The organism is Kitasatospora purpeofusca (genome assembly GCF_034043715.1).
In the GTDB taxonomy this organism is placed as follows: Bacteria; Actinomycetota; Actinomycetes; order Streptomycetales; family Streptomycetaceae; genus Kitasatospora; species Kitasatospora purpeofusca_A.
In genome coordinates, this window is sequence record NZ_JAXCLC010000007.1 from 54,741 (window position 1) to 110,589 (window position 55,849).

General features: G+C 74.8%; 53 protein-coding genes (2 of these 53 only partly in view). 21 read left to right on the top strand and 32 right to left on the bottom strand.

Annotated elements, in window-relative coordinates; translation table 11 throughout:
* Positions 1–1,015 carry the 3' end of an aconitate hydratase gene (locus SM793_RS05600; protein WP_320436885.1) on the top strand. The gene continues 1,043 nt to the left of window position 1, outside the view, so only the last 1,015 of its 2,058 coding nucleotides appear in the window; the start codon falls outside the window, past its left edge; it ends in the stop codon at positions 1,013–1,015.
* Between the two features lie 257 nt (positions 1,016–1,272).
* A complete protein-coding gene (locus tag SM793_RS05605) occupies positions 1,273–1,689 on the top strand; it encodes an STAS domain-containing protein (RefSeq protein ID WP_320436886.1) in 417 nt (138 codons plus the stop codon).
* A gap of 86 nt (positions 1,690–1,775) precedes the next feature.
* Here SM793_RS05605 and SM793_RS05610 read toward each other — a convergent pair whose 3' ends face one another.
* The gene (locus SM793_RS05610) at positions 1,776–2,516 is read right to left on the bottom strand and encodes a hypothetical protein (protein ID WP_320436887.1); all 741 of its coding nucleotides are present in this window, start codon (positions 2,514–2,516) and stop codon (positions 1,776–1,778) included.
* Positions 2,517–2,625: 109 nt separating this feature from the next.
* On the opposite strand from SM793_RS05610, the gene SM793_RS05615 reads away from it, so the two are divergent.
* Positions 2,626–3,060 carry an Hsp20/alpha crystallin family protein gene (locus tag SM793_RS05615; RefSeq protein ID WP_320436888.1) on the top strand — a complete coding sequence of 145 codons (435 nt, stop codon included), beginning with the start codon at positions 2,626–2,628 and terminating at the stop codon, positions 3,058–3,060.
* 129 nt (positions 3,061–3,189) lie between these two features.
* Positions 3,190–3,648, top strand: coding sequence for a DUF2267 domain-containing protein (locus SM793_RS05620; protein WP_320436889.1), 459 nt, complete (start codon positions 3,190–3,192; stop codon positions 3,646–3,648).
* 120 nt (positions 3,649–3,768) lie between these two features.
* On the opposite strand, the gene SM793_RS05625 is transcribed toward SM793_RS05620, so the two are convergent.
* Together SM793_RS05625 and SM793_RS05630 are read right to left on the bottom strand one after the other, a co-directional pair.
* Positions 3,769–4,617: a hypothetical protein gene (locus SM793_RS05625; protein WP_320436890.1), complete on the bottom strand. Its 849-nt coding sequence runs from the start codon at positions 4,615–4,617 to the stop codon at positions 3,769–3,771.
* Entirely contained in the window at positions 4,614–5,522 is a 909-nt protein-coding gene (locus tag SM793_RS05630; protein WP_320436891.1) for an ATP-binding cassette domain-containing protein, read from the bottom strand. The genes SM793_RS05625 and SM793_RS05630 overlap by 4 nt, the downstream gene beginning before the upstream one ends.
* Before the next feature lie 138 nt (positions 5,523–5,660).
* Here SM793_RS05630 and SM793_RS05635 point away from each other — a divergent pair, with 138 nt between their 5' ends.
* Positions 5,661–6,926 carry a sensor histidine kinase gene (locus tag SM793_RS05635; RefSeq protein WP_320436892.1) on the top strand — a complete coding sequence of 422 codons (1,266 nt, stop codon included), beginning with the start codon at positions 5,661–5,663 and terminating at the stop codon, positions 6,924–6,926.
* Positions 6,923–7,588 (top strand): response regulator transcription factor, encoded by a 666-nt coding sequence (locus tag SM793_RS05640; protein ID WP_320436893.1) that lies wholly within the window; start codon positions 6,923–6,925, stop codon positions 7,586–7,588. Before SM793_RS05635 ends, SM793_RS05640 begins: the two co-directional genes overlap by 4 nt.
* Positions 7,589–7,673: 85 nt before the next feature.
* Here SM793_RS05640 and SM793_RS05645 read toward each other — a convergent pair whose 3' ends face one another.
* The 3 genes from SM793_RS05645 to modA form a co-directional block, all read right to left on the bottom strand.
* Complete coding sequence (locus SM793_RS05645; protein WP_320436894.1) at positions 7,674–8,747, bottom strand: ABC transporter ATP-binding protein; 1,074 nt, start codon at positions 8,745–8,747, stop codon at positions 7,674–7,676.
* A 73-nt stretch (positions 8,748–8,820) separates the two neighbouring features.
* A complete protein-coding gene (locus SM793_RS05650) occupies positions 8,821–9,639 on the bottom strand; it encodes an ABC transporter permease (protein WP_320436976.1) in 819 nt (272 codons plus the stop codon).
* A 77-nt stretch (positions 9,640–9,716) separates the two neighbouring features.
* Positions 9,717–10,610 (bottom strand): molybdate ABC transporter substrate-binding protein, encoded by an 894-nt coding sequence (gene modA / locus SM793_RS05655; protein ID WP_320436895.1) that lies wholly within the window; start codon positions 10,608–10,610, stop codon positions 9,717–9,719.
* Positions 10,611–11,062: 452 nt separating this feature from the next.
* On the opposite strand from modA, the gene SM793_RS05660 reads away from it, so the two are divergent.
* The 3 genes from SM793_RS05660 (at position 11,063) to SM793_RS05670 (ending at position 14,681) form a co-directional block, all read left to right on the top strand.
* Positions 11,063–12,478 (top strand): cytochrome P450, encoded by a 1,416-nt coding sequence (locus tag SM793_RS05660; RefSeq protein ID WP_320436896.1) that lies wholly within the window; start codon positions 11,063–11,065, stop codon positions 12,476–12,478.
* Between the two features lie 439 nt (positions 12,479–12,917).
* Positions 12,918–13,595 carry an RNA polymerase sigma factor gene (locus SM793_RS05665; RefSeq protein ID WP_320436897.1) on the top strand — a complete coding sequence of 226 codons (678 nt, stop codon included), beginning with the start codon at positions 12,918–12,920 and terminating at the stop codon, positions 13,593–13,595.
* A gap of 45 nt (positions 13,596–13,640) precedes the next feature.
* On the top strand, positions 13,641–14,681 hold the full coding sequence (locus tag SM793_RS05670; protein WP_320436898.1) for a hypothetical protein: 1,041 nt from the start codon (positions 13,641–13,643) through the stop codon (positions 14,679–14,681).
* A gap of 172 nt (positions 14,682–14,853) precedes the next feature.
* On the opposite strand, the gene SM793_RS05675 is transcribed toward SM793_RS05670, so the two are convergent.
* Entirely contained in the window at positions 14,854–16,305 is a 1,452-nt protein-coding gene (locus SM793_RS05675) for a cation:dicarboxylate symporter family transporter (RefSeq protein WP_320436899.1), read from the bottom strand.
* 249 nt (positions 16,306–16,554) lie between these two features.
* Between SM793_RS05675 and SM793_RS05680 the strand changes: the two genes are divergently transcribed.
* From SM793_RS05680 to SM793_RS05695, 4 genes are all read left to right on the top strand, one after another.
* Positions 16,555–18,324 carry a sensor histidine kinase gene (locus SM793_RS05680; RefSeq protein WP_320436900.1) on the top strand — a complete coding sequence of 590 codons (1,770 nt, stop codon included), beginning with the start codon at positions 16,555–16,557 and terminating at the stop codon, positions 18,322–18,324.
* Complete coding sequence (locus SM793_RS05685; protein WP_320436901.1) at positions 18,321–19,103, top strand: response regulator; 783 nt, start codon at positions 18,321–18,323, stop codon at positions 19,101–19,103. The genes SM793_RS05680 and SM793_RS05685 overlap by 4 nt, the downstream gene beginning before the upstream one ends.
* Before the next feature lie 144 nt (positions 19,104–19,247).
* Positions 19,248–20,672 (top strand): diaminobutyrate--2-oxoglutarate transaminase family protein, encoded by a 1,425-nt coding sequence (locus SM793_RS05690; protein WP_413815880.1) that lies wholly within the window; start codon positions 19,248–19,250, stop codon positions 20,670–20,672.
* Entirely contained in the window at positions 20,669–22,276 is a 1,608-nt protein-coding gene (locus SM793_RS05695; protein ID WP_320436902.1) for a pyridoxal phosphate-dependent decarboxylase family protein, read from the top strand. The genes SM793_RS05690 and SM793_RS05695 overlap by 4 nt, the downstream gene beginning before the upstream one ends.
* A gap of 37 nt (positions 22,277–22,313) precedes the next feature.
* Here SM793_RS05695 and SM793_RS05700 read toward each other — a convergent pair whose 3' ends face one another.
* From SM793_RS05700 to SM793_RS05750, 11 genes are all read right to left on the bottom strand, one after another.
* Positions 22,314–22,994 (bottom strand): signal protein, encoded by a 681-nt coding sequence (locus tag SM793_RS05700; protein WP_320436903.1) that lies wholly within the window; start codon positions 22,992–22,994, stop codon positions 22,314–22,316.
* 92 nt (positions 22,995–23,086) lie between these two features.
* Positions 23,087–23,884 (bottom strand): inositol monophosphatase family protein, encoded by a 798-nt coding sequence (locus SM793_RS05705; RefSeq protein WP_320436978.1) that lies wholly within the window; start codon positions 23,882–23,884, stop codon positions 23,087–23,089.
* A gap of 91 nt (positions 23,885–23,975) precedes the next feature.
* The gene (locus SM793_RS05710) at positions 23,976–25,199 is read right to left on the bottom strand and encodes a type III PLP-dependent enzyme (RefSeq protein ID WP_320436904.1); all 1,224 of its coding nucleotides are present in this window, start codon (positions 25,197–25,199) and stop codon (positions 23,976–23,978) included.
* Positions 25,196–26,977: an IucA/IucC family protein gene (locus SM793_RS05715; RefSeq protein WP_320436905.1), complete on the bottom strand. Its 1,782-nt coding sequence runs from the start codon at positions 26,975–26,977 to the stop codon at positions 25,196–25,198. The genes SM793_RS05710 and SM793_RS05715 overlap by 4 nt, the downstream gene beginning before the upstream one ends.
* Positions 26,974–28,281: an MFS transporter gene (locus SM793_RS05720; protein WP_320436906.1), complete on the bottom strand. Its 1,308-nt coding sequence runs from the start codon at positions 28,279–28,281 to the stop codon at positions 26,974–26,976. Before SM793_RS05720 ends, SM793_RS05715 begins: the two co-directional genes overlap by 4 nt.
* Positions 28,278–30,104, bottom strand: a complete 1,827-nt coding sequence (locus SM793_RS05725) for an IucA/IucC family protein (protein ID WP_320436907.1) — start codon at positions 30,102–30,104, stop codon at positions 28,278–28,280. The genes SM793_RS05720 and SM793_RS05725 overlap by 4 nt, the downstream gene beginning before the upstream one ends.
* Positions 30,101–31,342 (bottom strand): ATP-grasp domain-containing protein, encoded by a 1,242-nt coding sequence (locus tag SM793_RS05730; RefSeq protein WP_320436908.1) that lies wholly within the window; start codon positions 31,340–31,342, stop codon positions 30,101–30,103. Before SM793_RS05730 ends, SM793_RS05725 begins: the two co-directional genes overlap by 4 nt.
* Before the next feature lie 160 nt (positions 31,343–31,502).
* The gene (locus tag SM793_RS05735; protein ID WP_320436909.1) at positions 31,503–32,519 is read right to left on the bottom strand and encodes an iron-siderophore ABC transporter substrate-binding protein; all 1,017 of its coding nucleotides are present in this window, start codon (positions 32,517–32,519) and stop codon (positions 31,503–31,505) included.
* Positions 32,520–32,624: 105 nt separating this feature from the next.
* On the bottom strand, positions 32,625–33,530 hold the full coding sequence (locus SM793_RS05740) for an ABC transporter ATP-binding protein (protein ID WP_320436910.1): 906 nt from the start codon (positions 33,528–33,530) through the stop codon (positions 32,625–32,627).
* The gene (locus tag SM793_RS05745; protein ID WP_320436911.1) at positions 33,530–34,603 is read right to left on the bottom strand and encodes an iron ABC transporter permease; all 1,074 of its coding nucleotides are present in this window, start codon (positions 34,601–34,603) and stop codon (positions 33,530–33,532) included. Before SM793_RS05745 ends, SM793_RS05740 begins: the two co-directional genes overlap by 1 nt.
* On the bottom strand, positions 34,600–35,634 hold the full coding sequence (locus SM793_RS05750; RefSeq protein WP_413815881.1) for a FecCD family ABC transporter permease: 1,035 nt from the start codon (positions 35,632–35,634) through the stop codon (positions 34,600–34,602). Before SM793_RS05750 ends, SM793_RS05745 begins: the two co-directional genes overlap by 4 nt.
* Before the next feature lie 171 nt (positions 35,635–35,805).
* On the opposite strand from SM793_RS05750, the gene SM793_RS05755 reads away from it, so the two are divergent.
* Positions 35,806–36,660 (top strand): (2Fe-2S)-binding protein, encoded by an 855-nt coding sequence (locus SM793_RS05755; protein WP_320436912.1) that lies wholly within the window; start codon positions 35,806–35,808, stop codon positions 36,658–36,660.
* Between the two features lie 47 nt (positions 36,661–36,707).
* Complete coding sequence (locus tag SM793_RS05760; RefSeq protein WP_320436913.1) at positions 36,708–37,109, top strand: VOC family protein; 402 nt, start codon at positions 36,708–36,710, stop codon at positions 37,107–37,109.
* A 182-nt stretch (positions 37,110–37,291) separates the two neighbouring features.
* On the opposite strand, the gene SM793_RS05765 is transcribed toward SM793_RS05760, so the two are convergent.
* The 9 genes from SM793_RS05765 to SM793_RS05805 all read right to left on the bottom strand — a co-directional run bounded on the left by SM793_RS05765 (position 37,292) and on the right by SM793_RS05805 (position 44,597).
* Positions 37,292–38,005, bottom strand: coding sequence for a VOC family protein (locus SM793_RS05765; protein ID WP_320436914.1), 714 nt, complete (start codon positions 38,003–38,005; stop codon positions 37,292–37,294).
* Between the two features lie 120 nt (positions 38,006–38,125).
* Positions 38,126–38,347: a hypothetical protein gene (locus SM793_RS05770; protein WP_320436915.1), complete on the bottom strand. Its 222-nt coding sequence runs from the start codon at positions 38,345–38,347 to the stop codon at positions 38,126–38,128.
* Positions 38,348–38,793: 446 nt separating this feature from the next.
* Entirely contained in the window at positions 38,794–39,393 is a 600-nt protein-coding gene (locus SM793_RS05775; RefSeq protein WP_320436916.1) for a GNAT family protein, read from the bottom strand.
* A gap of 105 nt (positions 39,394–39,498) precedes the next feature.
* Positions 39,499–40,029, bottom strand: coding sequence for a hypothetical protein (locus SM793_RS05780; protein WP_320436917.1), 531 nt, complete (start codon positions 40,027–40,029; stop codon positions 39,499–39,501).
* On the bottom strand, positions 40,026–40,415 hold the full coding sequence (locus SM793_RS05785; protein WP_320436918.1) for a hypothetical protein: 390 nt from the start codon (positions 40,413–40,415) through the stop codon (positions 40,026–40,028). The genes SM793_RS05780 and SM793_RS05785 overlap by 4 nt, the downstream gene beginning before the upstream one ends.
* On the bottom strand, positions 40,412–41,971 hold the full coding sequence (locus SM793_RS05790) for a hypothetical protein (protein WP_320436919.1): 1,560 nt from the start codon (positions 41,969–41,971) through the stop codon (positions 40,412–40,414). Before SM793_RS05790 ends, SM793_RS05785 begins: the two co-directional genes overlap by 4 nt.
* Positions 41,968–42,348 (bottom strand): type VII secretion target, encoded by a 381-nt coding sequence (locus tag SM793_RS05795; protein ID WP_320436920.1) that lies wholly within the window; start codon positions 42,346–42,348, stop codon positions 41,968–41,970. The genes SM793_RS05790 and SM793_RS05795 overlap by 4 nt, the downstream gene beginning before the upstream one ends.
* 315 nt (positions 42,349–42,663) lie before the next feature.
* On the bottom strand, positions 42,664–43,740 hold the full coding sequence (locus SM793_RS05800) for an iron-siderophore ABC transporter substrate-binding protein (RefSeq protein ID WP_320436921.1): 1,077 nt from the start codon (positions 43,738–43,740) through the stop codon (positions 42,664–42,666).
* An 80-nt stretch (positions 43,741–43,820) separates the two neighbouring features.
* A complete protein-coding gene (locus SM793_RS05805; RefSeq protein WP_320436922.1) occupies positions 43,821–44,597 on the bottom strand; it encodes a MerR family transcriptional regulator in 777 nt (258 codons plus the stop codon).
* Between the two features lie 180 nt (positions 44,598–44,777).
* Between SM793_RS05805 and SM793_RS05810 the strand changes: the two genes are divergently transcribed.
* Genes SM793_RS05810 through SM793_RS05820 form a run of 3 tightly spaced genes read left to right on the top strand, consistent with a single transcriptional unit; the run spans position 44,778 to position 48,501 of the window.
* Positions 44,778–46,577 (top strand): NAD(P)/FAD-dependent oxidoreductase, encoded by a 1,800-nt coding sequence (locus SM793_RS05810; protein WP_320436923.1) that lies wholly within the window; start codon positions 44,778–44,780, stop codon positions 46,575–46,577.
* The gene (locus SM793_RS05815) at positions 46,574–47,611 is read left to right on the top strand and encodes an alpha/beta hydrolase (RefSeq protein ID WP_320436924.1); all 1,038 of its coding nucleotides are present in this window, start codon (positions 46,574–46,576) and stop codon (positions 47,609–47,611) included. Before SM793_RS05810 ends, SM793_RS05815 begins: the two co-directional genes overlap by 4 nt.
* Positions 47,608–48,501 carry an SDR family oxidoreductase gene (locus SM793_RS05820; RefSeq protein WP_320436925.1) on the top strand — a complete coding sequence of 298 codons (894 nt, stop codon included), beginning with the start codon at positions 47,608–47,610 and terminating at the stop codon, positions 48,499–48,501. The genes SM793_RS05815 and SM793_RS05820 overlap by 4 nt, the downstream gene beginning before the upstream one ends.
* Before the next feature lie 67 nt (positions 48,502–48,568).
* Here SM793_RS05820 and SM793_RS05825 read toward each other — a convergent pair whose 3' ends face one another.
* From SM793_RS05825 to SM793_RS05840, 4 genes are all read right to left on the bottom strand, one after another.
* Positions 48,569–49,687, bottom strand: coding sequence for a serine hydrolase domain-containing protein (locus tag SM793_RS05825; RefSeq protein WP_320436926.1), 1,119 nt, complete (start codon positions 49,685–49,687; stop codon positions 48,569–48,571).
* A gap of 7 nt (positions 49,688–49,694) precedes the next feature.
* Positions 49,695–50,633, bottom strand: coding sequence for a DUF6895 family protein (locus tag SM793_RS05830; protein WP_045938018.1), 939 nt, complete (start codon positions 50,631–50,633; stop codon positions 49,695–49,697).
* Positions 50,630–51,442, bottom strand: a complete 813-nt coding sequence (locus SM793_RS05835) for a hypothetical protein (RefSeq protein WP_320436927.1) — start codon at positions 51,440–51,442, stop codon at positions 50,630–50,632. The genes SM793_RS05830 and SM793_RS05835 overlap by 4 nt, the downstream gene beginning before the upstream one ends.
* A 186-nt stretch (positions 51,443–51,628) precedes the next feature.
* On the bottom strand, positions 51,629–51,826 hold the full coding sequence (locus tag SM793_RS05840; protein ID WP_030391982.1) for a hypothetical protein: 198 nt from the start codon (positions 51,824–51,826) through the stop codon (positions 51,629–51,631).
* Between the two features lie 176 nt (positions 51,827–52,002).
* Between SM793_RS05840 and SM793_RS05845 the strand changes: the two genes are divergently transcribed.
* Together SM793_RS05845 and SM793_RS05850 are read left to right on the top strand one after the other, a co-directional pair.
* A complete protein-coding gene (locus tag SM793_RS05845; RefSeq protein ID WP_320436928.1) occupies positions 52,003–52,776 on the top strand; it encodes an SDR family oxidoreductase in 774 nt (257 codons plus the stop codon).
* Positions 52,777–52,956: 180 nt separating this feature from the next.
* Positions 52,957–54,771, top strand: a complete 1,815-nt coding sequence (locus SM793_RS05850) for an ABC transporter ATP-binding protein (protein WP_320436929.1) — start codon at positions 52,957–52,959, stop codon at positions 54,769–54,771.
* Between the two features lie 6 nt (positions 54,772–54,777).
* Here the strand turns inward: SM793_RS05850 and SM793_RS05855 are convergent, their stop codons facing one another.
* Complete coding sequence (locus SM793_RS05855) at positions 54,778–55,446, bottom strand: lysophospholipid acyltransferase family protein (protein ID WP_320436930.1); 669 nt, start codon at positions 55,444–55,446, stop codon at positions 54,778–54,780.
* 215 nt (positions 55,447–55,661) lie between these two features.
* Here SM793_RS05855 and SM793_RS05860 point away from each other — a divergent pair, with 215 nt between their 5' ends.
* Positions 55,662–55,849, top strand: partial view of an EF-hand domain-containing protein gene (locus tag SM793_RS05860; RefSeq protein WP_320436931.1) — the 5' portion only. It continues 25 nt past the right edge of the window; the window shows 188 of its 213 coding nt (coding positions 1–188); it begins with the start codon at positions 55,662–55,664; its stop codon lies off the right edge, out of view.

The window sequence follows — 55,849 nt, forward strand, 5'->3', positions numbered from 1 at the left end:
CGCCGCGGGCGCCCGCATCCACCAGTCCGGCTGCATGGGCTGCATCGGCATGGGCCAGGCCCCGGCCGCCGGACGGAACTCGCTGCGCACCTTCCCGCGCAACTTCCCCGGCCGCTCCGGCACCCCGGACGACTCGGTGTGGCTCTGCTCGCCGGAGACCGCCGCGGCCTCCGCGCTCACCGGGGTGGTCACCGACCCCAGGGCCTGGGCGCTGCGGGAGGGGGTCGGGCCGGTCGTCCTGGAGCTGCCGGAGCGCGCGTCGGTCAACCGGGCCATGCTGGAGGCTCCGTTGCCACCCGAGCGGGCCGCCCGGGTCGTACTGGAGCGCGGCCCCAACATCTCCGCCCTGCCCGACCTCGACCCGCTGCCCGACACCCTGGAGGGCCCGGTGCTGCTCAGGGTGGGCGACGACGTCTCCACGGACGAGATCTCCCCGGCCGGGGCCAAGGCCCTGCCGTACCGGTCCAACCTGCCCAGACTCGCCGAGTTCACCCTGACCCGGATCGATCCCGAGTACCCGCGCCGGGCCCGGAAGGCCGGCCCGCACATGATCGTCGCGGGCGAGAACTACGGCCAGGGCTCCTCGCGCGAACACGCCGCGATCACCCCGCGGCTGCTCGGGCTCCGCGTGGTGATCGCCAAGTCGTTCGCCCGGATCCACTGGCAGAACCTGGCCAACTTCGGTGTGCTGGCGGTGGAGTTCGCCGACCCGGCGGACTACGACCGGATCGAACAGGGCGACGTACTGAGGATGGACGGGCTCTTCGAGGGACTGGGCCGGAGTCCCGAACCGGCGCTGACCCGCGAGGACGAGCTGGTGGTGGACGTGGCGGACGAGCTGGTGGTGGCCCCGGAGCCGGAGCGCCCGGAGCCGTCGGTTCCGCGGGAGCCGGTCCTGTGGGTGCACAACGCCACCCGGCACGAGGACTACCGGGTCACCCACCGGTTGTCCGCACGTCAACGGGACGCCGTGCTGGCCGGCGGGGTGATTCCGGCCCTGGCCGCCGCGCGATGAGGACACCGGTGACCGGTGCGGTACCGGGGGGACGCGGGACTGCTCCTCGCCCGTGCCGGCGCCGACCTTGTCAACGCCGCCTTTCCTGAGGTATATGAAAAATCTGGACAAATAGGCCGGTCGCCTGTTGGCCCACCGCCCTGCCCGGTCGGATCTCCGCGGTCGGATTTCCGCGGTCGGGTCTCCCCGGCCGGGGCCGCGGCCACGGGCGCCGACTGTCCGCACGCGTTCGGCAAGGAACTCGGCAGGGGTGTGCCATGGACCTGAGACTGTCGTCGCGCCGGGAGAGCGGCTGGTTCATCGTGCAGGTGGAGGGCGAGCTGGACATCGCCACCAGAGACCAGCTGCGCAGGCGCCTGAAACGCGCCCTCGTCCGGCGAGGCCGCCACGCTCGTCTCGTGGTCGACCTGTCCCGTCTCGGCTTCTGCGACGCCAGCGGCCTCGCGGCGCTTCTCGACGCGCACGCCACCGCCCTGGAACACCAGGGACAGCTGCGCCTGGCCATCCCGGAGGGAAGGGTGCTGCGGGTCTTCCGGCTGACGGACCTGGACCGGGTGCTGCCGGTGTATCCGACGGTGCGCGACGCCGTCGAGGGCCGCGACGCGGTGCGCGATGCGACGCGCGACGTGGTGCGCGACGCCCTTCGTGACGGCCAGGTCGAACAATCCGCCTGATCACGACAGCGGGCCGCACGCCGACCGCGACGGCGTGCGGCACGTCCCTCGTCCGGACGGGACCGCCGTTCTCAGGTGCGTCGTTCTCAGGTGCGCCGGCGGGCGCTGTCGTGGCGGAGCTGGTCGGTGTGGCGGTTGAGGGCGTCGACGCGGGTGGCGAGGTCGGGGTGGCCGGCGCCGAGGTGGGGCCGCATGTCGGCCAGGGGGGTGACGAGGTCGGCGGCGTCATCGGTGGCGAGGGCGGTACGCAGGGCGGCCTGGGCGCGGAGGGCCTCGGGTGCCAGGTCGGTGAGGGCGCTGATCTGGGCGGCGAGGATCCGCAGGCCGGCGGCGTCGGCGCGGGCCCATGCGGTGACCGTGCGTTCGGCGGCCCGGCGGTCGCGGACGGCCTTGACGCGTTCGGCGCCGGTCGTGCCGGTCGTGCCGGTGGTGCCGCTCGCGGGGGTGCCGGGGGTGCCGGTGGTGCCCGTCGCGGGCACGGGGCCGGCGGGGCGCAGACGCAGGTAGCGGTTCTCGGCGGCCTGGCGGCTGGCGACCCCCATCGGCCGGGCGAGGTCGGCCCAGGTGGCCCCGGCGGCGCGGGCGGTCTCGACGAGGCCCGCCTCCCAGCCGGCGAGCTGGTTGCGCAACTCGCGCAGCAGCAGGAGGGCGGCCAGGGCCTGGTCGGGGTCGACCGGCGTCCCGGAGGCCGCCCGGTCGGCCCGGTCCGGGGCGTGGGCGGCGCGGACGGCGTCGGCTATGGCGGCCAGCGCGGTTGCCGCGGCAGGGAAGGCGGGCTCCCTGGGCGGAGCGTCGTCGATCGGCTGCGGAGCGGCCTTCTCGCGCATGTGCGTCACTCCTTGGGCGACTTTGAATGTTGTCATCCGATGGATGACATGTTAGAACGGATTCAGAAGCAGCGCACTGGCACTCCTGATCCGACTGGAGGTGTTCGCGATGCTGATGCGCACCGACCCGTTCCGCGAGCTGGACCGTCTGACCCAGCAGTTCCTGGGCGACAGCGGCACGTGGTCACGTCCGGCCCAGATGCCGCTCGACGCCTGCCGTGTCGGCGACGAGTACGTGATCTCCTTCGATCTGCCGGGCGTGCGCCCGGACGCGATCGACATCGACGTCGAGCGGAACATGCTGACCGTCCGGGCGGAACGCCGGCCCCGCCACGAGGGCGATGACGTGAAGTGGGAGCTGTCCGAGCGCCCGCTGGGCGTCTTCTCGCGCCAGGTGATGCTCTCCGACACCCTCGACCCCGAGGGGATCAGCGCCGCCTACGACGCCGGCGTACTGACCCTGCGCATCCCGATCGCCGAGAAGGCCAAGCCGCGCAGGATCGCCATCAGTCACAACGGCGACCGCAAGGAGATCAACGCCTGACCGCCCGGACCGCCGTCCCGCACCGCCACCCCGTGCCGCGCCGTGCGGGACGGCCTGCGGGTGGTCGGCCACCACGGTACGCACCAACAACGGGGGCGATCCGCTCGCCCGGGAGGAGGGAGAGCCGCGGTGACTCTTCGATGGGATGCGTTTTTGGCCGAGATCCAGGAACGCGGTGAATACGACACACCCGAGGAAGCCGAACGGGCAGCGCGTGTCGTCCTGGCGCTGCTCGGCGCCCACCTGGTCGGTGAGGTGCGGGCCGAACTGGCCGCCCGCCTGCCGGAGACCCTGGCCTTGATCCTGCTCAATCCCCTGCGGGCCGCCGAGCCGCTCAGCGCCGAGCGGTTCGTGCGCGCCACCGCCGCCTGGATCGACGGCGCCACCGAGGCCACCGCCCTGTGGGACATCGGCGCCGTGCTGAGCACCACCGCCGACGCCGCAGGCGAGGACCTGCTGCACAAGGTCCTGATCCAACTGCCCCCCGGTTACGACCTGCTCTTCGGCCGTCCCCAGCCCGGCCACGCGCCCGTGGACGCCCGCACCGCGCCCCTCCCGTCCTCGCGCCGGCCGCCTGTCGCCGGGTAGGCGCTCCGCGTCCGGTGGCAGACCGAGGAAGACAGGGCCGGGGCGGCCGGGGGACGGCTGTCGGCCCTGGCCGACCCCGCTCGGTCAGGGCCGACACCTGTCCCACCCGGTGGCGCGGTGTCAGAACCCGTGGCGGCGCAGGCTGCGCAGTCCGCCGTAGCCGGCGGCGGCGGCCCACAGGGCCATGACCAGCAGACCCGTCCAGTGCCCGTACGCCATCTGCGGGTCGTCGGCGTAGCGCAGCGCGTACTGGCCGGCCCGGTCGGGCAGGAACTGCGCGGCTCGGCGCACGACCGGGACACCGGACAGCAGCGGGGAGAGCAGGAAGACGGCCGGCAGCAGCAGGCCCATGGCCGCGGTGAGATTGCGCAGGACGGCGGTCAGCCCCAGGCAGAACACCACCAGCAGGACCGGGTAGAGCACCCCCGCCGTGGCACTGCGCACGAGGGCGGGGCCCTTCCAGAGCTCCGGAACGAACGCGGCGTAACCGGCGAACGCCCCGGCCGTACCGACCAGTCCGACGGCGAGGGCGACGGCCGCGCCGAGGGCGAGCTTGGCGCCGTAGAAGCGGCCGCGGTGCGGGACGGCCGTCAGCGAGAGCCCGACCATGCGGGTGCTGAACTCCTGGCCGAACAGCAGGACCGCGAAGCAGACCAGCGCCGCCTGGCCGAAGTTGAGACCGTAGTGGATGCCGACACCCGGGTCCGAGGTGATGCTCTCGTCCTGGTCGCCGAGCACGGCGGCGACGATGGTGGTGAAGCCGACGGTGAGCAGCAGTCCGACCACCGGAGTGATCCAGAGCGAGCGCAGGGTGGCGAACTTGATGCCTTCGGCGCGCAGGGCGGCACCGGCCGCCGAGCGGGTCGCGGCCGCCGTGTCCGCCGCCGTGTCCGCCGCCGTGTCCGCCGCCGAGGTCGAAGTCGTGGTCCTTGTCGTGGTCGTGGTCGTGGTGGTCTTCGCGGCGGTCATGCGGCCACCGCCCGGTACTCGACGCTGTCGGCGGTCATCCGCATGAATGCTTCCTCCAAGGAGTCCTGTTGGACGGCGATCTCGTACAGCACCACGCCCTCGGCGGCGGCGAGGGCGGCGATGGACTCGGCCGCCGTGCCGGTGACCTCCCAGGCGCCGTCCGTCGACGGCCGGGCGTCCAGGCCCGAACGGGCCATCAGTGCGGCCAGCCGGGGCGGGTCGACGGCCCGCACCCGGACCCTGGTCCGGCCGTGGCGGTCGATGAAGTCCGAGGTCGCGGAATCCGCCAGCAGTCTGCCCCGGCCGATCACCACGAGGTGGTCGGCGGTCAGCGCCATCTCCGTCATCAGGTGCGAGGAGACCAGCACCGCCCGGCCCTCGGCGGCCAGTCCGCGCAGCAGGGTGCGGATCCAGCGGATGCCCTCCGGGTCGAGGCCGTTGACCGGCTCGTCGAGCATCAGCACCGGTGGGTCGCCGAGTAGTGCCGCGGCCACCCCGAGGCGCTGGCGCATGCCGAGCGAGAAGCCCCGGATCCGCCGCCCGGCCGCCCCGGTGAGGCCGACCTGCTCGAGCACCTCGTCGACCCGGCGGCCCGGCAGGGCGTTGCTCGCGGCCAGCCAGTGCAGGTGGCCCCGAGCCGTCCGGCCGCCGTGCAGGGCCTGCGCGTCGAGCAGGGCCCCCACCCGCCGGAGCGGGCGGTCGAGTGCGGCGTACGGGAGACCGTCGACCAGGGCCCGGCCGGAGGTCGGGCGGTCGAGGCCGAGGATCAGCCGCATGGTGGTGCTCTTCCCGGCGCCGTTGGGTCCGAGGAAGCCGGTCACCACCCCGGGAACCACCTCGAAATCGAGCCCGTCCACCACCCGTGCGCCGCCGTACTCCTTGGTGAGGCCCTCCACCTTGATCACGACCGTCCTCCGTTCCTCCGTGCTTCGGTGACTCCATGGGACCGCGTCCGGGGGGTCCGGCGGATCCCGCCCCGGAGGGGATCTGCCTCCCTCCCGAGAGTGAGTTTGCGCGGGGCCCTGACCTGGCAGGATGGCGCGATGCCCCGAATACTCGCGCCCCTGTTCGACTCCGCTACCTACGCGCGTTGGCTGCACCTGGTGATCGGCCTGGTCTTCGTCGGAGTCGTGCTGATGGTCTATCCGGGCATCGAGGGGTGGAGCCGGGCCGAGCTGCTGGCGCGGGCGGTGCCGGTGGACGCCGCGCTGCTGGGGCTGGCGGCGCTGGTGCCCGCGATGCGCCGGGCGGAGGGTGTGCAGGCGCGGCTGCTGCTGGTGCCCGATCGGGAGCAGGACATCGCCGTCGAGCCCGCCCGTAGCTGGGCGGACCGGCGCCGGACGGCGGCGTGGCTGGTCGGCCGGGTGGCCCTCGGCGGGCTCGTCGGCGGAGCCTCGGTCCTCGTGCCCGCCGCCGTCCTCGACCTGGTGGCGCGGCCGGAGCACGGGGTGTTCGGGCTGCGGTCGGGCGGGCCCGGCTGGGCGCCGTTGCTGGCACCGGTGCTGCTGTTCGCGCTCGGCTGGCTGGTGGTCTGGGCCGGGCGGCTCCAGCTCGCCATGGCGGTACGGCTGTTGGCGCCGTCCGCGGCGGAGCGGCTGGCCGCTGCCGAGCTCCGGGCCGAGCGCCTGCTGGAACGCAATCTGCTGGCGCGCGAGCTGCACGACTCGATCGGACACGCGTTGACGGTGACGGTGCTCCAGGCCGGGGCGGCGCGCGAGGTCGGCGACCCGGCGTTCGCCGCCAAGGCGCTGGAGGTCATCGAGGAGACCGGCCGACGGGCGATGGACGATCTGGAGCGCACGCTCGCCCTGCTGCGCGACCCGGGCGACCACGGCAGTACGGGCGGCACCGGCAGCGGCGCCGACGCCCGGGAACGCCCCGGGATCGACCGGCTCCCCGCCCTGTTCGAGACCGCCAGGGCGGCCGGCAGTCCCGTCGAGGCCCTGATCGACACCCCCTCCGGCGGCCTCCCCGGGGTGCTCTCCCGCGAGGGCTACCGGATCGTGCAGGAGGGTGTCACCAACGCCCTCAAGTACGCGCCCGGAGAGCCGATCAGTATCCGTATCGCCGTCCGGGACGGCAGCCTGGAACTGCGCTGCGCCAACGCCCTCCGCCCGCACGCCCTCCGCCCACCCGGCGCGCGCCCGCACGGTGCGCCGGCCCGGTCGGGCGGCCCACCGCGCCGGGGCGGCAAGGGACTCCGGGGCATCCACGAACGCGCCGTGCTGCTGGGCGGCGAGGCCACGGCGGGCGCCGAGTCCGGCGAGTGGGTGCTGGCCGTTCGGATACCCCTACGCTTGGGCGGGTGACGATCGACATTCTGCTGGCCGACGACGAGGAACTCGTCCGGGCCGGCCTGCGGGTGGTGCTGGAGGCGCAGGGCGACCTGCGGGTGGTGGGAGAGGCGACGGACGGCGCGGAGGCGATCGCGCTCGCCCGCCGACTGCGCCCGCAGGTGGTGCTGATGGACGTTCGGATGCCCGGCCTGGACGGCCTCGCCGCGACCCGGGAACTGGTCCGCGACGCCGCCGCGCCCGGCGGGTACGCGCCGAAGATCCTGGTCGTCACCACGTTCGAGATCGACGACTACGTCTACCAGGCGCTGCGGGCGGGCGCCGACGGCTTCCTCCTCAAGCGCACCCGGCCGAGCGAGATCGCCCAGGCCGTACGGCTGGTGGCGGCCGGGGAGTCGCTGCTCTTCCCCGCCCAGATCCGCCGGCTCGCCGCCGCCCGGGGCAACGCGGCGGCGCGCGGCACGATGGCCCGCGCCGCCCTGACCGAACGCGAGACCGAGGTGCTGCGCCTGGTGGCGCGCGGACTGACCAACGGCGAGATCGCCGAACAGCTCTTCCTCGGGGTGCAGACGGTGAAGACCCACGTCAGCAGCGTGCTGGCGAAGCTCGGTGCGCGGGACCGGACCCAGGCGGTCATCCTCGCCTACGAGTCGGGCTTCGTGACGCCTACCGAGTGACCACCCGAGCCGCCGGGGGCCGGGAGGGAACGGAGCCGGGGGCGGAGGCAATGGAAGGAATGGAGGGAGCGCGGCCCGGCGGCGTTCAGGCCGGGTAGGCGTGCGTCTGGGCGGCCTTGACCGCGGCCCAGACCGTCGAGCCCCGCGCCAGGCCCAGTTCGGCGGCCGCCGCCGGGGTGAGGTCGGCGGCCATCGGGACGGCGCCCGCCAGGTCGGCCCGCACCTGGTCGCCGTGGAGGTCGAGCCCGTTGACCGTCAGTTCCCAGACATTGCGCGCGCTCCCCTCCGGCCGCGCGCGGTGGAGGACGACGGCGGACGGGCGGAAGGCGACGAAGACCGGTCCGGACAGGTCCTCGTCGGTGGTCAGCACGGCGCCGTCCGGCAGGGTCACCCGGTGCCCGGCCGAGGTGCCCCGGTAGAGGTTCAGCCCGACCAGCCGGGCGATGTAGTCGGTGCGCGGCCGGCGCGCGATCTCCGCCGGCACGCCGGACTGCACCTCGCGTCCGCCCTCGATCACCACCAGCCGGTCGGCCAGCACCATCGCGTCCAGCGGATCGTGCGTCACCAGCACCGCGACCGCCTCGAACTCGGCCAGGTGGCGCCGCAGCTGCGCCCGCACGTCGAGCCGGGTGCGGGCGTCCAGGGCGGCCAGCGGCTCGTCCAGCAGCAGCAGTCGCGGCCGGACGGCGAGCGCCCGGGCGAGCGCCACCCGTTGGGCCTGCCCGCCGGAGAGCCGGGCCGGGCGGGCGGCGGCGTGCTCGGCCAGACCCATCCGCTCCAGCCAGCCGGCGGCCTCGGCGCGTGCCTCGCGCTTGGAACGGCCCTGGCAGCGCGGGCCGAAGGCGACGTTGTCGAGGGCGCTCAGATGCGGGAAGAGCAGGTAGTCCTGGAAGACCACGCCGACCGGGCGTTCCTCGGCGGGGGTGTGCAGCCGCCGGGCCGGGTCCTCCAGCACGTCGCCGTCCAGCCGCAGGTGACCGGCGCCGAGCGGCAGCAGACCGGACAGCGCGCGCAGGGCGGTGGACTTCCCGGCGCCGTTCGGGCCGAGCAGCGCGACCACCTCGCCCGGGGCGGCGGTGAGGGCGAGGTCCAGGGTGAAGGCGGCTCGGTCGACCCGCAGCCGGGCGTCCAGACCGGCGGTGCCGGGGTGGGAGGTCATCGGCGCGGCGCTCCGGGGACGGGGACGGGGAGGACGGGCAGGGAGGTGGGAACGGGGGCGGCGGCGGTCGGCCTCACGGCGCGGACATCCAGCGCTCGCGCAGGCCGGCCAGGACCACGATCGACACCACCAGCAGTACCAGGGACAGCGCGATCGCCGCCTCCGGGTCCGACTCCATGGCGAGGTAGACGGCCAGCGGCATGGTCTGCGTGCGGCCCGGGAAGTTGCCCGCGAAGGTGATCGTCGCGCCGAACTCGCCCAACGCGCGCGCCCAGGCCAGCACGGCGCCGGCCCCGATGCCCGGGGCGATCAGCGGCAGGGTGACCCGCCGGAACGCCGTCAGCCGGGAGGCGCCCAGCGTGGCGGCGGCCTCCTCGTAGCGCGGGTCGGCGGCGCGCAGCGCGCCCTCGACGCTGATGACCAGGAACGGCATCGCGACGAACGCCTCCGCGATCACCACACCGGTGGTGGTGAAGGGCAGGGTGATGCCGAAGGCGGAGTCCAGCCAGGAGCCGACGATGCCGCGCCGGCCCAGCACCAGCAACAGGGCGACGCCGCCGACCACCGGCGGCAGCACCAGCGGCAGGGTGACCAGGGCCCGGACCAGCCGTCGGCCCGGCAGCTCCGTCCGGGCCAGCAGCCAGGCCAGTGGCACGCCCAGGACCAGGGACACCGCGGTGGCGGCCGTCGCGCAGACGAGCGAGAGTCGCAGCGCCTCCCACACCTGCGGGCTGGTGAGCTGCTCGGGGAGCGCGCTCCAGGGTGCCCGGACCAGCAGCCCGACCAGGGGGAGGACGAGGAACGCCAGGCCGAGCAGCGCGGGGAGCAGCAGGGCGGCCGGGACCCGGCCCGCCCGGCCGGCCCGCCGCCGGCCGGAGCCCTGGAGCGGCACCGGGCCCGACGAGTCCCCGGACCCGGTGCCATCCGCGTGGCCGCCCGCCGTGCCGCGGGCGCGGCCGGTGCGACGGATCACGGCGCCTGGAAGCCCGCCGCGGTCAGCACCTGCTGCGCCTCGGACGACTGGACGTAGGCGACGAAGGCGGCGGCGCCGTCCTTGTTCGGCGCCTTGGCGAGGGAGGCGATCGGGTAGTCGTTCACGGCCTTGGCGGCTTCGGGGAATTCCACGCCGTCGATCTTCGCAGCATCGGCCCGCACATCGGTGCGGTACACGAGCGAGGCGTCGACCTCGCCCAGCTCGACCTTGGTCAGCGCGCCCTTGACGTCCTGTTCCAGGGTGACCGGGGTGAGGTTGACGCCGGCGGCCTTGAGCGCGGTCAGCGCGGCGGCGCCGCAGGGCACCTCCTTCGCGCAGAGCGCGACCTTCACACCCGGCGCGGCCAGGTCGGCGAGGCCGGCGAAGTGCTTGGGGTTGCCCTTGGGGACGGCGATGGCGAGGGTGTTGCGGACGAAGGTCCTCGGCTCGCCGGCGGCGCCGCCCGCGTCGGTGACGGTCTTCATGGTGGCCGGGCTGGCGGCGGCGAACACGTCCGCCGGGGCGCCGGAGTTGATGCTCGTGGCGAGCGCGGAGCTGCCGCCGAAGTTGAAGGTGACCCTGGCGCCGGGGTTGGCGGCCTCGAACTTCTTGCCGAGGTCGGTGAAGGTCTCCTTGAGCGAGGCGGCGGCGAACACGGTGATCGGTCCGGAAGCCTTCGGGACGCCGGCCGCGCTCGTGCCGGGGCCGGTCGCGGAGCCCGTGCCGGGGGCGGCGGGGGAACTGCTGCTCCTGGCGTCGGTGCCGCCGTCGCTGCTGCAGGCGGTCGCGCCGAGGGCGAGGACGAGGGCCGCTGCCGCGGTGGCGGTGAGCCTGGTGGCGGTGAGCCTGGTGGCGGTGAGTCCGGTAGTGGTGAGTCTGCGGATGGTCATTCCTTGGCTTCCCCCTCCTGGACGCGCCGGGAGAGGCGCGGGGCCAATGCCGCAGGTGCGGCCATTACGCCGATCATAGTGCCGCAGATGCGGGCTCTATTTCGTCTGTCTCATCGCACAGGCCAGGAGTGCCGAAGCAGGTGGCGGGCCTGTCGGAAGACGCAAGCGGCCCCGGGGCGCCGTCCGGAGCGAGCGCCGTACCGGAGCCGCGCGCCGCGTCCGAAGCAGGCACCGCGATCCGAGCACCGACCGCCGCTGGGGGGCGCGGGGCGGCTGGTGAGCGCGGGGTGGCGCGCGTCGGGAGCGCTCGGTGCGCCCCTCCTGTCCCGATTACCCGGCAGTCAAGTGGGGGACGGAACGGACGGAACGGCACGACCGACCGGTCGCGCGGTCGGGGGCGGGGGTGCCCGACAGGTCGCGGGACCGGCGAGGCGCACGACCGAGGAGGGGACATGTCGCTGACCGCCGCGACCACCAGCACCACCGGCACCGCCGCCACCATCACCCGGATACCCGGGCCGCCCGGACTCCCACTGGTGGGCTCGCTGCTCGACCTGACCCGCCGTCCGCTGCGGACGTACCTGGACGCCCGCCGCGACTACGGCGACGTCGTCCGCTTCACCGCCGGGCCGCCCGGACTGCGCGCCGAGTTCTACGCGGTGTTCTCGCCGGAGGGCGCGCACCAGGTGCTCGGCAGCGAGGCGGCCAACTTCCGCAAGGACAACAGCTTCTACGACGAACTACGGACCAGCCTCGGCAACGGCCTGCTGACCAGCCAGGACGGCGACTACCACCGCCAGCGCCGGCTGATCCAGCCGCTGTTCACCCGGCGCCGGGTGGACGGCTACGCGGCGGCCGTCGGGCAGGAGTGCGCGGTGCTCGCCGACCGCTGGCGGGTGGTGCCCGGCGGCGTGGTCGACGTCGCGGAGGAGATGTCGCGGTTCGCGCTGCGCACGGTGTCCCGGATCCTCTTCGGGGCGGACGTGGAGGCGGCGGTGCGGGTGGTGCACCACTGCTTCCCGGTGCTCGGCGAGTTCGTCCTCGAACGCGGCTTCGCGCCGGTGAAGGTGCCCCGCGGCTGGCCGACTCCCACCAACCGGCGGGCCGCCGGCGCGCAGCGCGACCTCTACGCGGTGTGCGACCGGATCATCGCCGAGCGGGCGGTGCGGCGGTCGGCGGGAGTGGTCGATTCCGCCGGCCCGGACGACCTGCTGGAGCTGCTGACCCGGGCCAGGGGCGAGGACGGGGAGCGGCTCGACGCGGCCGAACTGCGCGACCAGGTCCTGATCTTCCTGCTCGCCGGGCACGAGACCACGGCGACCTCGCTCGCCTTCGCGCTCTTCCTGCTGGCCAAGCACCCGGAGCAGCGGCGCCGGGCCCGTGAGGAGGCGGACGCCGTACTGGCCGGACGGGCGCCGGTGGCGGCCGACCTGGAGGCGCTGCCCTACCTCACCCAGGTGTTGAAGGAGGCGATGCGGCTCTACCCGGCCGCCTCGCAGATGGGGCGCCGCTCGGTGGCCGAGTCGGTGATCGACGGGTACGTGGTGCCCGCCGGCGCCCAGGTCATCCTCGCGCCGTGGGTCACCCACCGGCACCCGGACCACTGGGAGCAGCCGGACCGCTTCGATCCGGACCGCTTCCTGCCCGAGCGGGAGAAGGAGCGGCACCGGTATGCCTGGTACCCGTTCGGGGGCGGGCCGAGGGCCTGCATAGGGCAGCACTTCTCCATGCTGGAGTCGGTGCTGGCGCTGGGTGCGCTGCTGCGGGAGTTCGAGTTCGAGGCGGTGGACCGCGGCGTCCGGCTGGCCCAGGGCATCACGCTCCAGGTGCGGAGCCCGATGCGGATCCGGCTGACCCCGCGCGGCTGACGGCGCGGGGTCGACGGCGCGGGGTCGGCGGCACGGGGGAGTTGGCTGCGGAGTGCCGGCCCGGTCGGGGCACCCGGCCCGGACCACCCGGCCCGGACCACCCGGCCCGGACCACCCGGCCCGGAGCCCTGGAGGCTGCCCGAGGTGACTTTGCAAAGTCCTGGCGCGACTTTGCAAAGTCACCTCGGGACTTTGCGAAGTCGCTTCGGAGCCGCCCCGGGCCTCCCTCCCTCCCGCAGGCGAATGGCTGCGGAACGGTGGGACGACGAACTATGATGTGATGTGCGTCACAGTGCAGTGCGGCCGACGGTCCGATATCCATCGACCGGGCCTTCGGGGTACCGATTTCCGAGGGGGCGGGATGGAAGTCACGGCCGGTTGCCGGGGTGGGGCCGATCCCGGCCCGCGCCCGTCGGCCGAATCCGCGGAATTCGACCGGGTGTTCACGGAACTGTTGCCCAGGCTCCAGCGCGCCGCCGTGCGCATGCTCGGGGATCCGTTCGGCGCGGGCGATGTCGTCCACGAGGCGTATCTGCGGATCGCCCGGAATCCCGCCCGCTTCCTCGGCCATCCCCGGCCCTACGCCTACGCGTTCACCGCGATGGCGAACGTCGTGCGCGACGAGTGGCGCCGCGACCGCCGCCGACTGCTCCCGTACGAGGCGTTGGAGGACGTCGGGCCGGCCGGCGGTCTCACGGCGGCCGGCGGATGGGGTGGCGGGTACGACGATCCGTCGGGCGGCGGGGTGGCCGAGCTGCAGGCGCACTGGGAGGTGGTGCGGCTGCTGCGCTGCCTGACGGTGAAGCAGGCGCGGGCCGTGCTCCTGGTCGACCTCGACGGGTACAGCCTGGAGGAGGCCGCCGAGCTCCTCGGGGTGCACCGCTCCACCCTGACGGTCACCCGGCGCCGGGCGCTGGACCGGTTGCGGAACGTCCTCGAACGGGAGCGCGAGTCGCCCATCGGGCCCGGGGCCTGCCAGTCGCCCGGCGACCGCCCGCCCACCCGTCGGCCGGACTCCCCGCCCGGTCGCGTACCCGGCTCCCCACCCAGATCCCCGCCCGGTCCCCCGCCCGGGCATGTGCCGGGGGCGCGCGCCGGTTCCGACGCACCGGTCTGACGGCAAGTCAGCTCAGCTCCGGCCGCGCCCCGTACGCTGCAAATCGTGATCACGTACGAGGAGCATCGGCTCCGCTCCCTGGTGGACGAAGGCCGTTGGATCGAACTGCTGGGCGCCTACCGGCAGGCCCGTGCCGCCGCCGTCGCGCTCGACCTGGCGGAGGGCGACCTGACGGGCCGAGGGCTGGCGGGCGGCGGCGCGAAGGTCCCCGCCTGGGCGGTCGCGGCCGCGCAGACCCGGGCCGGCATCGCCACCGCCGCGCTCGGCCACCTGATCGCCTACGCCGCACCGCCCGAGGTGGCCGCACGACTGTTCGACGCGGACGGCGGCCCCGGTACCGCGGCCGGGGCGGCCGACCACGACGCCGGGCCGCTCTGGGAAGTGCTGGCCACCCGGCACACCTGGCGGCGGCTCGCCCCGCTGCTCGGTCCGCCCCCGGTACGGCGGCTGGTCGCGCAGACCCGGGTGCTGCTCGGCGAGGACCTCTCCCGGGGCGCCGAACCGGACCCCGAGGGGGTGCCGCTGCTGCTGGAGCCCTGGGAGTCGGTGGGGCGGGCCGAGGGCATGCCGGTCCGGGACTACCTGCGCCAGGGCGGTTCGCGCAGTGCCCTGCTGACGCTGCCCGCCAGCCGGGAGGGGCTGGCCCGGGTGGAACTGCCCGAGCCCGGCGCCCGGCTGCCGGGACAGCCGGCCACCCGGGCGCTGGCGGAGCTGGCCGGCTGGGCGCGGACGGTCTGCGTGCGCGGACCGGCGGCGGCTGCTGCCGCCCAGCTCGCGCCGGGGCCGCTGGTCACCGGCGGGTACCTGCCGTTCGCCCTCGCCTGGCCGGCGCTGGTGCAGGCGGGCATCGCGGACCGTGCGCACGGCGCGGCCCACGGGCGGCTGGCGCTGTGGCGGGTGCTGACGGCGATGACCGGCGCGCAGCGGCCGGAGTCGGCGGACCGGGCGGAGGTCCGCGCCCTGGTCGCGAGGATGCGCTGCTTCACCTGGGACGATCCGGCCGACCGGCTGCGGCACCTGCACCTCGCGCTGGAGGACCCGGCGACCGGGCTGAGCTGGGCGGTCAGCGGCTCGGAGGAGGTCTGAGCGGCTGAGCGGACCGGCCGTCCCCACGGGGCGCGCGTTCTCGCCGGGACCGGGGCCTGCCCCGGCCGGGGACCTGCCCGGTCCCGGGACATGCGGGACCCCTGGTCCGGCGCCTTTTCCGGGGGGTTGGGCGGGGCGCCGGACCAGGGGAGTGTGAGGGGCGGCCCGCAGCTCAGACGGCCGTCGTCGCGGCCGTCGTCGTGGCCGCGGTGCTTGCCGCGGTGGTTGCCGGGGCCGGGACCGGCGCGGCCGGGGGTGACCCGGCCGGGCCGGCGGGCTCCGCCGCCGGTGCGCCGCCGTGCGGGTCCGCGTCCAGCAGCGTCCGTTCGTCGAACGGCACCGCGCCCGCCAGCACCTGCCGGGCCCGCTCGCGGTCGAGCTCCCCGGTCCACTGCCCGATCAGGACGGTGGCGACGGCGTTCCCGGCGAAGTTGGTCAGCGCCCGGGCCTCGGACATGAACCGGTCGATGCCGACGATCAGCCCGACGCCGTCCACCAGGGCCGGCTTGTGCGACTGGAGCCCGCCCGCGAGGGTGGCCAGTCCGGCGCCCGTGACGCCGGCCGCGCCCTTGCTGGCGATCACCATGAAGACCAGCAGCGACAGCTGCTCGCCCACCGACATCGGCTTGTCCATCGCCTCCGAGATGAAGATCGAGGCCATGGTGAGGTAGATCGCCGTGCCGTCCAGGTTGAAGCTGTAGCCGGTCGGGACGGTGATGCCGACCACCGGGCGGCTGACGCCCAGGTGCTCCATCTTGGCGATCAGCCGGGGCAGGGCGCTCTCCGAGGAGGAGGTGGAGAGGATCAGCAGGAACTCGCGGCCCAGGTAGCGCAGCAGGGTGAAGATGTTGACGCCGGCGACCAGGCGCAGCAGGGTGCCGAGCACCACGACCACGAACAGGGCGCAGGTCAGGTAGAAGCCGATCATGATGACGGCGAGGCTCTTCAGCGCGGCCGTACCGGTGGCGCCGACCACCGCGGCCATCGCCCCGAAGGCGCCGATCGGCGCCACCCACATGATCATCGCCATGACCCGGAAGACCAGCCGCTGCACATGCTCGATGCCGCGCAGCACGGGTGCGCCGGCCGGGCCCATCGCCTGCAGGGCGAAGCCGGCCAGCAGTGCGACCAGCAGGGTCTGCAGCACCTTGCCCTCGGTGAGGGCGGAGAGCATGGTGGTCGGGATCATCCCGAGCAGGAAGTCGGCGGTGGACTGCGCGCCGCCGGCGGCTGCCTGGGCGTGGCCGGACTTGGCGAGCGCGGAGGTCAGGTGGAGGCCGCCGCCGGGCTCCAGCAGGTTGCCGACCAGCAGGCCGATGCCGAGGGCGACGGTCGACATGACGAGGAAGTAGCCGAGCGCCAGGCCGCCGACCCTGCCGACCTTGGCGGCCTTGGTGACCGAGCCGATGCCGAGCACGATGGTGCAGAAGATGACCGGGCTGATCATCATCTTGATTAGGTTGACGAACCCCGTGCCGATGGGCTTCAGCTCCACCGCGAAGTCAGGCGCGGCCAGGCCCACCACCACGCCCGCGACGACCGCCGCGATCACGGCGAGGTAGAGGACGTGGGTGCGGTCCTTCGGTCTGGCGCCCGCGCCCGCCGCTGCTCCGGTGATCGACATCTGTGGCTCCTTCGCCCTGCTCTGCCCGGAAGCGCGTGCGCCGTGGGGGGTGCGCCCGTGGGGGATGCGCCCGTGAGGGGGCGCTCATGGGGGTGCGTCGGCCCGCGGTCCCGGGGGCCCGGGTGGTGGGCCGCTCCGACTATGGCGCCCGGGCGTGACGCGGGTCACGTTTGCGTTCATAGAGTTCACATCGCCGCGGGCTCCGCACCGCGGCCCGCGCCGCCGGGGCCGTGGTGCACACTGACAGGCATGTCCGCCCGTACCCCCCTCCCGCCGCGCCGGCTGGTGCGCAGCCTGGCCGGACAGCTCTTCGTCGTCCAGGTGGTCATCGTCGCCGTCGTGGTCGCGGGCGGGGCGGTGCTCGCGTACCTGTTCACCGCCGGGCGCGACGACGACGCGGCCCGCCGCCAGGTCACCGCCGTCGCCCGCGCCGTCGCCGACTCGCCGACCGTCCGCGACGCCGCCGGCGCGCCCGATCCGACGGCCGTGCTCCAGCCCTACGCCGAGCGGGTGCGGGTCGACACCGGGGTCTCCTTCGTCACCGTGATGGACACCGCCGGTGTCCGCTGGACCCACCCGCTGCCCGAGCAGATCGGGCGGCCCTTCCTCGGGCACATCGACTGGGCGCTCGCGGGGGAGACCCGCAGCGAGACCTACACCGGCACGCTCGGCCCGTCGGTGCGGGTGGTCACCCCGGTGCTGGACGAGCGGCACCGGGTGGTGGCCCTGGTCAGTGCCGGTATCACGGTGCAGTCCATCTCGGCCCGGCTGCGCGGCCCGCTGCTCGCGCTGGTGGGGGTCGCGGGGGCCGCGCTGGCCGTCGGCGGGATCGGCACCTACCTCGCCAACTCCCGGCTGCGGCGGCACACCCACGGCATGGGGCCGGCCGAACTCAGCCACCTCTACGAGTACCACCAGGCCACCCTGCACGCCGTCCGGGAGGGGCTCGTCCTGCTCGACCGAGACCACCGGGTGGTGCTCTGCAACGACGCGGCGCGCGAACTCCTGGGCCTGGAGGGCGCGGTGGAGGGCCGACCGGTCGACGGGCTGGGACTTCCGGACGCGCTGCTGGCGGCCGTCTCCGGGGACGCGCCGGTCCGGGACGAGGTCCATCTGACCGCCGAGCGGGTGGTGGTGCTCAACACCTCCACCATCGGCACCGGGCTCGGCCGCGTCCTCACCCTCCGCGACCACACCGAACTCCAGGCGCTGAGCGGCGAGCTGGACTCCGTGCGCGGCTTCACCGAGGCGCTCGGCGCGCAGGCGCACGAGGCCGCCAACCGGCTGCACGCCGTCGTCTCGCTGATCGAACTCGGCCGCCACCGCGAGGCGGTGGAGTTCGCCACCGCCGAACTCGCCCTCGCCCAGCGGCTCACCGACCGGGTGGTGGCCGCCGTCGGCGAACCGGTGCTGGCCGCCCTGCTGTTGGGCAAGGCCGCGCAGGCCGCCGAACGCGGCGTGGAGTTGACGCTCACGCCGGACAGTTCGATCGACGACGGCGTGCTGCCGCCGCGACTGACCGCCCGCGACCTCATCACCGTCCTCGGCAACCTGATCGACAACGCCGTGGACGCCGCGATCACCGGCGCGGCCGCGAACCCCGGGCCTCCGGAGGTCACCGTCACCGCCCGGATCGACGGGGACCACCTGCTGCTGCGGGTCGCCGACACCGGGGCCGGGATCGACCCGGGTGCGGTGGACGACGTGTTCCGGCGCGGGTGGAGCACCAAGCAGGACGGCCGCGCGGCCGGGACCGGCGACGGCGGGAGCGGCCAAGGCAACGGCAGCGGGAGCGGGAGCAGCCAGGGCAACGGCAGCGGCCACGGGCGCGGACTCGGGCTCGCCCTGGTCGCCCAGGCCGCCCGGCGCAACGGCGGCACCGTCGAGGTCGGCCGGGAGCGCGGCGCGGTGCTGACCGTCCGACTGCCGCTCGGCCGCCCGGTGCTGGGCCGTCCGGCGCTCGCCCGTCCGGCGGGCGACGGCGCGGGGGAGCACGAGCGCACGGCGGTGGCCCCGTGAACCGCCCCGTCGGCCGGGCCGAGAACGCCGAACGGTCCGAGATCTCCGTCCTGGTGGTCGAGGACGACCCGGTGGCCGCCGCCGCCCACACCCTCTACGTGGGGCGCGAGCCGGGATTCCGGGCCGTCGGCACCGTGCACGGCTGCGCGGAGGCGCTGCGCTTCCTGGAGCGGGCCCGGGCCGCCGGGCGGCCCGTCGACCTGCTGCTGCTCGATCTCTACCTGCCCGACGGGCACGGCCTCCAGCTCTGCGGCACCCTGCGCGCGGCCGGGCACGCCACCGACGTCATCGCGGTCACCTCCGCCCGCGACCTCGCGATGGTCCGTCGGGCCGTGTCCGCCGGTGTGGTCCAGTACCTGTTGAAGCCGTTCGCCGCCGCCGCCCTGCACGACCGCCTGGACCGCTACGCCCGCTACCGGGACACCCTCGCGCGGACCGGGCCGGCCACCGGGCAGGACGAGGTCGACCAGGCGCTCGCGCTGCTGCGGATGCCCGAACGCACCGCCCTGCCGAAGGGGTTGAGTGCGCCGACCCTGGACACCGTGGCGGGGGTGCTGCGCGCGGACCGCGCCGGCCTGTCGGCCGCCGCCGCCGGTGCGGCGGCCGGTGTCTCGCGGATCACCGCCCGCCGCTACCTGGAGCACCTCGTGGACACCGGCCTCGCCGTCCGGGAGCCCCGGTACGGCACGGTCGGCCGGCCGGAGCTCTGCTACCGCTGGACGGGCGGCTCCGGCGGCGCGGACGGCCTCGGTGCCCCGCCCGTCCCGGGTCGGCCTTGACCTCTCGGCCGTGACCTCTCGACGGCTCGCTCGTTGAGGGAGCGGACGGGTTGTCACTCGCAAGGGTGGTTCCGGCGCCCCCGGACGGACCAGGGCAGGTCGGACAAGTAAGGTTAGGCTCACCTAATTTTCTGGGAGTCCGTCTTGACGCTCGCCGCTGAGCCCGCCACCGGTCCGACCGTCCCCCGCGCCGCCGCCGCTCCCGCGCCGGCCCCGGCGCCCGCGCCCGCCGCCGGGACGGGATTCCCGGCGAGCGCCGTCCTGCGCCGCCAGCGCCAGCGCGAGTCCGCCGCCCGCACCTACGCGCGCTCGTTCCCGATCGTCCCCGTGCGCGCCAGCGGAATGACCGTCGAAGGCGCCGACGGCCGCCGCTACCTCGACTGCCTCTCCGGCGCCGGCACGCTCGCGCTCGGCCACAACCACCCCGTGGTCCTGGCGGCGATCCGCCGCACCCTCGACAGCGGCGCCCCGCTCCACCTGCTGGACCTCGCGACCGCCGAGAAGGACGACTTCACCACCGCCCTGTTCGAGAGCCTGCCGCCCGCCTTCGCCGACGGGGCGCGCGTCCACTTCTGCGGGCCCGCCGGGACCGATGCCGTCGAGGCCGCGCTCAAGCTGATGCAGACCGCGACCGGCCGTTCCGGCGCCCTCGCCTTCACCGGCGCCTACCACGGGATGACCGCCGGCTCCCTCGCGCTCACCGGCAACGTCGCCGTCAAGGAGCCGCTGCCCGCCGGCGGCGAGGTCGTCCGGCTGCCCTACCCCTACGGCTACCGCTGCCCGTTCGGGGTCGGCGGGGAGGCGGGGGCCGGACTCTCCGCGACCTACGTCGAACGACTGCTCGACGACCCGGCCGGCGGTGTCGTCCCACCCGCCGCGATGGTCCTGGAGGCCGTGCAGGGCGAGGGCGGCGTCGTCCCCGCTCCGGACGACTGGCTGCGCGCCATGCGCCGGATCACCGCCGAGCGCCGCATTCCGCTGATCGTCGACGAGGTCCAGACCGGCGTCGGCCGCACCGGTGCGATGTGGGCGGTCGAGCACAGCGGGATCGTGCCCGACGCGATGGTGCTCTCCAAGGCGATCGGCGGCAGCCTCCCGCTCGCCGTCGTCGTCTACCGGGAGGAGTACGACGGCTGGCGGCCCGGTGCCCACACCGGCACCTTCCGCGGCAACACGCTGGCCATGGCGGCCGGAGCTGCCACGCTGCGCCACGTCGCCGCCAACGGACTGGCCGAACGGGCGGCGGTGGTCGGCGACCGGATGGTCGAACGGCTGCGCGCGCTGGCCGGGGAACTCCCCGCGATCGGCGAGGTTCGCGGACGCGGGCTGATGATCGGCGTCGAACTCGTCGACCCGGCCGCGGAGTCGGACGCCTGCGGGGCCCGGCCGGCCGCGCCCGAGCTCGCCGTCCGGGTCCGCGCGGCCTGCCTGGCGCGCGGGCTGATCGTCGAACTCGGCGGGCGGCACGACGCCGTCCTGCGGCTGCTGCCCCCGCTCACCATCACCGACGAGCAGGCGGCCGCGGTGCTGGACCGGCTCGCGGACGCCATCGCGGCGGCGTCGGCATGAGCGGCGGCCCGGGCGAGGGGGACGGGGGCGGGATCGGGGCCGGGATCGGGGCCGGGCAGGGCGCCGGGGCCGAGCGCCGCAGGTCCGCCGACGTGCCCCTCGACGCCCTCTCCGGCGGCGTCGGCGGACCCGCGGCGCTCGGCCCGCTGCTCGCCACCGTCCTCGACGCCCTGGAGACCGGCGCCACCCGGCGCGGCGGCCCGCTGCCGCCCGGCCGCCCCGCCGACCTCGCCGCCCTGGTCGACCGGGAACTCGCCGCCGCCGAGGGCCCCGACGCCCTCGCCCGCCTCACCGAACTGCTCGCCCACGGCGCGGCCGACCCCGCCGACCCGTTCTGCGCCGCCCACCTGCACTGCCCGCCGCTCGCCGTGGCCGCCGCCGCCGACCTCGCCGTCAGCGCCCTCAACCCCTCCCAGGACTCCTGGGACCAGGCCCCCGCGGCGACGGCGCTGGAAACCGCGCTGCTCGCCGAACTCGCCGCCCTGGTCGGCTACGACCCCGCCCGGGCCGCCGGCGTGGTCACCTCCGGCGGCACCGAGTCCAACCTCATGGGCCTGATGCTCGCCCGCGACCAGAAACTCGACGGCATCGTCGAACTCGACGGGCTCCTCGGCCTGCCCGCCGGCGTCCGGCCCCGGATCTTCGCCTCCCGGGCCGCGCACTTCTCGGTCCAGCGGGCGGCCGCCCTGCTCGGCCTCGGCGAACGCGCCGTCGTCCCGGTCGACGTCGACCGCGACCTGAGGATGGACCCAGTGGCGCTCGAACGCGCCCTGGCCGAGGCGAGTTGGGCCGGACACACCCCCGTCGCGGTGGTCGCCACCGCCGGCACCACCGACACCGGCGCCGTCGATCCGCTGCCCGCCGTCGCCGACCTCGCCGCCCGCTACGACGCCTGGCTGCACGTCGACGCCGCGTACGGCGGCGGCGCCCTGCTCTCCGACCGGCTGGCCCCCCTGCTCGACGGCATCGAACGCGCCGACTCCGTCTCGCTGGACTGGCACAAGCTCGGCTGGCAGCCGGCCGCCGCCGGCGTCTTCCTGGTGCGCCACGCCGAGACCTACGTCTCGCTCGCCCGCCGGGCCGCCTACCTCAACCCGGCCGACGACGAACAGGCCGGCTACCCCAGCCTGTTGGGACTCTCGCTGCGCACCACCCGGCGGTCCGACGCGTTCAAGCTCGCCGTCACCCTGCGCACCCTCGGCCGCGCCGGGCTCGGCCGGCTCGTCGACGCCTGCCACGACCTCGCGCGGTCCGCCGCGGACGCCGTCCGGGCCGAACCGGAGCTGGAACTGCACGCCGAACCCGTGCTGACCGCCCTGCTGTTCCGCTACCGCCCGGCCGGTACGGACGCTGCACGATCCGAGGCCGACCCGGCCGCGCTCGACCCGGCCGCGCTCGACCGGGTCAACGCCGAACTGCGGCGTGAACTGCTGCGCGGCGGACGGGCCGTGGTCGGCCGGACCGAACTGCCCGGCGAGGGCTCCGGCCGGGTCCGGCTCAAACTGACCCTGCTCAACCCGCACACCACACCGGCCGAGGTGGCCGCCCTGCTCGGCGAGGTCGTCCGCGCCGGCCGCGAGACCTGGCGGTGGGTCGGCCGGTAGGCCGGTCGGTGGCGCGGGCGACGGCTCGGGCGGTGGGTCAGACGCCCCCGGTGGGGGTGGGCGCGGTCGCCCGGAGGTGGTAGTCCACCCCCACCGTGATCTCCGGATCACCGGCCTCGCCCCGGACCGTCAGTTCGTGGTTGCCGGGTGTCAGCGGGTCCAGCCGCACCCAGAGGCCGCACGACCAGGTGTTCTTGCCGGAAAGCTCGGCGCCGAAGGGGTTGCCGGCGGCGCCGAACAGCTTGATCCGCGTCGCGCCGAGCGGCTCGGCGGCGAGCGGGGCGCCGTCCAGCGTGGCGGAGCCCTCAGCGGTGTCCATGAAGGTCTCGCAGTCGGCGGCCTCGCCGAACCTCGTCACCAGCGGGAACAGGACCGGCAGGCCGACGGGGACGGTGCACGTCCGCTCGACCACGCCCCCGCCGGTCGTCCCGGCCAGGTACCAGATGTTCTCGTGCTGGCGCTGGGCGCACCACCGGCCGCTCCGGTCGAGTACCGGACTGCGGTCCGCCGTGCTCCCCGCCGCCCAGTTCCACCAGCCGGACTGCACCTCCGCCGAGGTCAGCGACCGCACCGCGAGCGGCGGGCTCGGCGACTCCGCCGGCTCCTCGGCCGGCGCGGGCGGGGCCGGCGCCGCGCTGTTGCGGTCCGGTGCGGAGGTGCAGGCGGTCGCCAGCAGCAGTGCACCGAGGGACAGGGCGGTCCGTCGCCGTGAAGTCATGATCGCGAAGTCTACGGGCCCGGCCACCGACCGTGCGCCGGGTTTCCCACGGTGCGAACCACGGCGACCTGAGCCGCGAACCGCATTGCGGCCTACGGTGCGAACAGGATCTCGCGGCACCGCTCCCAAGTAGTCGGGTCGGCGGCGACGAGCAGGCCGTCCTCGCCGCCCGGGGCCTCGGGGCGGTAGGGGGTGCCGTCGAGGCGGGCGGCCCGGCCGCCGGACTCGGTCACCAGGAGGGAGCCGGGGGCGTGGTCCCAGGGCAGGGTGCGCCAGTAGAGGACGAAGTCGGTGGCGCCCTCGGCGATGTCGGGGTACTCGATGCCGGCGGCGTGACGGCCGGGGACGAGTCCGCCGAAGGCCTCGGTGTTGGCCTCGATCAGCCGGCGGCGGGACGGTTCCAGGAACCGGCTCTTCACCGAGCCGCGCCAGGCGGCCGGATCGGTGCCGGCGGGCGTACGGGTCAGCCGGTGGCCGTCGCGCCAGGCGCCGGAGCCGAGTTCGGCGGTGTAAGTGGTGGCGGTGGCCGGCTGCCGGATCCAGGCGGCGACGGTGCGGCCGTCGCGCACCAGCGAGACCATCACCGCGTAGTCGGGGTGCCCGGCCACGAAGTTGGCGGTGCCGTCGACGGGGTCCACGAGCCAGACGGCGGGTTCGGCGTGCAGGGCCCGGGCGAGCGCCGGGTCGGCGGCCACCGCCTCCTCGCCGACCACCGGGACGGGCAGCAGCTCGCGCAGCCGCCGCGTGATGATCAGCTCGGCCTCGCGGTCGGCGACGGTGACCACCTCGCCGGGGGCCTTCTCCATCACCTCGCCGGAGGCCAGCGCCCGGAACCGGGGCTCCACCGCCTCGGCCGAGGCCTCGGCGATGATCTCCGCCACCTTCTCCATCAGCACGTGCCCGCTCCCTTCGCTGCTACCACCTTCGCACGTCAGTGCGGTTCCGGTGGGTGAGGGGCGGTGGCTGAGGGGCGGTGGCCCCTCACCGGCCGTCCAGATAGTGGAAGCCCGGTCGGGGGTGCATCAGGAACTCGTGGTGCGAGATGTTCCAGGCGTACGCCCCGGCCAGCTCGAAGAGCACCCGGTCGCCCGTGCGGAGGCGGGCGGCGGCAGGGGCGGCGTGGGCGAGCACGTCCTTCGGGGTGCAGAGCTGGCCGGTCAGGGTGGCCCGGCCGGTGGTCACGGCGGGCCGCTCCCACGGATGGGGCCAGTCCTCGACCGGAAGGGTGTCGAACGGCTGGCTGTGGCCCCGGGTGGCCGGGGTCCGCAGGTGGTGGGTGCCGCCGCGGACGACCGCGAAGTCCTCGCCGTGGCTGCGCTTCACATCCAGCACCTCGGTCGCGTACCAGCCGCAGTACGCGGTGAGCGCCCGGCCGGGCTCGATCCGCAGGACCGGGCCCGGGTGGCGGTCCAGCAGCTTGCCGAGGCCCTCGCCGAAGGTGGTCCAGTCGAACCGGGCGTCCGGGTCGGCGTAGTCGACGGCCATCCCGCCGCCCACGTTGACCTCCTCCAGGGCGAAGGCGTGCCGCTCGGCCAGACGGGTGGACCAGCCGACGATCTGCTCCGCCAGCGCCAGCTGCTCGGGCGCCGCCAGTCCGCTCGCCAGATGGGCGTGCACCCCGCGCAGCCGCAGCTGCCGCCGGACCGGGCCCAGCGGGCCGACCGGCTCGGTGAGCAGCCGGACCGCCGCCTCGGCGCGGTCCGGGTCCAGCCCGAACGGGGTCGGGCGCCCACCCATCGCCAGCGCGACCGAGTCCAGCGCGCCCGCCCCGACCGGCAGGTTCACCCGTAGCAGCACGTCCACGGCGGCGTCCGGCCGGTCGGCCAGCACGGCGGCGAGCCGGTACAGCTCCTGCTCGCTCTCGACGTGCCAGCGGTGCACGCCGGCGTCCACGGCGGCGGCGATCTCGGCGGGCGTCTTGCCCGGCCCGCCGAAGGCCAGCGGGGCGTCCGGGACGGCCGCCCGCACATGCGCCAGCTCGCCGCCGCTGGAGACCTCGTAGCCGTCCACGGCCTCGCGCAGCGCGGCCAGTACCGGGGCCTCGGGGTTGGCCTTGGCCGCGTAGTACAGCTCGACCCGCTCCGGCAGGGCGGCCCGGACGGCGGCGGCGTGCGTCCGCAGGGCCGCCAGGTCGTAGACGTAGGCCGGGAGTTGCTCCGGTTGCAGCTCCGCGGCCTGGCGGCGGACGGCGTCGGTGGCGGTCATCGGGTCCTTCCGGCGGCGACGGGCGGGGTCTGGACGGGGTGCGGCGTCCGGGCGGTAGGTGGGGCGGTCGGGGCGGGCACGGCGGATGCGGCGGATGCGGCGCCGGTGTGGGCGGCCTCGGCCAGCACGGAGCGGGCCAGCGGCGAGGCCATCCGGACGTACCCGGCCGCGCGGTCGGCCTTGCGCTCCCAGCGGGTGAGCAGGTTGGCCTTGCCGGGCAGCGGCACGCCCGCGAGCAGCGCGCGCAGCCGGGGCGGGCAGCCGTGCGCCGCCGCGTACTCCTCCAGGACGCGGCGGACCGCCTCCCAGAGCGCGCCCTCCGCCGCCGGGTGGAGGTCGGCGACGGCGGCGAGCAGTTCGGCCACGTGGTTGACCAGGAGGCAGTAGACCACCCGGTCCCAGCCCCGTTCGGCGTCGTAGGCCATCGGCCCGGCCACCTCGGGCGGCAGTGCGGCGAGCAGTTCGGCGTGCCGTTCGGGGACCAGCTTCGTCCCCTCCAGGTCGCGGAAGAGCACCTGGGCCGGACGGCCGGACGCGTCCACGCCGATCAGGACGTTCTGCAGGTGCGGTTCGAGCACCACGCCGTGGTCGAAGAAGGCGGCCAGCACCGGCGGGAGCAGCAGCCGCAGGTAGGCCGTCCACCAGTCGAGCGCGCGGGCCGGGTCGGTCGGGTCGGACAGCAGCCGGGAGATGTGCGCCGAACTGGTCGGGTACTCGTCGGCGACGGCGGCGGCCAGCAGCGGGGTGACGCCGGGGCGCAGCGAGCCCCCGAGGCCCTCGCGGACGATCAGGCCGAAGCCCTCGTACAGTGCGCGGTCGGGCCGGCCGTCGGCCCCGGGCAGGGCGAGGGTGCGGAACGCCGGCTCGCGCAGCACGGCGGCGTCCGGGAACCGCTCGGCGAGGTCGGCCAGCACCGGGGCGAGCAGCCGGGTGAGGGTGACCGCGCCGGTCAGCTCGTAGGCGGCGTTCTTGCGCAGGCAGTTGGTGATCCGCACATTGAGGCTGAACTTGAGGAACGCGCCCGCGCCGTACAGGGTCCGCACCGAGGCGGTGGCCGCGAACGGGGTGCTGCCGGGGCCGAGGTCGATGATGTCGCCGCACTCGAGCGCCCCGCGCAACAGCGGGTGGTCGCCGATGAGTTCGTACTGCCAGGGGTGGGCGGGCAGCAGCCGGTAGCCGTCCGGGACGGCGGCGAGGCCGTCGAGCAGGGCGGTCGCGGCCGGGTCGGCGGAGGACCCGGCGATCAGTTCCCGCCGTACGGCGAGGTGGCGCAGCGGGAACTCGGCGCGGGCCTCGGGGGCGTAGTCGCGCCAGTCGCCGCGTTCGGCGGAGCGGGACTTGGGCGCGGGGTGGAACCGGTGTCCGAACAGCAGGGCCTGCTCGGACTCCAGGTAGCGGTCGGGGCCGGGTTCGGGGCGGCCGGCCAGGGCGGTCGAGACCGCCGTGCGGCTGGAGGCGAGCTGGCCGAGGAACTCCTCGTTGACCGTGCCGGTGCGCAGCTCCAGTTCGCCCTGGACCTGCCGGGCGAGTTCGTGCCAGTCCAACTCTCGCCAGTCGCCCCGGTGTTCCTCCTCCACCGGTCCGGTGAAGCGGTGCGCGCCGAACAGCGAGGTGCGGCGCAGGGCCACCCGGAGCAGGGTGCCGCGCCGGGGGAGGCGGATCAGCAGGCGGCCGTCGGTGACGGCGGTCTGGTGTTCGGGTGCGGATACCTCGCGCAGCAGGCAGTTGAGCAGGGTGTGGACCACGGCATCGTCGGCGGTGGGCAGTTGGTGTGTCATGAGCGACTCCAACGCTGGCGGGATCGGGAGGAGAGTGCGGTGGCCGCGACGGCGGCCAGGAGTGCGGCGGCGGTTCCGACCAGCACGGGGGAGGTGGCACCGAACCGGCCGTTGACCAGCGCCGCGACGGCGCCGGCGGCCACGGCGCCGCCCTTGGAGACGAATTCGAGCGAGCCGAACAGGCGCCCGGGTGCCCGGCCGCGGCAGGCCTCGGCGGCGAGTACCGAGAGGCAGACCAGGCCGAGGGTGAGTCCGGCGCCGAGCAGCAGCCGGACGGCGACGAAGGTGGGCAGCGAGTCCGCCACGGCGTGCCCGGCGAGGCCGAGCGCGACGAAGCCGAAGCCGAGTGCGATGCCGGTGTGCGGGCGGTGCAGGAAGGCGGTGTGGGTGCGGGCCGCGAACGCCAGGTAGCACAGGTGGGGCAGGGCGAACAGCACACCGGTGGTGGTGCCGGAGGCCCCGGGGAGGCGTTCCTCGGCCAGGGCTATCAGATAGGGGAAGGAGATGATCGTGGCGAAGACGAAGGCGAACTCCAGGCCGTAGAGCACGCGCAGGGGCGTGCGGCCGGGCGGCTCGTCGGCGGAGGCGGAGGCGGAGGCGGAGGCGGAGGGGGTGGCGGGGTCGGCGTGGGCGTCGGAAGCGGCCCCGGCCTCGCCCTCGACCCCGGATCCGACCCCGGCGGTCGCCTTCGCCCCGGGTCGTCCCGGCTCCGGCAGCAGGGAGAGGAACACCGCCGCGGTCAGCGGCAGTACGGCCATCAGCAGGTACTGCCGGTGCGGGTCGATCCACGGTGACAGCGCGCCGACCAGGATCGGTGCCGCCACCAGCGCGGCCCGCGCGCTGCCCTGCATCAGGGTGAGCGCCCGGGACAACCGGGCGCCGTCGAGGGCGGCGGCGAGGTAGCCGTTGGTCGCGGCGAAGGTGCCGCCGAGGAAGCCCTGGAGCACCAGCGCGAGGGTGAACGCGGGCAGCGAGTCGGCGGCTCCGGCCAGCAGGAAGGACAGGGTGAGGCCGAGTTGGGCGCGCAGCAGCAGGCGCTTGCGGCCGTACCGGTCGGCGAGCCGCCCCCACAGCGGGGCGCCGAGGGCGCTGAACACGGTGGGCACGATGTACAGCACGCCCGCCCAGCGGCCCTCCTGGTCGCCGAGTCCGGGCAGGATCGCGGTCAGGTAGGGCGGCAGGCCGAGGGCGGCGAAGGAGGCGACGAAGTAGCAGGCGGCGACGGCGTGCACCTGGCGCCGGCCGAGTCCGCCCGGTGCGGCGGTGTCGCGTTCGGACTGCCGGGGCAGCACGTCGACGGTCACTGCGCCGGTCCCGGCTCGACGGCGGAAAGCCGCTGCGGCAGCAGGTAGTTCGGGCCGTCGGTGTAGTGCTTGTTGATGTCGGCGGCGCCCGAGCGCCGCTTGCTGAGGAGGGTGCCGGCGGTGACCATCGCCTTGACCGGGAGCCGTTCGGCGTCGAGCAGGGCGGCGCGCAGCGGTTCGGCGGCCGGACCGGTCCGTTCGACGGCCTCGGTCAGCCGCTTGCGCAGCAGGGCGAGCAGGTCGTCGAGTCCGGCCCGGCCGTGGGCGGCGAGGCCGAAGGCGAGCGAGCCGGCGCACAGGTGGCCGGTGATGGTGGTGAACAGGTCGGTGAGCCGCCGGTCGTCGTCGCCGAAGATCCGGGCATCGTCGAACTCCTCGGGCGCGGAGGCGAGTTCGCCGAGCGAGGCGGTCATACGTCCGGTGTGGACCCGTGGGCCGTCGTCGTCCTTGTAGAGCAGGCGCAGGCCGCCGTCCTGGTCGAGGACGAGCGAGGTGTTCTGCTGGTGGGACTCCAGGGCGACGCCGTGGCCGAACAGCGTGGTCTGCCAGTCGAGCAGCAGCTCCAGCAGGGCGTCGTAGAGGGCGACCGGGTCGCCGCCGTGGAACCGGTCGGCGAGCCGGTCGACGACCAGGCGCCCGCCGGCGGCCCCCGCAACCGAATCCGCAACCGAATCCGCAGCCAGAACCGGGGCCGGAGCCGGAGCCGATTCCGATTCCGGCGCCGGGGCGAGCAGCGCGGCGAGCGGGACGGTCACGGACCGCTCCAGTCCTTCCGGGTAGCGGCGCAGCAGCACCGCCAGCAGCTCGTGCCCGGCGTGCGCCCAGGTCTGCTCGTCGGCGTGCAGGATCCGCCCGGCGAACCGGGGTTCGCGCGCCAGCACGGCCTCGACCAGCCGCTGTCCGGCGGCGCCGTCGACCAGCGTGCCGGGTTTGATGGTGCGGCGGTTGAGCCGGCCGAGGGTGGCGGTGGCGAGCGGCAGTTTCAGGTGGTGGACCGGGTCCTCGGCGACCGCGACCGTCCGCATCGAGAGCGTAGGTACGACGGTCAGGTAGGGGCGCTCGGCGAGCACGGCGCGGCCGTCCAGGCCGGTGGTGCGCAGTGCCTCGTCCAGGGCCGGGCCGACGGTCAGCGGGTGCACCGGCAGGGTCTCCCAGGCGGTGTCGCCGCCGGGCAGGTCGAGGCCGAGCCAGCTCGGGGTGGGCCACCAGCGCGGCAGCGGGCGGTCGCCGTGCCGGGTGAGCGTGCCGGTCGGCAGGGCGAGCCAGCGCAGTTCGAAGGCGGGGTGGAACTCCGGTGCGTAGGAACGCAGTTCGCGCTCGTCGAGACCGGACCGGCCGCGGGCCGTCGGGTAGACCGGGTGGTCGAGGAAGGCGGCCAGGGTGTCGTGGCCGAGCGCGGCGGCGGGGCCGGTCCAGTACGCCGGGTCGGCGCCGTAGAGGTCGGTGAGCGCGGTGTGCACCTCGCCGCGCACCCGCTCGTGCAGCTCCATCGCGGCGAGGGCCTGGCGGCACTCCTCGGCGAACGCGGTCCAGCCCGGCCGGTCCTCCGGCTCGGCGCGGGCGGCCAGCGCGGTCAGCGCGGCGTCCAGCTCCTCGATCCGGCGGCCCTCGACCTCCACGAGCGGCAGGCGTGCGCCGTACTCGCTCTGGAAGCCCTCGGCGGCGACGGGGACGGCGATGCCGTGCTCGGTGGCCACCAGCCAGGCGCCGTCGGCCCGGTGCTCGACCGTGCCGAGGGTGCGCAGTCCGAGCACGTCCTCGCGGACCAGGGTGGAGAGGACCCGGAGGGCGAGCACGCGGGCGGGGGCGGTGGCGGCGCTCACGGGGTGATCTCCCAGCGGTTGGCGGCCATGAACCGGGCCACGGCGGCGTCGACGGCGGCCTGCTCGGGGCCGGTCGCCCAGATCACGCCCAGGTAGTCGCGGTTGGTGCGGTAGTGCTCGTGCCGCTCGCCGACCGGGCGCAGCGGCCGGTAGGCGAGCCGGACGCCGTCGACGTCCTCGTCGTACGGTCCGGGGGCGGCGGTGAGGGTCCCGGCCCGGTCGGCGCAGACGGCCTCGTTGCGGGCGCGCTGCCGGGTGGCGGCGCAGCGTTCGCCGAGGTCGGCGGGGAGTTCGCGGCCGAGGTGGGCGGCGAGGATGTGCTCGAACAGCGGGATGCCGAGGATCTCGGCCAGCATCAGGTCGCACTGGTCGCCGATGGCGCGGTAGTTGACCTCGACGATCCGGGCCCGGCCGTCCGGCTGGACGACGAACTCGGTGTGGCAGGCGCCGAGTCCGACCCCGAGCGCGTCCAGCTGGGCCAGTACCTGCGCGACCACGGCCGACGGGTGCGCGGGGACGAACTCCAGCACCTCCTCGATGAAGTCCGGCGGCGGGGAGAGCGTGGTCCGGAACCCGCCGAGGACGTGCCGGCGGTGGCCGTCGCCCAGCGTCTCCAGGGTGCACAGCCGCCCCTCCAGGAACTCCTCGACGACGAGGGCGGCGCCGGGGCGCCGGTCCTGGATCTCCTTGGCGCGCCGGACCAGTTCCTCGATGTCGGCGACCAGTGAGACATCCTCGCTGGCGACGCCCTCGCGCGGCTTGACCACGACGGGGAAGGGCAGTTCGGCCGCGCGCAGCACGGACGGGTCCTGCTCGGGGGCGAGTTCGACCGAGCGGACGGTGTCGAGGCCGGTGGCGGCCAGGTGGCGGCGGAGCTGGCCCTTGTTCTTGGCCCGCAGGGTGGCCTTCCAGTCCTTGGCCGGCAGGCCGAAGTACTCGGCGGCGAGCGCGGTCTGGGTCTGCAGGTGGTCGCTGTTGCTGAACACCGCGAACGGCGCGTCGGCGATTTCGGTGGTGCCGGCGGCCCGGAGGCGGGAGACCAGCCCGATCACCTCGCGGAAGTCCTGGACGTCGCACTCGACCACCTCGGGCGTGAACTCGAGGTCGGCGTAGGCACGTTGATGGGCCTCGACGTGGTCGGTGAGGACGGTGACGGCGAGCCCGAGGCGGGCGGCGGCCGGGAGGAAGCCGTCGGTCACCGAGTCGGTCGGGTTGAGGGCGAGCAGGTAGAGGCGCATGGCAGGGCGGGTCCTCTCCGTGTGGGCGGGCGGGCCAGGGCAGGGCGGCGAGGGCAGGGAAGGCGCGAGGAGCGCGGGGCGGGCGGGACGGGCGGGCCGGGGGGCGGCTCCTGGCCGTCCCCCCTGCCGCCCTCGCCGCCCGCCCGTCCGGGCGCGGGGCCTACTTGGGGGCGTCGACGCCCGCGGCCTTGGCGATGTCGACCAGCATGGCGTCGGCGGCCTGGACGCCGATGCCCGACATCCAGGTCTCGTCCGGCACGTTGAACACCTTGTTGTCCTTGACGGCGTTCAGGCCCTTCCAGACCGGCGTGTCCTGGACCTCGCTCTGCTTGGTCTTGGACGGGTCGTCGGCGACGGTGACGAAGACCAGGTCGGCGTCGGCCTGGTTGATCTGCTCGGCGCTGACCTCGAGGATGTTCTGGTCCACGTCCTGGGCGGCCGGGCGGCCCAGGCCGACGTCCTTGAGCACCACGCCGCTGTAGGAGGCCTTGGCGTAGAGGCGGGTCGGGCCGGCGACGAACCGGACCACCGAGGCGGTCGGCATGGTGCCGCCGTTCTTCGCCTTGATCGCCTCGCCGAGCTTGCCGGCGCGGGCCTCGTAGTCGGAGAGGGCCTTCTTGGCCTCCGCCTCCTTGCCGAGGGCCTGCGCGTAGAGGGCGAGGTTGGCCTTCCACGGGAAGCCGGTGGTCTCGGCGAGCACGGTCGGGGCGATCGCGTTCAGCTTGTCGTAGACCTTGGCGTGCCGGACCTTCGAGGACAGGATCAGGTCGGGCTTGAGGGAGGCGATCAGCTCCAGGTTCGGCTCGTTCATCGGGCCGACGTCCTTGGCGTCCTTGATCTTGTCCTTGAGGTAGTTGGGGAAGCCGCCCTCGGTCTTCATGTGCGGGGAGACCGCGCCGACCGGGGTGATGCCGAGCAGGGTGACGTCGTCCAGTTCACCGCTGTCCAGGACCACCACGCGCTTGGGCTGGGCCTTGATCTCGGCCGCGCCGGCCGCGTGGGTGACGGTGCGCGGGAAGACCGCGGCCGTACCGGCGGCCGAGGCGTCGCCGGCCGGCTTGGCGGTGTCGGCGGCCTTGCTGTCGCCGTTGCTGCCGCAGGCGGCGAGCAGGGTGCTGGAGAGGGCGACGGCGAGGACGGCGACGGGCAGTCTGCGGGCGCGGACGGAGCGGTTCATGAAGGGTTCCTTGTCTCGGTTTCGGGGCAGGGCGGGGCGCCGGAACGACCCGCGAAGGGCGGGCGCGGCCGGAAGCAGGGGGATCGGAGCGCGGGGGAGCGGGCCTCAGCGCTCCGGGGCGGCGGGGGTGGCCGGAGCAGCCGGTGCGGCGGCCCGTCTTGACCGGGCCCTGGGCACCACCAGCGGCGTGCCGGTCTCCGGGTCGGGCACGACCTGGCAGGCCACCTGGAAGACGCTCTCCACCAGTTCGGCGGTGAGGACGTCCGCGGGCGCCCCGGCCGCCGCGAGCCGGCCGTCCTTGAGGACGACCAGGTGGTCGGCGTACCTGGCGGCCTGGCCGAGGTCGTGCAGCACCATGACGACCGTCCGTCCGGCCTGCGCGTGCAGGTCGGAGACCAGGTCGAGGACGTCGAGCTGGTGGCGCAGGTCGAGGAAGGTGGTGGGCTCGTCGAGCAGCAGCAGGTCGGTGTCCTGGGCCAGCGCGAGCGCGATCCAGGCCCGCTGCCGCTGGCCGCCGGAGAGCCGGTCCACGTGCTGGTCGCGCAGCTCGGCCATGCCGGTGCGGGTGAGCGCGTCCTCGACCGCGGCCTGGTCGGCCTTGGACCACGGAGTGAGCATGCGCTGGTGCGGGAACCGGCCCAGCCGGACCAGCGCCTCGACGGTGACGGCCTCCGGGGTGACGGGCTGCTGGGGCAGCAGGCCCATCCGCCTGGCGAGCGACCGGGCCGGCATCCGGTGGATGTCGGAGCCGTCCAGGGTGACGGTGCCGGCGGCCGGGTCCAGCAGCCGGACGAGGCCGCGCAGCAGGGTGGACTTGCCGCAGGCGTTGGGGCCGACGATGGCGGTGACGGCGTTGCCGGGCAGTTCGAGGTCGAGCCCGTCCACGACGGTCCGGTTGCCGTAGCGCAGGCGGAGGCCGTGGGTGGCGAGGCGGTCCGTCGACCGGTCGGCTCCCGGGGCGCCGGGCGATCCGGTGGCGGTCTCGGCCGCGGTGGTCAGGTCGAGGGTCATCAGCTGGTCCTCCGGGGAAGCCGGCCCTGGCGGATCATCAGCACCAGGAGCCAGGGCGCGCCGAGCGTGGCGGTGACGGCACCGACCGGCAGGCCGTGGACGGGGATCACATGGAGCACGAGGAGGTCGGAGGCGAGCAGCAGCAGGGAGCCGGTGAGGGCGGTGAGGCCGAGCGTGCCGAGGGTGGGCGGTCCGGCGAGCAGCCGGACCAGGTGCGGCACGGCGAGCGCGACGAACGCGACCGGCCCGGTGAGCGCCGCGGCGAGGGAGGCCAGGGCGATGCTGAGCAGGAGCAGCAGGACGCGGTCGCGCTGCGGGTTGAGCCCCAGCCCGCCGGCCGAGTCGTCGCCGAGGTCGAGGACGGCCACCCGGCGCCGGCAGAGGATCACGGCGACGGTGGTCAGCGCGATGGCGGAACCGCCGATCCAGACCTCGTCCCAGTTGCGGCCGTAGAGGGAGCCGGTGGTCCACTGCATCGCGGAGGAGGCCAGCTCGGCCGGGAACCGCACGATCATCAGATTGACGGCGGCGGCGAGGCCCTGCTGGACCGCGAGCCCGACCAGGACCAACCGGGTGACCGCCATCCGGGAGCGCCAGGCGAAGCCGCCGAGCAGCAGCGCGGCCAGCAGTCCGCCGCCGAGCGCGGCCAGCGGGATGAGTTCCTGCGAGGCGCCGGTGGCGAGCATCAGGACCGCGCCGAAGGACGCGCCGCCGGTGACGCCGATGGTGTCGGGCGAGGCGAGCGGGTTGCGGAACAGGCGCTGGAGCATCGAGCCGGCCACCGCCAGCCCGGCGCCCGCGATCAGTGCGGAGACCACGCGCGGGGCGCGGAACTCCTGGACCACCAGGACGTTCCCGGGGTCGCCGGATCCGGCCAGCGCGCTCAGCGCTTCCCAGACCGTCATCCTGACCTGCCCGGTGCCGAGCGCGATCCCGGTGAGCAGGACGAGCAGGACGGCGGCGACCAGCGACCAGGCGGCGGTCCGGGCACGGCGGCGGGCGGCGGAGGTGCCGGCGCCCGGGGAGGCGGGGGAACGGTCCTCGCGGGGCCTGGTGAGGGCCGGGGCGCTCATCGGGCCACCTTGCGGGCCAGCACGGCGAGCAGCGGCGCGCCGAGGAACGCCGTCACGATGCCGACCTCCAGCTCGGAGGGGCGGGCCACCATCCGGCCGAGCACGTCGGCGGCGAGCAGCAGCACCGGTCCGGCGATCAGGCAGCCGGGCAGCAGCAGCCGGTGGTCGTTGCCGAGGAGCGGCCGGACCAGGTGCGGGGCGGCCAGTCCGATGAACGCGACCGGGCCGGCCACGGCCACGGCGGACCCGGCGAGCAGGACGACGGCCAGGCCGCCGACCACCCGGATCCGGGCCACCGGTACGCCGAGCGACTGGGCGCTCTCGTCGCCGAGCGCCAGCGCGTTGAGCGAGGGTGCGACGGCGAAGGAGGCGATCAGGCCGAGCGCCAGGAACGGCAGCACCGGCACCAGGGTGTCCAGGTGCCGTCCGGCGACCGACCCGGCCAGCCAGAACCGCGCCTCGTCCAGGGTGCGGTGACTGGCCAGCATCAGCGCGGAGGTCCAGGAGGTGAGCACCACCGTGAGCACGGTGCCGCCGAGGGCGAGCCGGACCGGGTCGAGGTCCCCGCCGTGGCGGGACATCGCGTACGCGGCCACGGCCGCCACCGCCGCTCCGGCGAAGGCGAACCAGACGTACTCGATCGGGCGGGTCAGCTCGAAGGTGTAGATCGCGGCGACCACGGCGAAGCTCGCGCCGGCGTTGATGCCGAGGGTGATCGGCGAGGCGAGCGGGTTGCGGGTGACGCCCTGGGCGACCGCCCCGGCGACGCCGAGCGCGGCCCCGACCGCGAGTCCGATGAGCGTCCGCGGCACCCGAAGGCCGGTCACGACGTCGGCGTCGCCGCCGTGCTCACCGCCGGTCAGGGCGCCGATGACGGTGCCCAGCGGGATCGTGCGGGAGCCGAGCGCGAGGCTCAGCGCGACGCACAGCGCCAGCAGGCCGAGCCCGGCGGCCAGCGCCAGGGGGAGCCGGGCCGCTGAGCGGGTTCTCGGGGCCGGGGTGGTGGGGGACGGCGGATCGGTGGTGAGCACAGGGTGGAATATTAGGTTAGGTATGCCTAAGTGAGTCAAGTCCTGGTCGGATTGGTACGTACCGGGCGGGTCGGGACTCGATCGGCCGGGGTGGCGCGGACCGCCCGGCGAGCGCCTGGCCGGTGAGTGCCTATAAGGTGAGCCTCACCTAATGCGATCTCGGGAGTGCCGATGATCTTCTCGGGTGCGCCCCTGCCCGCCGCCGTGCCCCTCGCACCACGTCCCGCGAACCCGCTGGACACAGACTACCGACTGCTGTTCGACCTCTGCCCGGTGCTCCGGGTGCGGCTGCTCGCGGCCCACGAGCCCGCCCCGGCGCGTGCGCTCGGCTGGTACTCCGCGGCCGAACTGGCGACCGATCCGGCGGCGCTGGCCGAGGCGCTGGCCGGCGAGGCCGCGCGGATCGCGCCGGTCGCCGCCGGGCGCGGCACCGCGCCGCGCCCGCACGTCGCCGCCTCCCGGCTGCTGCACCACTACCTCTGGTCGGTCTGCGTGCTGATCGCCGGACCCTGGCGGCTCGGGGGGCGTGTTCCGTCGATCGACGGCGCGAACCTGTGGTTCCACGCTCCCACGGGTGATTTCGCGCTGCGGCCGCAGGCCCATGTCGCCCTCCCGGGCGAGGACGAACTCCGGGCCGAGCTGCGCGCCGCCGTCGTCGCCCACGTCGAACCGCTGCTGGCCGCGTTCGCCGCCCCCACCCGGCGCGGCACCCGGGCGCTGTGGGGCATGGTCACCGACGACCTCGCCTCGGCGATCTGGTACCTGGGCAAGCGGCTCGACGAGTCGGCCGGGTCGGCCGTCCCGGTCGAGGAGGACGCCGCCGTCGCCGCCGCGACGGCCGTGCTCCCCGGGCGTACCGACCCGCTCCTCGGCGCCGCGGACTTCCGCGTCCTGTGCGGGGAGGACGGCCGCACCCACCACACCCGGACCCGCCTCGGCTGCTGCCTCTACTACGCGATCGAGCCCGACCGGGCGTGTATCACCTGTCCCCGAACGGCGGACGAGGAGCGGCTGCGGCGGCTCTGACGGTCCGCCGACGGCCGTCGCGCCGCCCCTCGGTAGGCTCGTCCGTCGTGATCGACTCCACCACCCACGTCCGCGTCGCGAGGCCCTCCCGGGACCTCGCGGCGGCCGAGCGCTTCTACGCCGACGGCCTCGGCCTGGCCGTCCTGTGGCGCACCGGCGAACACGTCCCGGGTGAGCACGACCTGCTCATGGTCGGCCCGCCCGGCGGCGGTTGGCACTTCGAGCTGACCCACGACCCCGAGCGGCCGATCGAACCGGCACCCACCGTCGACGACCTCTTCGTCGTCTACCTCGGGGCGCCGGTGGACGAGGTGCTGGTCCGGCGCCTGGAGGCGGCCGGTGGCACGCGGGTGCCCTCGCACAACCCCTACTGGGACGAACACGGCGTCACGGTGGCCGATCCGGACGGCTACCGGCTGGTGCTGTGCACCCGCGTCTGGGCGCCCTGAGCGGCGGGGTGGCGGCGCGGCGGGGTCGCGGTCCGACGATCTGACGGCCCGGGGCCGGATGACGGCCAACGGATGGCAGATGATGCCATCTGCCATCTGTTGGCCGCCATCCGTCGGGCCCGCCATCCGTCGGGCCCGCCATCCGTCGGGCCTGTCGTCCGGCGGGCGTCCTCCGCCGGGCGTCAGCCCCGGACCAGGAGACCGGCGAGGCGGCCGAGTTCGGCCCGGACGGACTCCCGCTCCTCGGCGGTGAGCCCCTCGGCGACCGAGTCCGCCCGCCGGCTGAAAGCCTCGGCGCTGGCGCCGTCCGCCAGGCGGTGCGCCAGGTCGGCCCGCAACGCCAGGATGCGGAACAGCAGCACCGGGGCGGGCGGCCCGTCCGGCGACTCCAGCGCCCGGTCCAGCACCCGGGCAGCCGCGGCCGGATCCTCCTTCGAGTCGGCGAACAGCGCGGCGTGGTGCAGCGCCTTCGCGAACGGCTCCTCGGAGGTCGGCCGGTGGTGCCGGTCGGCACGCATCGGCTGGCCGATCCGCAGGCAGTTGCCGCCGGGATCGGTCAACAGGAACTCCCGTACCCCGTGCGGGGTGTCGCCGACCGCGCCCAGCCGGGGCAGGCCCTGGGTCGGCACCCGCCCGTAGGCGGACCGCAGGCCCTCCTGGAACGCGGCGTGCAGCGCGTCCACGTCGTCGGTGCGGACCAGACAGGTGCTGTAGCCGGCACCCGGGTCGTACTGCTGCATGCCGAAGAAGTGGAGCTGGATGCCGCCGCGTTGGACGACGGCATAGGGGTCGGGATTTTTCTGATGGACAGTCACTTCGAAGCCGAGTGCGGTGTAGAAATCGAGCACCGGCGGGAGGGTATGGCAGGGCAGGATCGGAACCGTCGATTCGACCATGCTCGCTGACTTTACCCCTGGCCGACCGCGAAACGGACGCTTCCGCTCAGATGTCGGCCATGCGCCGCCGGGTCCGCGCACCGGCGCCCGCCGCCGGTGGCCACCTCGGACGACGGCCCACTACCGCTCCGGTACGACGGGCACCAGTCGCTTGACCATCACCCGCTCCCCGACCGCCTGTTCGGCCCCGGGGGCGCCGTCCCCGGCGGACCGGCCCGGCGCGTCCGGCCGCTCCGCGTCGGTGAACCCATTGCGCCGGTACAGCGCCTCGGCCGGCGTGTTGCCCTCGAGTACCGCGAGTCGCAGCGAGGTGCGGCCCGTCCGCCGGGCCCACGCCTCCACGGCGGCCGGCAGCCGGTCCCCTGTTCGCCGCCCCCGGGCCGCCCGGACCGACCCAGAGCGAGCGCAACTCGCCCACCCCGTCCCGCCCGGGCGAGGGCGTCCCGCCCGCCAGGCCGAGCGGCCGCCCGTCCGCCGACACGGCGACGACGTGCACGGCGTCCCGGCGCGCGAACCGGGCTCGCCACTCCTCCTCGCCGCCCGTCGGCCAGTCCGACAGCCGCACCTTGAAGGCGTGCGGCGCGTCGCGGAGCGCGGCCCATCGGGCGTCCCGCCACAGCGGCCAGTCGTCCGGTTCGGCGGGGGTGAGGACTCGCAGATCGATCACGGCAGCAGTCTGCGCCGGCGCTCCACGGCCGGTCCAGGGCGCCCGGGAACAATGACGGACGGGCCGACCAACTGGCATGCGGCGCAACGGAATCGGCGACGTACCTCCGCGGCCGGCCCGGCTACCCGGCGGTGGTGGTCGCGTCGGCGGCCTCGGGCGTTGCGGGTGCGGAGCGGCGGCGGGCCTCCCACTCGCGGCGGAGGAGGCCGAACAGCAGGCGGTCGTAGCGGGCCCCGGCGAGCAGGACGGCGTCCCTGCGGCGGCCCTCCTCCTGGAAGCCGAGCCGGGCGAACGCCCGGGCCGCCCGGGTGTTGCCGCTCCAGGTGTCCAGCTCCAGCCGGTGCAGCGGGAACATGCCGAACAGGTGGTCCACCAGCAGGCCGAGCGCCTCCGAGCCGTAGCCGTGGCCCCAGAACTCCCGTTCGCCGATGAAGATCCCGACCTCGGCGACGCCTTCGTACGGGTCGACGCCCCGGTAGTCGACCATGCCGATCGGGCGGCGGCCGGCCTTCTCCTCCACGGTGAGGACGCCGCTCTCGCGCGGGTCGAGGCGCAGGATCCGGCCGAACCGGTCCGCCAGCGCCTCGGCGGTGGTCGGGCCGAAGCGCGGGTCGCCGGCCGCCGCCAGCCGCACCACCTCCGGGTCGTTGCGCCAGCGGAGCTGGTGGTCCGCGTCCTCCGCGCGCAGGGCGCGCAGCCGTACTGCCCTACCTTCGATCATGATCGGATGGTAGGCCCCGCGTCGGGCTCCCGGCACCCGCATTCCGGGCCGCAAGGGGGCACCGCCCCCCTGCCCACCGCCCACCGCCCCGGCCCGCCCGGGCCGTCAGCCGACGGTGACCCGGACCTCCTTGCTGGCCATCGTCCGGCAGGAGGCCGGGTTCTGTGCCTCCTTGCAGCTCGCGAAGTCGACATACCGCCAAGTGAGCGTGGTGCTCCCGGCGGCGGTGGCGGTCCAGCTCTGGCGGACGGTGTGGCCGCAGCCGGCGGTGTTCGGGGCGCAGGTGCTCTGCTTGCTGTCGGCGTCCCGGCGCAGTAGGGCGGTGTCGCCCCCGTCGACGAGCCGCCAGCCGTGCGGCAGTGGCGCGACCCGCACGTCCATGCCGAGCGTCCGGCCGACGGCGAGATGGACGTCGCTCGGTTCGAAGGCGGGCTGCTTGCCGCCGGCCACCGCCTCCGCTTCGAGGTCGGCGGGCAGGGCCAGCAGGGCGGCGGGGGGTCCGCCGCCGGAGCCGCCGGGGCCGCCGGACGAGCACCCGGTCAGGGCCACCAGTCCGGTGGCGAGGACGGCGGCGAGGGCGGCGGGGAGAACGGCGGCGCTGCGGACCGTCCGGCCCTTCGAGCGGCGGTTCCTCATGCCGTACCTCCCGCCCGCGCGTCCCGGCGCAGTTCGAGCAGCGCGGCGACCTCGGCCAGCCAGCGCGCGAACAGGTGCTCGCGCCCCACGTCCGCCCCCGTCGCCGCCGCGGCCCGCAGCCAGGTGCGGACGAGCGCCGTACCGGACGCGCCGATCACCGGCTCGGGCAGCGCGAGCGCGGCGGCGAAGCCGCCCGTCCGCACGTGCCGGGCCAGGAAGCCCAGGGGGTACGGGCCGATGCCCGCCGCCTCGGCGCGGTGTGCGGCGGCGATGGCCGCCTCGGTGAACAGGGCCTGGCGCGGTCCGCCGGCCAGCAGCAGACCGCGGGTGACGGCGGCGGGCACGTCGAGGTCCGCCAACTCGGCATCGGACCGGACGGTGGTCATTTCGGCAGCTCCAGGGCGGTCGACTGGTTGAGCGGGTGGTCGCCGGGGGTGAGTCCGCCGAGCTGGCTGTTGATGAACTGCTCCTCCGTCACCCAGGAGGTGAAGCCCCACGGGTTGTAGATCTGGAGCTTGTCGCCGTCCCGGCCGATGATCATCATCTGGTGGCCGGAGTCCGAGTTGCGCACGGTGATCGGCACCGGAAGGCCCTCGTCGACGGACTTCTCGATCCGGGTCACCGCGTTGCGCCGGTCCTCGTCGCTCTTCAGCTCGACGTGCTCGTAGTCGGCGCCGGTCGCCCGGCCGAGGTCCTTGTCGGCGAGGTAGGTCTGGGCCGTGGCGCCGAGCCCGGCGTCCACCTGCGGGTAGACCTTCTTGTTGCCGTCGGCCCGCTGGCCGTCCTTGTACTCGCCGAGGTAGGCGTCCTGGAGGCGCTGCCCGAAATTCTCCGGCGAGTCGGCCCCGGGGGTGTCGGGTGTGCCGCCGGTGGTCAGCTGGAACATCAGCAGCGGGTCCAGCTTGGCCTGCGCGATGACGGTGGAGGCGGCGACGCAGTCGCTGACGTTGCGCTGCGAGTAGACGCCGTAGCCGTCGATGCTGACCGGCTGCCCCTGGTAGGTGACGTCGAGGTTGTCGGAGGACTCGCGGCGGGTGTCGTCGGTGGACGTGGCCGGCACCAGGTGCTGGGCCAGCCAGGCCGGATCGTCGCCGTGCGGGTGGATCTGCGCGTCGAACCGCTGGATGTCCGCGACCGGGTGCCCGGCCGCCAGCGCCTTCCACAGGTAGGCGGACTCCTCGGGGGACTTGGCGCCGGAGAGCAGCGCGCGGAACGCCGCCTGGTCGGCGCCGGTCATCACCCCGAGCACCTGGTTCGCCCGGTCGAGCTGGTTGGGGGTCAGGATGTAGTCGCCGTCCTCGCCCGCGCCGGGGTTCTTCTCGGTGGCCAGCACCACCGCCGCCAGCGGGTCGATCGAACCGTCACCGGCCCGCGCGGCGCGCGCCTTGGCGGCGAGCTGGTTGAGTCTGCCGGCGGTGCCGGTGCCGCAGCTCTCGGCCCGCCGCGCGGCGGCGAGCCGGGCGCCGACGCCGGCCAGCGCCGTCTCCCGGGCGCCCTGGTCGAAGCCGGCCGGGTCGTGCCGGGCGCGTTCGCCGGCGTCGTGCAGCTGCTGGCGGCCCTGGGCGTCGGTGGACTTCGCCCACTGCAGGTCGTTGGCCCAGGCGTCGAGCACCTTGGCGGCCTCGGCGAGGGTGTCCTTCGAGGTCGTGGTCTCCGCCGACATCGCGTGCACCGCCTGGGTCGCGTGCTCGGCGACCGAGCCCGTCCACACCGAGGGCAGCCGGTTGGCCGCCACCCCGGACAGGTCGGTGGTGGCCTTGGCGAAGGAGGCCGCCGCCTTCGAGTAGTCCTGCGCCCGGGCGCGCACCGCCGCCGGGTCGCCGACCGGCTCGGGGACGGCGAGCGCCTCCTCGATGCCCTGCAGCAGGTGCAGGTTGGGCAGCATGAACGTGAACTGCTCGATGCTGTGCCGCGCGTGCTCCAGATCCTTGACCTTGCTCACCGGCCGCCGCCGGCGGGCACCAGGCCGGAGGCGACGGCGTGCTCGGTGTCGCGGTAGTTCGCCGTGGTGGCGGCCATCTTCTGGGACAGCTCGTCCAGCGCGCGCTGGGTCACGCCGATCTCCTTCGACCAGGCGGTGTCGAAGGAGGACCAGGCGCGGTCCACGCCGAACTCGCCGAAGGCGGTGGACGCGTAGCAGACCGAGCCCGCGTACGCCGTTCTGGCCTCGGCGATGTCGGCCGCCGTCCGGCCCAGCTGTTCGGCGACGCCGTTCAGGCCCCCCACGTTGACGTGGTATCCGCCCGACCGGGCCGATCCGCCCGGCCCGGAGCCGCTGACGGTGCCGCCGGCGGCGCCGGGCACTGTTCCGTCGCTCATGTTCGTCGTTCCCCCCGTGCTGCGGGCCGTCCGCCGGCCCGGGTCGGTCGGCGCCACGCCGTGGTGGTCCGCGCGGCAGCCGAGCGGAGAGCCTAACGCCTGCCGTCGGCCGGGGGCGGCCTGCGCCCGGCCGCCCGTCGCGGTCCCGCGATTTCTTCACGCGGGGAGCGCGCGGGCTCCGCTTCGGGCGGCCCGTCCTTGGGACGTTCTTGGGTTTCGGCGGGCGCGGACCTGCACCCTGGCGGCTCGCACACCCCGGCGGCCCGCGTACCCGGGGCGCTCGTCGGGCGGGGCTCTCGTCGGGCGGGGCACGGGTCAGCCCACGAGGTCGCGTCGCATCCGGTCGAGGATCAGGCCCGCGCCGGTGTAACCGATGCCGAGCATCCAGAGGTTGTCGTCGACCTGGTGGACCTTGCCGTTGCGCACGGCCTCGAGGCCGTTCCACAGCGTGCCGCCGACGATCCTGGCGTGGTCGGACTTCGCCGGGTCGCCGTAGACCAAGTAGAAGATGACGTCGGCCTCGGCCTGGTCGACCTGCTCGGGGCTGATCTCCAGCGCGAAGCCGGACTTGTCCTGGTTGGCGGGGCGGCCGAGGCCGAGGTCGGCGAGGACCGAGCCGATGAAGGTGTCGTTGAGGTACAGGCGGGTGGGCGCCCCGGCGAGGAAGCGGGCGATCCCGACCTTGAGCGCCGCCGCCTTCTCGGGCCCGCCGAGCGCCGCGACCAGGTCGGCGGCCTTCGCCCGGTACGCCCGCTCGGCCGCCGCCGCCTCGGTCTGGCGCCCGAGCGCCTCGGCGTGCAGCCGGACGTTCTCCTTCCAGGCCGGGCCGGTGGTCCTGCTCAGCACCGTCGGCGCGATCTTCGACAGCTCGTCGTAGCGCTTGTCGTCGCGGACCTGGTTGCCGAGGACGAGGTCGGGGCGGAGCCCGGCGATCACCTCCAACTGGGGCGAGCCGATGACGCCGACGGCCTTGACGCCGGTCAGGCGTTCGGCGGGCAGGTAGGCGGAGAGCGGCGCGCCGGCGGCGACGGTGGTGGCGCCGACCGGGGTGAGGCCCAGGGTGACGGCGGAGTCGAGGGCGTCGGTGTCCAGGACGACGACCCGGCGGGCCCGCGGTGGGACGGTGCTCTCGCCGCGCGCGTGCCGCACCAGGCGGGCCGTGCCGGTCGTTCCCGCGGTGCCGGTCGTTCCCGTGGTGCCCGTGGTGCCCGCCCCGTCGGCCTGGGCCGGACCGTCGGACCCGCAGGCGGTGAGTGTCGCTCCGGCGGCCAGCCCGGCGGCCAGCGCGAACAGCCCGCGACGGGTCGGTGCGGGACGGGTCGGTGCGAGACGGGTCGGTGCGGGACGGGCGGGGACGGGGATCGAACGGCGGTGGGCGGGGGTGTCGGGCATCGGGCGACTCCGTTCCGGCGGCAGACGGCGAGGCGGCTGATCCCTGCCCGGTGGTACGGATCGTTACGCCTGCCCGACCGTCAGTCGCCCTCGCGGTGCTCCAGCCGCTGCCGCAGCAGTTCGTCGTACTCGGCGTGCACCCGGCGGTCCATGGCCAGTGCGAACTGGGCGTCGGTGACGGTACGGGCGAGCGGGCGGATCCGCAGGATCTGCTCCGTCAGCCGGGCGGCCTCGCCGGGCGGCAGCGGGGTCTCGGCGGACAGCGCGCCGAGCACGTGCTCGCGCACCAGGGCGGTGAAGATCTCGGCTACCGCCGTCACGTGCTCCTGGGTCCGCCGGCTCGCCGCCAGGACCGCCGACAGCGGTACCCCCTCCGCCACCAGCGCCGTGGTGGCGTCCATCAGGCGGCGGCTGACGTGGGTGATCCCGTCGTCCTCGACGGTGATGAAGCCCTGGTCGATGGACTCGGCGGTGTTCTCCTCGGTGAGCTGGTCGCCGAAGGCCGCCTTCAGCTCGTCCCAGTCGAGATGGACCGTGGTCTCGTCGGACCAGGGTGCGACGAGGGCCGCCTCCAGGCCGATGAGATCGGCGACGTCCCGCCCGCTCTCCCCGGCGCCGATCAGTTCGGCGATGCCGCCGAGGGTGTGGCCGCGTTCCAGCAGTTCGGCGATCATCCGCAGCCGGGACAGGTGGGCCTCCCCGTACCAGGCGATCCGTCCCTCCTTGCGGGGCGGCTGGAGCAGCTTCCGCTCGCGGTAGAAGCGCAGGGTGCGGGTGGTGATCCCGGCCGCTTCGGCCAGCTCCTCCACCCGGAACTCGCGTTGTCTGTCCTCGGCGGCAGCTTCGACCTTGTCCACGGCGCTCAGCATAGGTCCGGCGCTCGTCCGACCGGAGCGGCCGGGCTTCTTCCATCAAGTGTCAACAAGGGCTACCCTGCCAACCGTGCCAGTGATTGCTGGCACGGTTGGCGTGATCCGCGCCGCGCCGAGCAGCGGCGACGTGCGCCCCACGGTCCCCCACCCCCAGGAGGACGCCGCATGGCATCCAGCACCAAGCGCCCCCGCCCCCGAGGCGCCGAGGCGACCGTCCAGGACCGGTCGCGCACCGCGCCCGAGGCCGTCGACCCGGAAGCCGTCGACCCGGAAGCCGTCGACCCGGAAGCCGTCGACCCGGAAGCGGTCGAACGGGAAGTGGTCGAACCGGAAGCCGTCGAGCCGGAAGCGGTCCCGCACGTCCGGGTCGCCGTCATCGGCTCCGGCTTCGGCGGCCTCGGCGCCGGCGTCCGGCTGCGCCGTGCCGGCATCACCGACTTCGTCGTCCTGGAGCGCGCCGACTCGGTCGGCGGCACCTGGCGCGACAACAGCTACCCCGGCTGCGCCTGCGACGTCCCCTCGCACCTCTACTCCTTCTCCTTCGCCCCCAACCCGGACTGGCCGCGCAGCTTCTCCGGCCAGCCCGACATCCGCGCCTATCTGGAGAAGGTCGCCGACGTCTTCGGTCTCCGGCCCCACCTGCGCTTCAACACCGAGGTCACCGAGGCCCGCTGGGACGTCGAGCGGACCCGCTGGCAGATCACCACGACGGCCGGCCGCTGGACCGCCGACGCCGTCGTGGCCGCCGCCGGACCGCTCGCGGACCCGCAGATCCCCGAGCTGCCGGGCCTGGACTCCTTTCCCGGCAAGGTGTTCCACTCCTCCCGCTGGGACCACGACTTCCAACTCGCGGGCCAGCGCGTGGCGATGGTCGGCACCGGGGCCTCCGCGGCCCAGATCGTCCCGGCGATCCAGCCCCAGGTAGGGAAGCTGACGGTATTTCAGCGCACCCCGGCCTGGGTCCTGCCGCGCCGGGACCGGGCGATCACCGGGCTGGAGAAGCGGCTGCACGGCCGCTTCCCGATCACCGCGAAGGCCCGCCGGGGCACCCTGTTCGCCCTGCGTGAGCTCCAGGTGGACGCGTTCGTCCGGCGGCCCGGCCTGCTCAAGCTGGTCCAGCGCCTCGCCGAACGCCACCTCGCCGACGGTGTCGCCGACCCGGCCCTGCGGGCGAAACTCACCCCGGACTACCGGATCGGCTGCAAGCGGATCCTGCTCAGCAACACCTACTACCCGGCGCTCGCCGCCGCCAACACCGAGGTGGTCCCCGCCGGACTGCGCGAGGTGCGCGGCTCGACCCTGGTCGCCGCCGACGGCAGCGAGCACGAGGTGGACGCCATCGTCTTCGGCACCGGCTTCCACGTCACCGACATGCCGATGGGCTCCAGGGTGTTCGGGGCCGACGGCACGAGCTTCGCCGAGAAGTGGAAGGAGGGCATGGAGGCCCTGCGCGGGTCGACCGTGCACGGCTTCCCGAACTTCTTCTTCGTCATCGGCCCCAACACTGGGCTCGGCAACAGCTCGATGATCCTGATGATCGAGTCCCAGCTCAACTACCTGATCGACGCGCTGACCAGGCTCGACGAGATCGGCGCGACCGCGATGCAGCCCACCGCCCGGGCCCAGCGGCACTGGAACCTCGAACTCCAGCACCGGATGGACCGCACGGTCTGGAGCACCGGCGGCTGCCGCAGCTGGTACCTGGACAAGAGCGGCAAGAACACGGTGCTCTGGCCCGGTTCGACCACCTCGTTCCGCCGCGCCACCCGCAAGGTGGACCTCGCCGAGTACGAGCTGATCCTCCGCCGCGACGACCGGGCCGGACCGTCCGCGTCGTCGGCAGGGTCCGAGCCGTCCGTGCCATCGGCAATGTCCGCACCATCCGCACTATCCGAACCGTCCGAACCGTCCGAACCGTCTGCACCGTCCGTGGCCACCACCGGGCCCGAGGAGGTCATGGCATGAGCCGCCGTCCGATCCCCGCCGACTGCCTCCAGCCGGCGCCCGCCGAGGAGTTGGCCGTCCGTTCGGCCGACGGCACCCGGCTGCACGTCGAGGTCCACGGCCGGCCGGGGGCGCCCACCGTCGTCCTCGCGCACGGCTGGACCTGCACGACCCACTTCTGGGCGCCGGTGATCCACCGGCTCGCCGACCGGTACCGGGTGGTGGCCTACGACCAGCGCGGCCACGGCCGGAGCGAGCTCCCGTCGAGCCGGGCCCGCTACTCCACCCGCGCGCTGGCCGAGGACCTCGCCGCGGTGCTCACCCGGGTGGTCCCGGAGGGCGAGCGGGCGGTACTGGTCGGGCACAGCATGGGCGGCATGACCATCATGGCGGGTGCCGCCCGGCCCGAGGTCGCCGAGCGGACGGCGGCCGCCGTGCTGATCTCCACCGGGCCGTCCGACCTCGTCGCCGAGGTGCGGATCGTCCCGGACGCCGTGCGCCCGGCGGGGCTGCGCCGCTTCCTGCACCGGCAGGTGCTGCGGTCCCGGCTGCCGCTCGGGCCGGTCGGTCCGGTCAGCCGGGCCGGGCTCAAGTACGCGATCATGGGCACCCGGGCGCCCGCCGAGCGGACCGAGGTGGCCGTCCGGATGGCGCACGCCTGCCCGACCGGTGTCCGCGCCGACTGGGCGCGGGTACTGGACCGGCTGGACGTCCGCCCCGGACTGGGCCGCCTCACCGCGCCGACGGCCGTCGTGGTCGGAGCCGAGGACCGGCTCACCCCGCCGGTGCACGCGCACCGCATGGTGGCGGCGCTCGCCGATCCGCAGGGGCTGCTCCTGCTGCCCGGGGTCGGCCACATGGCGCCGCTCGAGCGGCCGGCCGAGGTGGCCGCCGAGATCGACCGGATGGCGACCGCCCACCTCCCGGCCCGCCGCACCACCGCCGACTCCGCTGACCCCGCCGTCACTGCCGTCACCGCCGACTCCGCTGTCACCACCGGTAGCGACCTGCCCGCCGCCGTCACCGCCGACCCCGAGAGGACCGCCGTCGCATGACCGCCACCCCACCGCTCTCCGCCCAGGTCGCCGTCGTCACCGGAGCCGCGCGCGGCGTCGGCGCCGCCCTGGCCCGCAACCTCGCCCGGCGCGGCGCCAAGGTCGCGCTGGTCGGCCTGGAGCCGGAGGAGCTGAAGGCCGTCGCCGCACAGTGCGGCCCGGATGCCACCGCCTGGGAGGCCGATGTCACCGACGCCGAGGCGCTCACCGGGCTCGCCGAGCGGATAAAGGCGCACTACGGCCGGATCGACACCGTCGTCGCCAACGCCGGCATCGCCCTCGGCGGTCCGCTGCTGGACAGCGACCACCGGGCGTTCAGCCGGGTGATCGAGGTCAACCTGCTCGGCAGCGTGGCCACCGCCCGGGCCTTCCTGCCCGTCCTCGCCGAGAGCCGCGGCTACCTCCTGCAGATCGCCTCGCTGGCCGCGCTGACCCCGGCGCCGCTGATGAGCGCGTACTGCGCGAGCAAGTCGGGCGTCGAGGCGTTCGCCCACGCGATCCGTGCCGAGGTCGCCCATCAGGGCGTCAAGGTCGGTGTCGGCTACCTGAGTTGGACCGACACCGACATGGTGCGCGGGGCCGACGAGGACGCCGTGCTCAAGCAGATGCGCTCCCGGCTGCCGTGGCCGGCCAACAAGACCTATCCGCTGGAGCCGGCGGTGGACCGCCTGGCCGCCGGGATCGCCCGGCGCTCCGCCCATGTCTACGCCCAGGCGTGGCTGCGCGGGATGCAGCCGGTCCGCTGGGTCCTGCCGTCGCTGATCGCCGCGGTCGGTTCGCGCGACGTGGCCAGGCTCGCACCCCAGTTGGCCGCCACCGCCGCCTCCCGCCTCCGCCCGGTCGGCGCCGGCGGCGCGGCCGACACCGCCGCCCGGTCCGACCGGGACTGACGGCCGGGCCCGCGCCGGACGGGGGGCGGACCGGGGCGGCCGGAGGTTCTCCGGGACCGGCCGGTCGTCAGCCGCTTCCCGTGCTCTCCCCGTCCGGCCGGGCGAGCCGCTTGAAGGCGTCGTAGGCGGTCTGGTTGAAGGAGGACCGCACGGTGGGGCCGCTGTTGGTGAGGGCGGCGACCGCGGTGGCGGTCTGCGGGCAGAAGCCGACGAACGTCGTGAAGCCCCGCGTCCCGCCGGAGTGGAAGAACAGGTCGCGGTCGTCCGGGGTGCGGCGGTGGTTCCACACCAGGCAGATCTCGTCGCCGGAGCGCGGCAGCCGCAGCCGTGGCCGCCGCACCTCCCGCAGTGCGGTGCCGAGCGGGCCGCCGTCCGGTTCCGGTTCCAGGTGGGCGCGGAGGAAGCGCAGCAGGTCCGCGCCCCCGGCCCGGACGGCGCCCGCGCCCGGGAGGGCGGGGATGCGCCACGGCGGGAGCGGCCGCCCGAGGTGGTGGCCGGTCGCGCGCTGCGGCGCGTCGGGGGAGCAGGTGAGGGTCCGCAGCCCGAGCGGGCGGCCGATCCGCTCGCCGAGCAGCCCGGCGTAGTCGGGGCCCCGGCCCGCCTCGGCGAGCAGCCACCCGAGCAGGCCGACTCCGTAGTTGGAGTACCAGTACACCTCACCGGGCGGGCGGCGCACGGTGGTTCGGGCCAGCGCCGCCCACAACCGCTGCTCGTCGTAGCCGGCGTAGGGGTTGCGGTTCCAGGCGGGGACGGCGCTCGCCAGCAGGCCCGGCGGCAGCCCCGGCAGGCCGGAGGTGTGGGTGGCCAGGTGGATCAGCCGGATCGGTCCGCCGCGCCGGACGTCCGGCGGCCGGCGTCCGGCCGGGAGGTGGCGCTGCACCGGGTCGTCCAGGGCGACCTCGCCGCGCGCCGCCAGCTCGGCCAGCAGCAGGGCGGTGAAGGTCTTGGTGACGGAGCCGAGTTCGTAGCCGGTGTCGGGTGTGCACGGTCCGCCGTCCCGGGCGGTCCGCCCGTGGCAGTGGACGGCGGAGCGTTCGCCGCGCGCCACCGCGAGGGTCACGGCGGTGGCGTGCGGCCCGGCGGCGAGCACGAGTCCGGCGAGCTGCTCCGCCCCGGGCGCACCGGGTCCGGTGTCCCCGGCTCCCGCGACGCCTGCCGCCCCCGTCCCCGCCACCGTCGTGCTCATCGCGTCCTCAAGCCGGGACCGCCGCGCCGCCGAGCGCGCGGGAGAGTGTGACGGTGCCCGCGACCACCGCGACCACGGCCGTGTGCTCGTGGTCCCGGAACGCCTGCTCGGGGTCGTCCGAGACCGGTTCCGCGCTCTCCCGGGGGATCAGTCCGTCCTCGCGCTGGATGGCGGCGAGCGCCTCCCAGCCCTGGGCACCGGTGACCGGCTCCCCGATGCAGGAGTCCACCACGAGCAGCTCGCCGACGAGGTCCCACTGGCCGACCTCCAGCCAGGTGTCGACCCAGACCGGCAGCCAGTTGCGGACGTAGTCGCGCATCGGCTCGGGCATGCTCTCGGGCTGCGCGCCCCAGTCGGTGAGATGGAAGACGGCGTGGGTGATGTGGTACCCGGTCAGCCAGTCGATCGCCCAGGGCTCGGGGGTGGCGCCCAGCCAGGTCCTGGCGGTGAGGGCGGGCCAGTCGTCGGGCTGGTTGCGCAGCCCGATCACCCGGCGCGCGTTGGCGAGGGCCAGCCGCCGGTTGGGCATCATCTCGATGGCCTGGATCCCGCGCACCTTGGTGAGCGATTCCAGGAGTTCCTCCAGCGCCGCGTGCCGGTAGCCGGACCGGGCGAAGTGGACGTAGGTCTCCAGCGGGTCGGTCATCACCGGGTACCGCAGCAACCGCTCGTACAGGAGGTTGCCCTCGCGCAGCTGGGACCAGCCGAAGTCCAGGAGTTCCCGGGCGATCCGGGCGTCCTCCGGGCCGGTGACGCCGTCGCGCAGGACGAGCGAGGCGGCGAGCGCGGACTCGGCGAGCGGCTTGTAGGCGTTGTTGGGATCGGCCAGGTCGATGGTGACGTCGTCGGGCAGTCTGCCGAAGCCGCGTTCGTGGCAGGTGTGCAGCCAGGACATCGCCCGGGAGCCCAACTGCTGCGCGGTGGCCAGGATCCGGTGGTCGGTCATGACGTTCCTCCGGTCAGCAGGCGCTCCGCGACGGCGAGTTCGAGCGCGGTGCGGGCGCTGCCGTCACCGACGGCGCGGATCCGCTCCAGCATGGGTTCGACCTCCAGCGGCAGTTCCCGCCCGTCGGCGGCGAGCCAGGCGAGCCAGCGGGTCAGGCGCGCGGCGACGCGCTGGTCGCAGCGCAGCATGGAGCGGACGGTGCCGCGGGCCAGGGCGAGGCTGTGCTCGCGGGCGGCGTCGTGGACGGGCCCGTCGAGGCCGGGGAGGGCGAGCGCGGAGAGCTGGGCCATCCGCACCGACCAGGACTGCCAGGCGTACGGTTCCGGGCGCGGGGCGTGGCCGGGGCGCGGCGCGCCCCGGTCGGTGTCCTCGCCCGCCGCCCCGGGGAGCAGGGCGTCGGCCGCGGGCCCGAGCGCGCGGGCCAGTAGGACGGCGGTGCCCCAGTCCCGCCAAGCGGTGACCAGGGCGGCCCCGGCGGCCCGCTCCTCCTCCGCGCCGGACGAGTGAGTGGGGGAGAGGTGGGTGGCGGCGGGGGCCGGGAAGGCGGAAGGGGGGAAGGCCCGGTGGGCCTCCGCGAGCAGCAGGACGGCCTGCTCGTCCGGCCCGGTCGCGCCCAGGGCCTGCGGTGCGAGGACGTCCGGCCCGAGCACCCGGGCGGCGGCGAGGACCGGACGCGGCACGGGGCCGGTACCGGGGAAGGCGGGCGCGACCGCACCCCCGACTCCCCGGAGGGTGTCGAGGGTGTGGCCCGCCAGCCGCTCCACCGCTGCGGCGTATTCGTCGCGTAGTGCGAGATCGGCGGTCGGCATGGTTGCGTGCTTCTCCTTGGAGGTGGGCTTCGCGGTGTTACGGGGCCGCGCCGCGTTCACGTGGCGGCCCCGTCGGGGTCCGGGCCGTTGGCCTGCCGCCCCGGCCGCCGGACCGATGGCCGCGGCGGGACCGGAGGGCTGTGGCGCGGTGGGACTCCGCGCGTCGCCCGGCAGCGTCCGGTCCGATTACCGCGTCTTCTCCTTCGGCGGCTTCGGGGACAGCAGCAGCGCGCCTGCCAGCAGCAGCAGCGCGGCGGCTTCCGGACGGTACGTGGGCGCGTCGCTGACGGTCGCCTCGTCCTCCGTGATCAACATGCCGAGTGCGTCGATCTCGCCCTGGGTGGCGAGCGTCGTCCGCGTGGTTCGGGTGGTCTGAGCAAGCATCGGGTGCCTCCTCATCGAAGTTCCATCGCCAGGCCCGGCGACGCCCCCCTCGAACGACGATACGAGCACGAACCGTCCGGCGCCACCCGGGCACCCTCCGTGACGGTCGTCACGAAGAGGTACCGCCCTGGCGCGCAGCGCTGTCGCCGGTACCCGGGAGTAGGTACGGTCGCTGCATGACCACTGCCTTGATCACCGGCGCGACCGCCGGCATCGGAGCCGCCTTCGCCCGCCGCCTCGCGCGGAGCGGCTACGGACTCGTCCTGGTGGCCCGGGACACCGAGCGGCTGGAGGGTTCCGCCGCGGACCTGCGCGGAGAGTTCGGCGTGGAGGTGGAGGTGCTCACCGCCGACCTCGCCACGGACAAGGGCATCGCCGACGTGGAGGCCCGCCTGTCCGACCATGGCCGCCCGGTGGACCTGCTGGTGAACAACGCCGGCTTCGGCAATCGCGGCGCCTTCTCCACCGTGCCGCTGCAGGACGAGCTGGACATGCTGAAGGTGCACGTCGAGGCGGTGCTGCGGCTGACCACGGCCGCCCTGCCGGGGATGCGCGAGCGCGGTCGGGGCGCGGTCGTCAATGTCGCCTCGGTGGCGGCGTTCCTGCCGCGGGGCACCTACGGCGCCAGCAAGGCCTGGGTGGTCAGCTTCACCCAGGGGGTGATGCGGGACCTCGGCGGTACCGGGGTGCGGCTGATGGCGCTCTGCCCGGGCTTCACGCACACCGAGTTCCACGAGCGGGCCGGCATGGGCACCGGGAACATCCCGTCCTGGGGCTGGCTGTCGGCCGAGCGCGTGGTCGAGGAGGCGATGCGCGACCTGGCCCGGGGGCGTTCGCTGTCGGTGCCGAGCAAGCGCTACAAGGCGGCGGTGGCGATCGCGCGGGTGCTGCCGTCCGGCAGGCTCGGCGGCGTCTCCTCCAAGGCGGCCCGGACGTACCGCACCACCTGAGCCGGTCGGGGGTGCCGCGGCCGGGTGCTCCGACCAGCACAGCGGAGGCCGTCTCACTATTAGCTTTGCTAACTATGAGCCTCTCTCGTTATGCTGGCGATCGCCCGACCGCCCACCCGCCGCCGGCGTGCGCCCCCGGGCGCCGCGCCCCCGCGGCCGTCCGAGGGAGGCTGCCCCACCGTGCGCCCCGAAGGCATCCAGTGGACCCCGCCCGCCCACACCGACAACGACCCGCGCCCGCCGACCCAGTGGCGGCGCATCCTCGCGCTGTTCCGCCCCTACCGCGCCCGCCTCATCCTCGTCGGCCTGCTGGTGGCCGCCTCCGCCGTGGTCTCGGTGACCACGCCGTTCCTGCTCCGCGCCGTGCTGGACACCGCGATCCCGCAGGGCCGCACCGGCCTGCTGACCGTCCTGGTGCTCGGCATGGTCGCCACCGCCGTGGTCAACAGCGTCTTCGGCGTGCTCCAGACGCTGATCTCCACCACCGTCGGCCAGCGGGTCATGCACGATCTGCGCACCACCGTCTACGGCCACCTCCAGCGGATGTCGCTGGCCTTCTTCACCCGCACCCGCACCGGTGAGGTGCAGTCCCGGATCGCCAACGACATCGGCGGCATGCAGTCCACGGTGACCTCCACCGCCACCTCGCTGGTCTCCAACTTCACCGCCGTGGTCGCCTCGGTGGTCGCCATGGTGGCGCTGGACTGGCGGCTCACCGTCGTCTCGCTGGTGCTCCTGCCGGTGTTCGTCTGGATCAGCCGCCGCGTCGGCAACGAGCGCAAGAAGATCACCGGTGAGCGTCAGAAGCAGCTCGCCGCGATGAGTTCGGCGGTCCAGGAGTCGCTGTCGGTCAGCGGCATCCTGCTCGGCCGCACCATGGGCCGCACCGACTCGCTCGCCCGCGAGTTCACCGCCCAGTCCGACCGGCTGGCCGACCTGGAGGTCCGCGCCTCGATGGCCGGCCGCTGGCGGATGAACACCATCCAGATCGTGATGGCCGCGATGCCCGCGGTGATCTACTGGGCGGCCGGCATGGCCGCCGCCGGCGGCGCGCCGATCGTCTCGGTCGGCACCCTGGTCGCCTTCGTCTCGCTCCAGCAGGGCCTGTTCCGCCCGACCATCAGCCTGCTGGCCACCGGCGTCGCCGTGCAGACCTCGCTCGCGCTGTTCCAGCGGATCTTCGAGTACCTCGACCTGGCCGTGGAGATCGACGAACCCGAGCACCCCGTCACCCTCGGCGAGATCCGCGGCGAGGTCGGCTTCGAGGACGTCGACTTCCGCTACGACCCGGAGCAGGAGCGGCCCACCCTCGGTGGGGTCGGGCTGCGGATCCCGGCGGGCGGTTCGCTCGCGGTGGTCGGCGAGACCGGCTCCGGCAAGACCACGCTCAGCTACCTCGTGCCCCGGCTCTACGACGTCACCGGCGGCCGGGTCACCATCGACGGCGTCGACGTCCGCGAGCTGTCCTTCGAGACCCTGTCCCGCGCGGTGGGCGTGGTCTCCCAGGAGACCTACCTCCTGCACGCCTCGGTCGCCGACAACCTGCGCTTCGCCAAACCGGACGCCACCGACGAGGAACTCGTCGCCGCGGCCCGGGCCGCGCGGATCCACGACACCGTCGCGTCGCTGCCGGACAGCTACGACACCCTGGTCGGCGAGCGCGGCTACCGCTTCTCGGGAGGGGAGAAGCAGCGCCTCGCGCTCGCCCGCACCATCCTGCGCAACCCGCCCGTGCTGATCCTCGACGAGGCCACCAGCGCGCTGGACAACAGCACCGAACGCGCCGTCCAGGAGGCCATCGACACCCTCGCCGAGGGCCGCACCACCATCACCATCGCGCACCGGCTCTCCACCGTGCGCGGGGCCGACCAGATCGCCGTCCTGGAGCGCGGCGAGGTCGCCGAACTCGGCACCCACGAACAGCTGCTGGCGGCGGACGGCCGGTACGCGGCGCTGCTCCGCCGGGAGGCCCCGGTCGCGGCCGTCGCTCCCTGACCGGCCTCAGGCGGCCTTGGGGACCTCGTTGTACGTCCGCACGACCTCCTGGCCGGACAGCTGCTGGATCGCCGCCATCACCTCGTCCGTGACCTGGCGGCGGGCCTTGAGCGAACGCGCCTGGCCGTGCAGCTCGTCGAAGTGCAGCGGCTCCCCGAAACGGACCGTCACCTTCTTGAGGCGCGGCACCCGCTTGCCGATCGGGAGGATCTGCTCCGGCCCCTCCAGCGCCACCGGCACCACCGGGACGCCAGCCGTCAGGGCCAGCCAGGCCACGCCGGTCTTGCCGCGGTAGAGGCGGCCGTCCAGCGAACGGGTGCCCTCGGGGTAGATGCCGAACGCCTGGCCGTCCTCCAGGATCTCCAGCGCCCGCTCCAGCGAGGCCTGGGCGGACCGGTAGGTGCCGCGCTCGACCGGCACCGCGCCGATCCCCTGGAAGAAGCCGCGGGAGAGCGCGCCCTTGAGGCCGCTGCCGGTGAAGTACTCGGCCTTGGCCAGGAAGTGGACCCGGCGCGGCGCGGTGAGCGGGATGACCACGCTGTCGATGAAGGAGAGGTGGTTGCTGGCGAGGATGACGCCGCCCTTGCGGGGCACGTTCTCGATTCCCTCGATGGTGGGCCGCCAGATCCCCCGGGCGAGCGGTTTCAGCACCAGCCTGGTGACGAGATCGAGCATGGTCCCTCCCTGGACGAGCACGCCCGAGAGGTGCCCGGGCCTGGGGTACGACGAGCGGCGTTCGCTTACCCGGCCGGGCCGGGATCAGACCCGCAGACTACGACACCCACCCCCGAGCCCGTCCACTCCCGCCCGCAGTGGCGCTCACCACGGCCGGGTAGGGTACCGCCGTCGGAAATGCACATCAGCAGTTGATTCGGTCCCAGGAGGCCCCCATGGCAGACGTCGACGACATCCGCGCCGCGTTCGACAAGTTCGACAAGAACGGCAACGGCCGGATCACCGCGGTCGAGTACGCCCTCGTCGCGCGCGAGCTCGGCGACCTCACCACCTCGGTCGCCGTGGCCGAGGCCATCATCAAGCAGATGGACACCGACCACGACGGCGAGCTGACCTTCGAGGA

Coding starts and splice junctions, on each gene's coding strand:
- SM793_RS05680 (WP_320436900.1), top strand. CDS start 16,555: ATGTCCGCCCGTACCCCCCTCCCGCCGCGCCGGCTGGTGCGCAGCCTG.
- SM793_RS05825 (WP_320436926.1), bottom strand. CDS start 49,687: ATGAGCACGACGGTGGCGGGGACGGGGGCGGCAGGCGTCGCGGGAGCC.
- SM793_RS05830 (WP_045938018.1), bottom strand. CDS start 50,633: ATGACCGACCACCGGATCCTGGCCACCGCGCAGCAGTTGGGCTCCCGG.
- SM793_RS05660 (WP_320436896.1), top strand. CDS start 11,063: ATGTCGCTGACCGCCGCGACCACCAGCACCACCGGCACCGCCGCCACC.
- SM793_RS05835 (WP_320436927.1), bottom strand. CDS start 51,442: ATGCCGACCGCCGATCTCGCACTACGCGACGAATACGCCGCAGCGGTG.
- modA (WP_320436895.1), bottom strand. CDS start 10,610: ATGACCATCCGCAGACTCACCACTACCGGACTCACCGCCACCAGGCTC.
- SM793_RS05710 (WP_320436904.1), bottom strand. CDS start 25,199: ATGACCGCCACCGACGCCGTCCGCCGCCAGGCCGCGGAGCTGCAACCG.
- SM793_RS05625 (WP_320436890.1), bottom strand. CDS start 4,617: ATGACCGCCGCGAAGACCACCACGACCACGACCACGACAAGGACCACG.
- SM793_RS05615 (WP_320436888.1), top strand. CDS start 2,626: ATGCTGATGCGCACCGACCCGTTCCGCGAGCTGGACCGTCTGACCCAG.
- SM793_RS05795 (WP_320436920.1), bottom strand. CDS start 42,348: ATGAGCGACGGAACAGTGCCCGGCGCCGCCGGCGGCACCGTCAGCGGC.
- SM793_RS05735 (WP_320436909.1), bottom strand. CDS start 32,519: ATGAACCGCTCCGTCCGCGCCCGCAGACTGCCCGTCGCCGTCCTCGCC.
- SM793_RS05755 (WP_320436912.1), top strand. CDS start 35,806: ATGATCTTCTCGGGTGCGCCCCTGCCCGCCGCCGTGCCCCTCGCACCA.
- SM793_RS05820 (WP_320436925.1), top strand. CDS start 47,608: ATGACCGCCACCCCACCGCTCTCCGCCCAGGTCGCCGTCGTCACCGGA.
- SM793_RS05730 (WP_320436908.1), bottom strand. CDS start 31,342: ATGCGCCTCTACCTGCTCGCCCTCAACCCGACCGACTCGGTGACCGAC.
- SM793_RS05815 (WP_320436924.1), top strand. CDS start 46,574: ATGAGCCGCCGTCCGATCCCCGCCGACTGCCTCCAGCCGGCGCCCGCC.
- SM793_RS05645 (WP_320436894.1), bottom strand. CDS start 8,747: ATGACCTCCCACCCCGGCACCGCCGGTCTGGACGCCCGGCTGCGGGTC.
- SM793_RS05605 (WP_320436886.1), top strand. CDS start 1,273: ATGGACCTGAGACTGTCGTCGCGCCGGGAGAGCGGCTGGTTCATCGTG.
- SM793_RS05700 (WP_320436903.1), bottom strand. CDS start 22,994: ATGACTTCACGGCGACGGACCGCCCTGTCCCTCGGTGCACTGCTGCTG.
- SM793_RS05780 (WP_320436917.1), bottom strand. CDS start 40,029: ATGAGGAACCGCCGCTCGAAGGGCCGGACGGTCCGCAGCGCCGCCGTT.
- SM793_RS05800 (WP_320436921.1), bottom strand. CDS start 43,740: ATGCCCGACACCCCCGCCCACCGCCGTTCGATCCCCGTCCCCGCCCGT.
- SM793_RS05775 (WP_320436916.1), bottom strand. CDS start 39,393: ATGATCGAAGGTAGGGCAGTACGGCTGCGCGCCCTGCGCGCGGAGGAC.
- SM793_RS05785 (WP_320436918.1), bottom strand. CDS start 40,415: ATGACCACCGTCCGGTCCGATGCCGAGTTGGCGGACCTCGACGTGCCC.
- SM793_RS05675 (WP_320436899.1), bottom strand. CDS start 16,305: ATGTCGATCACCGGAGCAGCGGCGGGCGCGGGCGCCAGACCGAAGGAC.
- SM793_RS05855 (WP_320436930.1), bottom strand. CDS start 55,446: ATGCTCGATCTCGTCACCAGGCTGGTGCTGAAACCGCTCGCCCGGGGG.
- SM793_RS05765 (WP_320436914.1), bottom strand. CDS start 38,005: ATGGTCGAATCGACGGTTCCGATCCTGCCCTGCCATACCCTCCCGCCG.
- SM793_RS05635 (WP_320436892.1), top strand. CDS start 5,661: ATGCCCCGAATACTCGCGCCCCTGTTCGACTCCGCTACCTACGCGCGT.
- SM793_RS05705 (WP_320436978.1), bottom strand. CDS start 23,884: ATGGAGAAGGTGGCGGAGATCATCGCCGAGGCCTCGGCCGAGGCGGTG.
- SM793_RS05745 (WP_320436911.1), bottom strand. CDS start 34,603: ATGAGCGCCCCGGCCCTCACCAGGCCCCGCGAGGACCGTTCCCCCGCC.
- SM793_RS05610 (WP_320436887.1), bottom strand. CDS start 2,516: ATGCGCGAGAAGGCCGCTCCGCAGCCGATCGACGACGCTCCGCCCAGG.
- SM793_RS05695 (WP_320436902.1), top strand. CDS start 20,669: ATGAGCGGCGGCCCGGGCGAGGGGGACGGGGGCGGGATCGGGGCCGGG.
- SM793_RS05840 (WP_030391982.1), bottom strand. CDS start 51,826: ATGCTTGCTCAGACCACCCGAACCACGCGGACGACGCTCGCCACCCAG.
- SM793_RS05715 (WP_320436905.1), bottom strand. CDS start 26,977: ATGACACACCAACTGCCCACCGCCGACGATGCCGTGGTCCACACCCTG.
- SM793_RS05810 (WP_320436923.1), top strand. CDS start 44,778: ATGGCATCCAGCACCAAGCGCCCCCGCCCCCGAGGCGCCGAGGCGACC.
- SM793_RS05845 (WP_320436928.1), top strand. CDS start 52,003: ATGACCACTGCCTTGATCACCGGCGCGACCGCCGGCATCGGAGCCGCC.
- SM793_RS05740 (WP_320436910.1), bottom strand. CDS start 33,530: ATGACCCTCGACCTGACCACCGCGGCCGAGACCGCCACCGGATCGCCC.